Origin of the sequence: Lactobacillus kitasatonis DSM 16761 = JCM 1039, from assembly GCF_000615285.1 — a bacterium.
In the GTDB taxonomy this organism is placed as follows: Bacteria; Bacillota; Bacilli; order Lactobacillales; family Lactobacillaceae; genus Lactobacillus; species Lactobacillus kitasatonis.
In genome coordinates, this window is sequence record NZ_BALU01000010.1 from 1 (window position 1) to 57,671 (window position 57,671).

At 38.8% G+C, this 57,671-nt stretch carries 51 protein-coding genes and 6 pseudogenes (1 of these 57 running past the window's edge); 17 read left to right on the plus strand and 40 right to left on the minus strand.

Features of this window, described 5'->3' with window-relative positions; genetic code table 11:
- Positions 1–354: 354 nt before the first annotated feature.
- Positions 355–623 (minus strand): annotated as a pseudogene (locus JCM1039_RS11105) (DUF2922 domain-containing protein).
- A 51-nt stretch (positions 624–674) separates the two neighbouring features.
- The gene (locus JCM1039_RS07060; RefSeq protein WP_025015222.1) at positions 675–890 is read right to left on the minus strand and encodes a DUF1659 domain-containing protein; all 216 of its coding nucleotides are present in this window, start codon (positions 888–890) and stop codon (positions 675–677) included.
- A 157-nt stretch (positions 891–1,047) separates the two neighbouring features.
- Here JCM1039_RS07060 and JCM1039_RS07065 point away from each other — a divergent pair, with 157 nt between their 5' ends.
- From JCM1039_RS07065 to JCM1039_RS07085, 4 genes are all read left to right on the plus strand, one after another.
- Positions 1,048–1,500, plus strand: coding sequence for a hypothetical protein (locus JCM1039_RS07065; protein WP_025015223.1), 453 nt, complete (start codon positions 1,048–1,050; stop codon positions 1,498–1,500).
- Between the two features lie 135 nt (positions 1,501–1,635).
- Positions 1,636–2,094 (plus strand): hypothetical protein, encoded by a 459-nt coding sequence (locus JCM1039_RS07070; RefSeq protein WP_025015224.1) that lies wholly within the window; start codon positions 1,636–1,638, stop codon positions 2,092–2,094.
- A gap of 604 nt (positions 2,095–2,698) precedes the next feature.
- Positions 2,699–3,136 carry a hypothetical protein gene (locus JCM1039_RS07080; protein ID WP_025015225.1) on the plus strand — a complete coding sequence of 146 codons (438 nt, stop codon included), beginning with the start codon at positions 2,699–2,701 and terminating at the stop codon, positions 3,134–3,136.
- A 567-nt stretch (positions 3,137–3,703) separates the two neighbouring features.
- Positions 3,704–5,722: a KUP/HAK/KT family potassium transporter gene (locus JCM1039_RS07085; protein ID WP_025015226.1), complete on the plus strand. Its 2,019-nt coding sequence runs from the start codon at positions 3,704–3,706 to the stop codon at positions 5,720–5,722.
- Positions 5,723–6,212: 490 nt separating this feature from the next.
- Here JCM1039_RS07085 and JCM1039_RS11110 read toward each other — a convergent pair.
- The 12 genes and pseudogenes from JCM1039_RS11110 to JCM1039_RS07145 all read right to left on the minus strand — a co-directional run bounded on the left by JCM1039_RS11110 (position 6,213) and on the right by JCM1039_RS07145 (position 22,811).
- Positions 6,213–8,164 (minus strand): annotated as a pseudogene (locus JCM1039_RS11110) (M13 family metallopeptidase).
- A gap of 84 nt (positions 8,165–8,248) precedes the next feature.
- Positions 8,249–9,466, minus strand: a complete 1,218-nt coding sequence (locus JCM1039_RS07095; protein ID WP_025015227.1) for an MDR family MFS transporter — start codon at positions 9,464–9,466, stop codon at positions 8,249–8,251.
- Positions 9,467–9,564: 98 nt separating this feature from the next.
- A pseudogene (locus tag JCM1039_RS11115) lies at positions 9,565–10,772 on the minus strand (DUF438 domain-containing protein).
- Positions 10,772–11,353: an iron-sulfur cluster assembly protein gene (locus tag JCM1039_RS07105; RefSeq protein ID WP_025015228.1), complete on the minus strand. Its 582-nt coding sequence runs from the start codon at positions 11,351–11,353 to the stop codon at positions 10,772–10,774. The pseudogene JCM1039_RS11115 and the gene JCM1039_RS07105 overlap by 1 nt, the downstream one beginning before the upstream one ends.
- Before the next feature lie 70 nt (positions 11,354–11,423).
- Entirely contained in the window at positions 11,424–12,137 is a 714-nt protein-coding gene (gene nrdG, locus JCM1039_RS07110) for an anaerobic ribonucleoside-triphosphate reductase activating protein (protein ID WP_025015229.1), read from the minus strand.
- A complete protein-coding gene (nrdD, locus tag JCM1039_RS07115; RefSeq protein ID WP_025015230.1) occupies positions 12,121–14,316 on the minus strand; it encodes an anaerobic ribonucleoside-triphosphate reductase in 2,196 nt (731 codons plus the stop codon). The genes nrdG and nrdD overlap by 17 nt, the downstream gene beginning before the upstream one ends.
- A 181-nt stretch (positions 14,317–14,497) precedes the next feature.
- Positions 14,498–16,573 (minus strand): BspA family leucine-rich repeat surface protein, encoded by a 2,076-nt coding sequence (locus JCM1039_RS12315; protein WP_025015231.1) that lies wholly within the window; start codon positions 16,571–16,573, stop codon positions 14,498–14,500.
- 147 nt (positions 16,574–16,720) lie between these two features.
- Entirely contained in the window at positions 16,721–17,395 is a 675-nt protein-coding gene (locus tag JCM1039_RS11120) for a hypothetical protein (RefSeq protein ID WP_025015232.1), read from the minus strand.
- Between the two features lie 97 nt (positions 17,396–17,492).
- A complete protein-coding gene (locus JCM1039_RS07130) occupies positions 17,493–18,761 on the minus strand; it encodes a carboxylate--amine ligase (RefSeq protein WP_025015233.1) in 1,269 nt (422 codons plus the stop codon).
- Between the two features lie 21 nt (positions 18,762–18,782).
- Positions 18,783–20,732, minus strand: a complete 1,950-nt coding sequence (asnB, locus tag JCM1039_RS07135) for an asparagine synthase (glutamine-hydrolyzing) (RefSeq protein ID WP_025015234.1) — start codon at positions 20,730–20,732, stop codon at positions 18,783–18,785.
- Positions 20,733–20,873: 141 nt separating this feature from the next.
- On the minus strand, positions 20,874–22,271 hold the full coding sequence (locus tag JCM1039_RS07140; protein WP_025015235.1) for a metallophosphoesterase family protein: 1,398 nt from the start codon (positions 22,269–22,271) through the stop codon (positions 20,874–20,876).
- A gap of 54 nt (positions 22,272–22,325) precedes the next feature.
- On the minus strand, positions 22,326–22,811 hold the full coding sequence (locus tag JCM1039_RS07145; protein WP_025015236.1) for a hypothetical protein: 486 nt from the start codon (positions 22,809–22,811) through the stop codon (positions 22,326–22,328).
- A gap of 150 nt (positions 22,812–22,961) precedes the next feature.
- Between JCM1039_RS07145 and JCM1039_RS07150 the strand changes: the two genes are divergently transcribed.
- Positions 22,962–23,534 carry a DNA-3-methyladenine glycosylase I gene (locus JCM1039_RS07150; protein ID WP_025015237.1) on the plus strand — a complete coding sequence of 191 codons (573 nt, stop codon included), beginning with the start codon at positions 22,962–22,964 and terminating at the stop codon, positions 23,532–23,534.
- A gap of 47 nt (positions 23,535–23,581) precedes the next feature.
- Here JCM1039_RS07150 and phnE (JCM1039_RS07155) read toward each other — a convergent pair whose 3' ends face one another.
- From phnE (JCM1039_RS07155) to JCM1039_RS07180, 5 genes are all read right to left on the minus strand, one after another.
- Positions 23,582–24,394, minus strand: a complete 813-nt coding sequence (phnE, locus tag JCM1039_RS07155) for a phosphonate ABC transporter, permease protein PhnE (RefSeq protein WP_005718366.1) — start codon at positions 24,392–24,394, stop codon at positions 23,582–23,584.
- Positions 24,394–25,185 (minus strand): phosphonate ABC transporter, permease protein PhnE, encoded by a 792-nt coding sequence (gene phnE / locus JCM1039_RS07160; RefSeq protein ID WP_005721698.1) that lies wholly within the window; start codon positions 25,183–25,185, stop codon positions 24,394–24,396. Before phnE (JCM1039_RS07160) ends, phnE (JCM1039_RS07155) begins: the two co-directional genes overlap by 1 nt.
- Complete coding sequence (gene phnC, locus JCM1039_RS07165) at positions 25,185–25,958, minus strand: phosphonate ABC transporter ATP-binding protein (RefSeq protein WP_005718362.1); 774 nt, start codon at positions 25,956–25,958, stop codon at positions 25,185–25,187. The genes phnE (JCM1039_RS07160) and phnC overlap by 1 nt, the downstream gene beginning before the upstream one ends.
- A gap of 30 nt (positions 25,959–25,988) precedes the next feature.
- A complete protein-coding gene (locus JCM1039_RS07170; RefSeq protein WP_025015238.1) occupies positions 25,989–26,918 on the minus strand; it encodes a phosphate/phosphite/phosphonate ABC transporter substrate-binding protein in 930 nt (309 codons plus the stop codon).
- 343 nt (positions 26,919–27,261) lie between these two features.
- The gene (locus JCM1039_RS07180; protein WP_025015239.1) at positions 27,262–27,747 is read right to left on the minus strand and encodes a universal stress protein; all 486 of its coding nucleotides are present in this window, start codon (positions 27,745–27,747) and stop codon (positions 27,262–27,264) included.
- Between the two features lie 144 nt (positions 27,748–27,891).
- On the opposite strand from JCM1039_RS07180, the gene JCM1039_RS07185 reads away from it, so the two are divergent.
- The gene (locus JCM1039_RS07185; RefSeq protein WP_025015240.1) at positions 27,892–28,695 is read left to right on the plus strand and encodes a tyrosine-protein phosphatase; all 804 of its coding nucleotides are present in this window, start codon (positions 27,892–27,894) and stop codon (positions 28,693–28,695) included.
- A 3-nt stretch (positions 28,696–28,698) separates the two neighbouring features.
- Here JCM1039_RS07185 and JCM1039_RS07190 read toward each other — a convergent pair whose 3' ends face one another.
- On the minus strand, positions 28,699–29,202 hold the full coding sequence (locus JCM1039_RS07190; protein ID WP_025015241.1) for a PTS sugar transporter subunit IIA: 504 nt from the start codon (positions 29,200–29,202) through the stop codon (positions 28,699–28,701).
- Positions 29,203–29,322: 120 nt separating this feature from the next.
- Between JCM1039_RS07190 and JCM1039_RS07195 the strand changes: the two genes are divergently transcribed.
- On the plus strand, positions 29,323–29,799 hold the full coding sequence (locus tag JCM1039_RS07195) for a nucleoside 2-deoxyribosyltransferase (protein WP_013436989.1): 477 nt from the start codon (positions 29,323–29,325) through the stop codon (positions 29,797–29,799).
- A gap of 395 nt (positions 29,800–30,194) precedes the next feature.
- Here JCM1039_RS07195 and nagA read toward each other — a convergent pair whose 3' ends face one another.
- Entirely contained in the window at positions 30,195–31,349 is a 1,155-nt protein-coding gene (nagA, locus tag JCM1039_RS07200) for an N-acetylglucosamine-6-phosphate deacetylase (protein ID WP_025015242.1), read from the minus strand.
- Between the two features lie 154 nt (positions 31,350–31,503).
- On the opposite strand from nagA, the gene JCM1039_RS07205 reads away from it, so the two are divergent.
- Both JCM1039_RS07205 and JCM1039_RS12255 read left to right on the plus strand, forming a co-directional pair.
- The gene (locus tag JCM1039_RS07205; RefSeq protein WP_025015243.1) at positions 31,504–34,518 is read left to right on the plus strand and encodes a glycoside hydrolase family 31 family protein; all 3,015 of its coding nucleotides are present in this window, start codon (positions 31,504–31,506) and stop codon (positions 34,516–34,518) included.
- Between the two features lie 55 nt (positions 34,519–34,573).
- The gene (locus tag JCM1039_RS12255) at positions 34,574–34,702 is read left to right on the plus strand and encodes a helix-turn-helix domain-containing protein (protein ID WP_155831150.1); all 129 of its coding nucleotides are present in this window, start codon (positions 34,574–34,576) and stop codon (positions 34,700–34,702) included.
- Between the two features lie 451 nt (positions 34,703–35,153).
- Here the strand turns inward: JCM1039_RS12255 and JCM1039_RS07210 are convergent, their stop codons facing one another.
- The 5 genes from JCM1039_RS07210 to JCM1039_RS07230 form a co-directional block, all read right to left on the minus strand.
- Entirely contained in the window at positions 35,154–35,975 is an 822-nt protein-coding gene (locus JCM1039_RS07210; RefSeq protein ID WP_025015244.1) for an alpha/beta hydrolase, read from the minus strand.
- On the minus strand, positions 35,947–36,732 hold the full coding sequence (locus JCM1039_RS07215; RefSeq protein WP_025015245.1) for a YibE/F family protein: 786 nt from the start codon (positions 36,730–36,732) through the stop codon (positions 35,947–35,949). Before JCM1039_RS07215 ends, JCM1039_RS07210 begins: the two co-directional genes overlap by 29 nt.
- Positions 36,729–37,862 (minus strand): YibE/F family protein, encoded by a 1,134-nt coding sequence (locus JCM1039_RS07220; protein ID WP_025015246.1) that lies wholly within the window; start codon positions 37,860–37,862, stop codon positions 36,729–36,731. The genes JCM1039_RS07215 and JCM1039_RS07220 overlap by 4 nt, the downstream gene beginning before the upstream one ends.
- An 89-nt stretch (positions 37,863–37,951) precedes the next feature.
- A complete protein-coding gene (locus tag JCM1039_RS07225) occupies positions 37,952–38,695 on the minus strand; it encodes a MerR family transcriptional regulator (RefSeq protein ID WP_025015247.1) in 744 nt (247 codons plus the stop codon).
- Positions 38,696–38,722: 27 nt separating this feature from the next.
- On the minus strand, positions 38,723–39,805 hold the full coding sequence (locus JCM1039_RS07230) for a D-alanine--D-alanine ligase family protein (RefSeq protein ID WP_025015248.1): 1,083 nt from the start codon (positions 39,803–39,805) through the stop codon (positions 38,723–38,725).
- A gap of 150 nt (positions 39,806–39,955) precedes the next feature.
- Between JCM1039_RS07230 and JCM1039_RS11130 the strand changes: the two are divergent.
- Positions 39,956–41,196 (plus strand): annotated as a pseudogene (locus tag JCM1039_RS11130) (CAP domain-containing protein).
- A 39-nt stretch (positions 41,197–41,235) separates the two neighbouring features.
- On the opposite strand, the gene JCM1039_RS07240 reads toward JCM1039_RS11130, so the two are convergent.
- The 11 genes from JCM1039_RS07240 to JCM1039_RS07285 form a co-directional block, all read right to left on the minus strand.
- Complete coding sequence (locus JCM1039_RS07240; RefSeq protein WP_025015249.1) at positions 41,236–41,973, minus strand: amino acid ABC transporter ATP-binding protein; 738 nt, start codon at positions 41,971–41,973, stop codon at positions 41,236–41,238.
- Positions 41,966–43,450 (minus strand): ABC transporter substrate-binding protein/permease, encoded by a 1,485-nt coding sequence (locus tag JCM1039_RS07245; RefSeq protein WP_025015250.1) that lies wholly within the window; start codon positions 43,448–43,450, stop codon positions 41,966–41,968. The genes JCM1039_RS07240 and JCM1039_RS07245 overlap by 8 nt, the downstream gene beginning before the upstream one ends.
- Positions 43,451–43,579: 129 nt before the next feature.
- The gene (locus JCM1039_RS07250) at positions 43,580–44,404 is read right to left on the minus strand and encodes a hypothetical protein (RefSeq protein WP_025015251.1); all 825 of its coding nucleotides are present in this window, start codon (positions 44,402–44,404) and stop codon (positions 43,580–43,582) included.
- A 12-nt stretch (positions 44,405–44,416) separates the two neighbouring features.
- Positions 44,417–45,100: a TetR/AcrR family transcriptional regulator gene (locus JCM1039_RS07255; RefSeq protein ID WP_025015252.1), complete on the minus strand. Its 684-nt coding sequence runs from the start codon at positions 45,098–45,100 to the stop codon at positions 44,417–44,419.
- 158 nt (positions 45,101–45,258) lie between these two features.
- The gene (locus tag JCM1039_RS07260) at positions 45,259–46,245 is read right to left on the minus strand and encodes a ribose-phosphate diphosphokinase (RefSeq protein ID WP_025015253.1); all 987 of its coding nucleotides are present in this window, start codon (positions 46,243–46,245) and stop codon (positions 45,259–45,261) included.
- A gap of 86 nt (positions 46,246–46,331) precedes the next feature.
- A complete protein-coding gene (locus tag JCM1039_RS12990; protein WP_269082116.1) occupies positions 46,332–46,763 on the minus strand; it encodes an ATP-binding protein in 432 nt (143 codons plus the stop codon).
- 6 nt (positions 46,764–46,769) lie between these two features.
- The gene (locus JCM1039_RS12995) at positions 46,770–47,114 is read right to left on the minus strand and encodes a putative DNA binding domain-containing protein (RefSeq protein WP_244438046.1); all 345 of its coding nucleotides are present in this window, start codon (positions 47,112–47,114) and stop codon (positions 46,770–46,772) included.
- A 108-nt stretch (positions 47,115–47,222) separates the two neighbouring features.
- Positions 47,223–47,588: an AlbA family DNA-binding domain-containing protein gene (locus tag JCM1039_RS13000; protein WP_236692537.1), complete on the minus strand. Its 366-nt coding sequence runs from the start codon at positions 47,586–47,588 to the stop codon at positions 47,223–47,225.
- A 148-nt stretch (positions 47,589–47,736) separates the two neighbouring features.
- Positions 47,737–48,375, minus strand: a complete 639-nt coding sequence (locus tag JCM1039_RS07275; RefSeq protein ID WP_025015254.1) for an NAD(P)H-binding protein — start codon at positions 48,373–48,375, stop codon at positions 47,737–47,739.
- 83 nt (positions 48,376–48,458) lie between these two features.
- Positions 48,459–49,115 carry an alpha/beta fold hydrolase gene (locus JCM1039_RS07280; protein WP_025015255.1) on the minus strand — a complete coding sequence of 219 codons (657 nt, stop codon included), beginning with the start codon at positions 49,113–49,115 and terminating at the stop codon, positions 48,459–48,461.
- An 11-nt stretch (positions 49,116–49,126) separates the two neighbouring features.
- The gene (locus tag JCM1039_RS07285; protein ID WP_025015256.1) at positions 49,127–49,942 is read right to left on the minus strand and encodes a glycosyltransferase family 2 protein; all 816 of its coding nucleotides are present in this window, start codon (positions 49,940–49,942) and stop codon (positions 49,127–49,129) included.
- A gap of 150 nt (positions 49,943–50,092) precedes the next feature.
- Between JCM1039_RS07285 and JCM1039_RS07290 the strand changes: the two genes are divergently transcribed.
- Complete coding sequence (locus JCM1039_RS07290; protein ID WP_025015257.1) at positions 50,093–51,052, plus strand: DUF1002 domain-containing protein; 960 nt, start codon at positions 50,093–50,095, stop codon at positions 51,050–51,052.
- A 43-nt stretch (positions 51,053–51,095) separates the two neighbouring features.
- Here JCM1039_RS07290 and JCM1039_RS11145 read toward each other — a convergent pair.
- A pseudogene (locus tag JCM1039_RS11145) lies at positions 51,096–51,859 on the minus strand (ribonuclease H family protein).
- Positions 51,860–51,952: 93 nt separating this feature from the next.
- On the opposite strand from JCM1039_RS11145, the gene JCM1039_RS07300 reads away from it, so the two are divergent.
- Both JCM1039_RS07300 and cls read left to right on the plus strand, forming a co-directional pair.
- Complete coding sequence (locus tag JCM1039_RS07300; RefSeq protein WP_025015258.1) at positions 51,953–52,879, plus strand: alpha/beta hydrolase; 927 nt, start codon at positions 51,953–51,955, stop codon at positions 52,877–52,879.
- Positions 52,880–52,897: 18 nt separating this feature from the next.
- Positions 52,898–54,355, plus strand: a complete 1,458-nt coding sequence (gene cls / locus JCM1039_RS07305; RefSeq protein WP_025015259.1) for a cardiolipin synthase — start codon at positions 52,898–52,900, stop codon at positions 54,353–54,355.
- On the opposite strand, the gene JCM1039_RS07310 is transcribed toward cls, so the two are convergent.
- The gene (locus tag JCM1039_RS07310) at positions 54,350–54,829 is read right to left on the minus strand and encodes a hypothetical protein (RefSeq protein ID WP_025015260.1); all 480 of its coding nucleotides are present in this window, start codon (positions 54,827–54,829) and stop codon (positions 54,350–54,352) included. The genes cls and JCM1039_RS07310 overlap by 6 nt on opposite strands.
- Before the next feature lie 86 nt (positions 54,830–54,915).
- On the opposite strand from JCM1039_RS07310, the gene JCM1039_RS07315 reads away from it, so the two are divergent.
- The 3 genes from JCM1039_RS07315 to JCM1039_RS07325 are packed head-to-tail and all read left to right on the plus strand — an operon-like array spanning position 54,916 to position 56,968.
- Positions 54,916–55,620, plus strand: a complete 705-nt coding sequence (locus JCM1039_RS07315; RefSeq protein ID WP_025015261.1) for an NAD-dependent protein deacylase — start codon at positions 54,916–54,918, stop codon at positions 55,618–55,620.
- A 51-nt stretch (positions 55,621–55,671) separates the two neighbouring features.
- Positions 55,672–56,190, plus strand: coding sequence for a methylated-DNA--[protein]-cysteine S-methyltransferase (locus tag JCM1039_RS07320; RefSeq protein WP_025015262.1), 519 nt, complete (start codon positions 55,672–55,674; stop codon positions 56,188–56,190).
- A complete protein-coding gene (locus JCM1039_RS07325) occupies positions 56,177–56,968 on the plus strand; it encodes a TerC family protein (protein WP_025015263.1) in 792 nt (263 codons plus the stop codon). Before JCM1039_RS07320 ends, JCM1039_RS07325 begins: the two co-directional genes overlap by 14 nt.
- 39 nt (positions 56,969–57,007) lie before the next feature.
- Here JCM1039_RS07325 and JCM1039_RS11150 read toward each other — a convergent pair.
- Positions 57,008–57,366, minus strand: a pseudogene (locus JCM1039_RS11150) (DUF488 domain-containing protein).
- A 67-nt stretch (positions 57,367–57,433) separates the two neighbouring features.
- Here JCM1039_RS11150 and JCM1039_RS07335 point away from each other — a divergent pair.
- On the plus strand, positions 57,434–57,671 hold the 5' portion of the coding sequence (locus JCM1039_RS07335) for a DNA-3-methyladenine glycosylase (protein WP_025015264.1). Its footprint extends 395 nt past the window's final position; only the first 238 of its 633 coding nucleotides appear in the window; its start codon is at positions 57,434–57,436; its stop codon lies beyond the right edge, outside the window.

Consider the following 57,671-nt stretch of genomic DNA (forward strand, 5'->3'; position numbering starts at 1 on the left):
CCTATTACTTACCACGATTCATATTGTACTAACCTCTTCACAAAATAGCAAGTTAAATCAACTGAAAATTTTCTTTTGTAATATTTTCCACCTTTTCCGTCACATCAACGTTTAGCCGACCTCTTTTTTAATAAATAGCCAAATCCTAGCTATAACAAGAAAAAAGGCGGACTGGAGTCCGCTTTTTTCTTTTAGAATCTTTACCTTTTTTTACAAAAATATAACAAACTTTTGCTAAAAAGTAATATTTCTAATAATGTTTCTTTGAAGATTTCGCTATCAACTTAGTATGATGCTTCACTTTTAACCAGTTTATTTTTGAGTAAATCTATGACCTCAAACAGTAACTCAAGATTAGTCTTGCTTGTCTGTAGATTCTGCTTGATCAGCATCCCCATCGTTAAAGATGTCGCTAACAGTACGTTCAATGTATGCAGCAGATTGAGGAGTAACGTGATATGCAACACCGTCTTTCTCAAACACGTTAGCTTGCGCAATAGTAGTCATTGCACCGCGAACTTGTTCCGCAGTAAGATTATCCATTGCATCCCCAACGTAACACTTGTCTTCTTGTTCTTACCATTCAAAAAAGTTAACTTCAAAGTCTTAGTAGTCTTAACCATGTAAATTTCCCCTTGTTTTCCTTATTATATTAACTAACTTCTCTACCCTAATTATTCAGCTGTATCTACAATGCGTTTTCTCTGAATTAAGATCGCATCATCAAGTGAATCGTCTTGAAGACTTGCAATTGCCTTACCCACATTTTGAAGAGCATCAGCTTTTGCATCCTTAGACACATTCTTGAAGCTGCGGTTCTTAAGTCCGCTCTTGCATTTCTTGTTACCGAAAGTAAATTGGATTGATTGTTCAGTTAATTCAAAATTCATGTTTAATTCTCCCTATATTAATATTTGTTAAATTTTGAGCTTTTTGTAATCAACCTGCCGGCCAGATGTCTTACACTATTACTAACAATTTGAAACCCAAAAATGGGCCAAATTTGTTGAAATAATTTTTCTAATCAAGGGAGAGTTACGAAAGATAATGAAGAAATTAATCTTTTGGGGTACTATTTTTGCGCTATTCGTCTTAGGTGGGGGCGGCGCCGGTGCTTACATTCACCACACCAACGCTGTGCAACACGAGAACACCAACAACACGTCCGGTTCCGCCAAGGGTCAGAATCCTAAGTCCGGCCCTGCCAACGGCAACAATGGTAAGGATGACAATAATAAGGAAGATAATTCTTCTAACGACTCCAATTCAAGCAAGTCAGCTGATAATAGCAGCGATTCTTCCAGCTCCAGCAGCGACAAGAAGCAAGACGAGGACAAGAACAGTTCTGCGCAATCATCTTCAAGCGATGACGACAAGCAGAGCAGTCAGTCAAGTAGCCAAGATGACAAGCAATCCAGCACCACGCAATCCTCTACTCAATCATCAACCCAATCTTCGGCTGCTGGGTCTAGCACTCAAGGTGGCAAGACTGGAAAGTAAGAGAAATAAGCACCATTCTTCATCTTTAGGTGAGAAATGGTGTTTTTTTGTTTTCATTAAGAATTGTGCTAAACTTAAAGTTAAAAAAGCGAACAGAAGTTTGCAATATATTTTTTAGACGAAAGGAGAGCAAAAATGGCTCAAAATAAAAATTTCTTGAGTGGTCCAGACGTTCAGTACTGGCTATCGTTTATGGCTGTAGCATTGTTTAACATCGTAGGATACTGGTCCACCTTGTCTAGCCTTAATGTACCCTGGCTTTTGAACTTGGCAGTTAGTAGCTCGTATGTGCTTGATTTGTTAGTTTTTGTTAGCGAATACCGTACTATTATCTCCTTGCTGCTGGGTCTACTAAGTACGGGACTCTTTTGGTATAACGTACACAAAAAAAGGAGCGAATATTACTGTTTGCTTCAAAGGGCGTTTCGATGTCACGGGTTTATTTTTAGTGCTATTGTACTAGCTTCCGCTGTGATCGGTTTGCCCATCTTGCGTTTATCTGAGAGAGCTTGGAGCATGACATGGATCATTGTGATCGCACTGTCTAAGCTTAGTCAGAGAAAGCGTGGCTGGTTAAAGATACAGATCAATTAAAAAAGTTCCTGAGTGAGGAGCTTTTTTGTTATAAAGACATTACGATATGGAAATCTGTCTATGTTGATCTTCTGATAATAAATGACGCTTTTTGAATCTATTTTTCAAAATCTGATAAATCTACTGGAGCAGATACTTTTCCTTTCTTAAAGTTAGCGATGGAGTCATCCATAACTTTCAAAGTTTTCTCTGAAATGGCCACATCAAGGTCGTGGCTTTCTTGCTCATATTCTTTCTTTAATTCTGGATGTTTCTTAATGTTTTTTTGATGAAGTCTTGAATTTTACTCATGTCGTTCATCTCCATGTTCTATTTTTTGTCTTGATCATTAATATTAGTATATCCCATCCATACAGATGGTAGTTTGCTTTAAAGTTCAATCTCTATTAGAATTATAGAAAGATCAATCCCCTTGCTCTAATGGATACGTCCTATCGCAAGGGTTTTATTATTTTAGAAAGTTTCTACTTTATATAATCCAATATTCTTCTCTACATCATCCTAACAAGTGTAGTAAAATAGATTAGTTGCTTTTATTTGCAAAAGTAGATAGAATTATTATTGACTTTGTACTACTTATTTTCTAAATAAAGGGGTAACAACTTTGACTGAAGAAGAAAAAAACGCACAAGCTCAAGCAAATAAAGAAAATGAAGAAGAAAACGACGAACTTAAAGTCGTAATGCCAAAAGCTAACAAGACTACCATGCCAGCTGAAGAATTCAAGGAACAACCTGACTACTTGAAGGTTTTCGCTAACTTCTACATCGCTGAATTCGATGAAGACGATCTTGAAGTAATCAACCTTTACGATGAAAACCACAACATGGTTGACATCAACAGCTACCTTTTGAACAACATTCACTTCCCACGCAAGAAGTTGGTTGACCACGTATTGCAATACCACGACCACAACTTCAAGAACTTGCTTAAGGTGATGACTGAAAAGACTGGTGTTAAGCCAGAAGAAATGCTCACTTACGAAGCATGGGAAAAATGGGATGAAGATCAACGTAGACAAATTCCTTCATCACTTTCATAATATCTGCTTATCAAAAAAGCTCCCGATTAGGAGCTTTTTTTCGTGGCAAAAATAAAAGCCCTGCTTTCGCAGAGCTTAATTCGAGTGAGTTCCCACTTCACTCTATTAAATGAATGCTAGAAGGAGTTCCTTCGATGATCCATTTTTGGTTTCTTGTTTGTTCTTTTATCATTATACCATGCTATTTTTCAGCTTTGTGTGCTAATTCAGTATCCACTGCATCCCTGTTTTTGTCTTCTTTCATATTTTAGCCATCTTTGTAACAAAAAAGGATGATCCAACGATCACCCTTAAGACGTCTTTCGGTAAATAATCGGCTTACCTTTGTTGCACGCCCGCTCAACATACCTTAATCACCAAATGTATTTTACCATGAGGTGTTCGATATACTACCCCCTCAATTTCTACCCACTTTTTGCAAAACTGTCGAGTAACATTAAAACATAATTATTTTGCTTGCAATGTGACCTCAAATGGAAGAAAATGGGTGTATCAAGAAAATGTCAGCGTGGCATTTTCTTTTTTTATATTAATGCTACAAATTATTTTGTGGGAGATATTTTGATAATGAATAATACGTCCAAACGCATGAGTGCGGCTGGCCTTCTTATCGCCATTGGTATTGTTTATGGTGATATCGGTACTAGTCCACTTTATGTTATGAAGTCTATTGTTGCAGGCAACGGTGGTATCGGCAACGTCAACCGCGACTTTATTGTCGGTTCCATCTCACTTGTCCTTTGGACAGTGACTTTGCTTACTACTCTTCAAACTGTGGTTATCGCTTTAAAGGCAACCAACCACGGTGAAGGTGGTATCTTTGCCTTATACACATTGGTAAGAAAGCGTGCCAAGTGGCTGGTTCTTCCAGCGTTAATCGGTGGTGCGGCTATCTTAGCCGATGGTACTTTAACCCCAGCTGTTACTGTTACGACAGCCATTGAAGGGTTGAAGGGGTTGAAATTCGGTGGTAGCGTACCTGTTTCAACGCAAAGCATGGCTATTACAATTACCGTAATCATCCTGCTGGTCCTCTTCTCTATTCAAAAGATGGGTACAAGTATTATCGGTAAGGCCTTCGGTCCAATCATGTTTGTCTGGTTCTCATTCTTAGGAATCATGGGCTTGATCAACATGTCTGGTGATTGGTCAATTTTAGCCGCAATCAACCCAATCTACGCAATCAGGCTGTTATTCAGTCCTGAAAACAAGGCCGGAATTTTTATCTTAGGATCAATCTTCTTGGCCACTACTGGTGCCGAAGCTTTGTACTCAGACGTAGGTCACGTTGGTAAGAAGAACATTATTGGTTCTTGGCCATTCGTATTCGTCTGCTTGTCACTCAACTACTTCGGTCAAGGTGTTTGGATTTTGAACAATTCTCACTACGTTCCAGCTAATGGTGGTTCACTTAACCCATTCTTTGAAATGATTCCAGCAAACCTTAGATTGGCAGCCATTATCTTGGCTACTGTTGCCGCAGTTATTGCCTCACAAGCTTTGATCACCGGTTCCTTCACTTTGGTTGCGGAAGCCAGTGGTTTGAAGTTCTTGCCAAGAATGAACATCAACTACCCATCAACCGAAAAGGGTCAGATCTACATTCCTTCCATCAACAAAGGTATCTGTGTTGCAACCATCGCTATCGTTTTGTACTTCCAAACCTCAGCTCACATGGAAGCAGCCTATGGTCTGTCCATCACGATTTCAATGTTGATGACTACCATCCTTCTTTACGAATGGTTGGTAATGAAGAAGGTTAAGCCAATTTGGAACTGGATCTTCCTCATCTTCTTCGGCGTTCTTGACATCATGTTCATGGTATCAAGTTTGACCAAGTTCACCCACGGTGGTTACGTATCACTCTTCATCGCTGGTGCAATCGGCTTTATCATGTACGTTTGGTACTACGGTAACAAGGTTCGTGACAAGCGTGAATCACGCAATGCCTACGTTCGTCTTGACGAATACACCGACATGTTGACTAACTTGAGTCACGATGAAGATTACCCTACCTACGCAACTAACTTGGTTTACATGGCCAACGTTAAGTACAACAAGTTCATTAAACGTGAAATCTTGTACTCAATTTTGGATAAACGTCCAAAGCGTGCGAAGGCTTACTGGTTCGTCACTGTTAACGTAACTAACGAACCATTTACCGCCGAATACGCAGTTAACACGTACGGTACGAAGAACGTAATCAACATTCAGCTTTACTTAGGGTTCAAGAAGCAGACTAGTGTTAATGTCTACATCCGTCAGATCGTTCATGACTTGATCGCCGACGGTACGATTGAGCCACAACCACAGGAATACACCACCAGCCCAGGTCGTGACGTAGGTGATTTCTCATTCGTTATTGTTAACGACGTCATCAGTCCACAAACCCAATTGGTTGGTTATGAAAAGTGGTTGGTTGAAGCACGTGTTCGTTTGCAGAACTTGTCATCCAACCCTGCCTCATGGTTCGGCTTGGAATATGCGGACACTGTGATCGAACGTGTTCCATTGATCTTAGGTCGTCCAAATCCATCTTACATTAAGAGAATTAAGCCTAAGGATTATTCCAACGCTAAGAAATAATAATAGACAAATCAAAAAGGCACCCGTGATGGGCGCCTTTTTAGTGCAATAAACTTATTATATGGGTAGTAAGTAAGTTATAAAGACTGCAGCGTAGTAGCGGCACTGCAATCAGCTCTATTATAGTGTTGAAAATGTAAAATAGCTAACATTTGTGCTTTTTAATATTAATAAAGAGTAAATATTATAGTTGTATCAATTTTCTAACGACAGAAAAAAGCGGTCTTTCGACCGCCCACAATTCTTTCGAGTCGATAGCTAGTCGACCCTCAACACACGTTATAGTGTATTATTTCTTCATATTAAGTACCATTATAACATGATAAAAAAAGCTCTGCACAACGGCAGAGCCACTTGCAAGTTATCGTCTTGCATTGCATGCATCCATGATCAATGAGATCACAACACTTATTCTACGAATATTTTACCATGACAAAATAAAAGCACGAAGTTCTAAATCAAAAGAACCTCGTGCTTATTTTTATCTAAACTACCAAATCACAACACGTTTTTTAGGATCAAGCCACATACCGTCGCCTTCCTTAACGTCAAATGCCTTGTAGAATTCTTCTTGGCATTGTGATTGGACGTTAGCACGTTCTGGACCAGGTGCGTGAACGTCAACTGAAACTTGCGTCTTAATAGATCAGTAAGTTGCTTATTAGCCCAAACACGAGCAAAGTTTTCAAACAACTTCTTCATATCGCCGTTTTCACCCTTGTTAGCTTGAACAGCAGCAGTCAAACCACCTTGGTCAGCGATGTTTTCTGAAACAATTTGCTTACCGTTCAGAGTTACAGGACCATACTTGATGCCGTCGAACAAGTCGATTTCAGCTTGCGTACGCTTCTTGAATTCTGCGTAGTCAGCGTCAGTCCACCAGTTCTTCATGTTGCCGTATTCGTCGAATTGTGCACCGTTGTTGTCGAATGCGTGTGAAACTTCGTGGGCGATAACAGTACCGATACCACCGAAGTTTTCAGCACGATCTTGCTTCAAGTCGTAGAATGGTGCTTGCAAAATTGCGGCTGGGAAAGTTAAGTCGTTTCTTTGTGGGTCGTAACAAGCGTTAACCAAGTTACCTGGCATGAGCCATACAGTACGGTCAACTGGCTTGTGCAGCTTCTCTACGTTGTACTTAACTTGTTCAATTTCAGCAGCTCTAGCGTTTGAGTAAAGGCTGCCACCTTCGCTAGCTGGGGTTACGTGCAAACGATCGTAGATTTCTTCAATCTTGTCTGGATAACCGATCTTCAAGATCAAGGCACGTAACTTAACGATTGCCTTGTGCTTAGTTTCTTCAGAAAGCCAGTCATTGTTCTTGATACGTTCTTCGTAAACATCAAGCATCTTGTGAATCATTGATAAAACGTCTTTTTTAGCGTCTTCGCCAAAGTAAGTCTTACCGTAGTAAACACCAACAACTTCACTAAAGATGCCGTTAGCAAGGTGGTATGCTTGCTTTTCTTGGCTTTGAAGTTCTGGTTGACCTGACAAAGCTTGGCTAAATGGGAATGATGCTTCACGGAAGTCTTGTGACAAGTAGCTAGCAACACCATTGATGAACTTAACGATCATCCAACCTTTGATTTCATCGAAGTTGTCCTCGTTAATTAATTCATCGAAGTGATCCAAGTAGCGAGGTTCTGCGACGATTACACGGTCTGGAACTTCACCCAAAGCTTCCTTCAAGAAGTAGTCCATCTTGAAGTTAGTACTCTTCTTTTCAAAGTCTGAGATTGGCATTGGGTTGTACATTGCTGGGTAGTCTGCCCATTCTTCAGATGACTTAACTACCTTAGATACCTTGTCATCGAACTTCATGGCATCGTCAACGTATTCTTCAGCTTGACCTGCTGAAAGACCTGCCATCTTAAGAAGCTCAATTGATTGCTTCTTCAAAACGTCGAGCAATTTTTGTGCCGCATCAGTCTTATAAGTAGTTGTATCTGGCAAGAAAATTGATGAACCGAAGAATTGCAATACATTGATCTTAGTGTTCTTCATATCGGCATCAACGTCGAAGCTGAATGGCAATGCAAAAGCCGCCTTGAACAAGTCTGGAGCCTTCAAGTTGAAGTCAGCAAAGTCACGAATACCTTCAAGCAAGGCTAAATCAGCTTGGATAGGCTTAGCGCCATCTTCATCACGACGCTTAAAGTCACGTGCTAACTTGTAAAGTTCAACTGCCTTCTTCAAGTTAGGCACATCAGCAACTTCTTTTTTACCATCGGCAAAATCTGCGAAGTCCTTCATCAACTTCTTTTCAACATCAAGGTCAATGTTGTCGAAGCTAGCAATTCTTGAACGGTCTGATGGAATCTTGACGTTCTCAAGCCATTCAGAGTTAACTGCTAAGTATAAATTATCTTGTGGACGAGTACCTACTTTTGGTTCGAGGATGTCGCCGGCACCGCCGCGAACGGCCATTTTATTATTCATTCAGGAAAGTCCTCCTTTTTTGGTGTCTAAAAAATTAAATCAAACTAATTATATCATTTTAATTTAATTTTGTATGCTTTTTACTTATTTATAAATAGTTAATTCTTTGTGCACTCTCATGTAAGTTGGAATCATGACCACGATCATCAAGGCAATCACGATAGCGGCTACCCAGAAGAATGGAATATAACCAGCATGGTCGATGATTAAACCACCAAAGAGCGGTCCAAACGCACGCCCGATCCCGGAAGCCACCATGTTGGCACCTTGGTACTTGCCTTTACTGGTGAGTGGTGACAAGTCGTTGACATAAGCAGGAATAGCTGGGAACGCGGTTGATTCACCCAAGGTCAAGATGAACATTGATAAAGCAAAGTGCGCGAAGTCTTTGGCAAAAACTAATGTGATAAACGATAGTGAGAACATGCAGATCCCAAAGATGATCTGATGGAAGAGATTTTTAAAAATATTAGGAAAACTAGCCAAAATCCCTTGCATGATGGCGATAACGCCGGCATTAAGGGTCCAAAGCAAGCTGTACAAGTGGAATGGAATTCCAAGTGAAACCATGTAAACGGACAAGTTGGATTCCCAGTTCATGTACATCAGCCAAGTTACGCCCAAGGTGGTGAAGAAGACCATCGTCATAATGAAATTGCGCTTTGGCATTGGTTCTGCTTTATGCTTTTCACCCTTCTTATGCTTGGCCATTCTCTCCTTATGGAAGGCAATAATTGGCCTGTAGTTGAAGATCGCATTGATGAAGGCAGTTACAAAGAGCAGTGCCGCAATCACGAATAGAAGCGTAATTGATAAGTCGTAGAGGTATCCTACGATCAAAGTACCGGTTACCACACCCAAGTTTTGTGAGAAGTACAAAACGTTGAAGACGTAGCGGCCCGGATATTTTTTCAAACTAGTGGCAACAGAGTTGATCAAGGTTCCGTTCCAGCCGCCCAAGAAGCCGGTCAAAGTCAGCCAGACCCAATATTCTGGCCAGCCATGAAATGCGGCCATCAAAAATAAGACTGCGGCATCTAGACCTAAGCCCCAGAGCATCAATGGGTACGGATTGTATTTATCATAAAGACGTCCTGAAATAATTGAGCCGAGAATGTTGCCGGCACAGTTACAGAACAGGACCACACCAATGATTGACAGACTGATGTGCAGTTGTTTATTTAAGTAAACAGAAGTTAATGGCCAAATGAAACTAGCACCGATCCAAGTAGCTAATTCACCTACGATCAGCCAAATTAACTTAATTTCATCAGTTTTAATTTTTCCATGTGCATTTTTCATATTTGCCTCCCTAATGTTCTTTTTCTCCATTGTCTAGCTTATCAAGAAGTACAAAAAAAGAACAGTGCCAAGCTGACACTGTTCGTAAACTATTTAACTTATTCTGTTTTCTTTTGTCCCGTCAATTTTTCAATGTCGGTGATATCTTGCGCCACCTCGAGGCATCCCAGATACTGATCATCGTCATCATGGACGGCGTAGTAACGCAAATAGAGCTTTCTACCATCTTTCTTGGCGTGAACCAATATGAGATCTCGTTCTTCTTACCTTCATGAAATTCCTTGAAGATCTTCTCGATGATTGGCTTGCTGGCCGGTGTGTGACAGGAGAAGACGGAGTTGCCGATCGCGTTTTTAGAATGAGGGAAAATATTCGCACCGCCGCCGAAGTAAGCTACCTTGTCGTTAGCATCGACGAAAGTTAAAGCAAATGGCAACATGTCTAAAATTGCGGACAGTTGTTTTAGATTCAATGATCCTTCCTTGAAGTTAATAAACAAACTAGAAAGATTATCAACCGAAATTGGGCCGGCAGCCTTTGGTTCCTTCTTTGGCTTCCAGTTCATCGGTGGATTAATCAAGGTATAGCCGATTTGCTTTTCTTCTTGCTTGACGTTTTTCCAGTCTTCTTGGTTTGCGACTTCATCGATCATTGGAATCATGATGTCTTCTTCCTTGAAGATCATCTCAAGCACTTCGTGACTAGTTTCCTTGATCGCCTTATCTAATTTTTCTGCATCAAGCGGATTTTCATTGGCAATTTCGTTGGCATTTCTGATTAACTTTCTGATCTTATCATCCACGCCCCACATTACTTGTGGCGGAGCGGTGATGCCGTACTTGGTCATTAGTGGAAAAAGCGAGGTTTCTTTTCTCGCATAGTGCTTATCGATCGTGGCTAAATCAGACAATGCTTGTTTGATTTTATCTAAGGTTTCATCAGATTTGTTATCTTCCCACTTTTTCAAGTTAGGTAATAAAAAGTCATTCACCAGTGACTTGATAACCACGTTTTCCTGCTTGATTGTGTTCACCGGATGACCTGGCATGGAAAAATCAGGATTCTCCTTGTTTTCCTTGATATTGCCCCTAAACACATCAGCGTGAACGTTACACAAATATTGAATCTTACGTGGATCCAAACCTTGTGCGATTAATTCCCGCTCTGCTGCCGTAATTTCAGATACGTCGACCTTATCGAACGCCTCCTGAAACATCTTCTTCGCTGTCGCAAAATCGCCGCCATCTTGGATATAATGCAAGATCTTGAGTAGCGCCTCTTGTCTTTCTTTACTTAAATTCGCCATTATTCAATCACCTTGTAGCCCTTTTCTTCAAAAGCCTGTTTAATCTTGTTTAAATCGATCTTCATTGCTTGTGCACCAAGCGGAATCGTCATTACTCTACCTACTGTGCTGAGCAAGCCTGGAATCTTAATTCTGGTAAAACCGCAGTCATACATAATCTGGATAAAATCAGGATATTCATCAGCCAGCTTTTTAATTGGCACAGAAAAGTCGATGACTTTTTGTTCTTTTTCAGTGTCTTCGATCTCTTCTTTTTCACTTTGATCATCAAGCATCCCAAGCTGCTTCTTAGCGGCTTTAGTCATCCTTTCAGGCGACCAAACAGGATACCAGACTAATTGCACCTGGCATGAATCAATGCCGTCCATGGTCAACACAGCCTGTTTAATGTGGTCTTGCAAATAAGTAGACAATGGACAACCGCTGATCGTCAAAGTCATTCTTACGGTTGCCTTGCTTCCTTCAATATCGATGCCATAGATCAAACCTAAGTTAACAATATCAACCTGCAATTCAGGATCGATGACCTTTTGCAAGGCTGTCATAATTTGATCAACTAACTCTATTTTTTCTTCTTTCATCATTTTTCTCCACAAAATAAGGGTAACTGTAAATCTAATTTTACAATTACCCCTTGTTTTTATCTATTATCTATCTTTGCAATTTATCCCAAATAACGACTTTGCCAGCCTTCAATGACTTAGGCACATCGATAATTCGTTGGTTGCTTGAACCTCTGAACTGCAAGGTTAAATCCTTCTTTGCTTCAAGGAATCGTCCATCAACTAAGATGTCGATCTTTGACAACATCTCTTTTTTATCGGGAGTTTCCTTTTGCAGTTCATCCCAGGTGTAGCCGGACCAAGACCAGATATCCTTGGTATGACCGAATTCTTTTCTCACCCGATTGATAATTCTTAAGCAAACCCAAGTGTTCAAGAATGGTTCACCACCTAAAAGGGTCAAACCTTGCACATAAGGTTGTGACATATCTTCGATAATTTTGTCTTCAAGATCTTGCGTATAAGGTTGACCATAGTTGAAGTTCTGCGCAGCCAAGTTGTAGCATCCCGGACAGTCAAACAAACATCCAGAAACGTAAAGACTACATCTTACACCTTCACCATCAACGAAGTTGAACGGCTTATAGTCCGCAATCTTGTGCAAACTATGCTCTTCACTCTTCCATTCTTGTGGCTTAGGATTCTTAGGCATCGCCTTTTGCTTAAGCAACTTCTTAGCGTGATCAACTTGAGGCTTATATTGATTTGAGTCAACAAATACCGTATCACCATCAATATTAACCTTGATCAAACTGCTTCGAATGTCAGGGCCTTCTTGATTGTTTTTATCTTTCTTTGGCATTTTCTTTAGTTTCCTCTTCAGCTTCTTCGCGTACCAAGCCCATGGTCATGTGCTTTACTCTGTGAGCAATTTCTTCGTGACGACCGTGAACCATAGGTCTCTTCAAAGGATTACCAAGGTAGCCGCAGGTTCTCTTTACACAGTCACAGGTACGTGGATCATGGTTGCCGCAGACTGGGCATTGGAAGCCTTTAGCAGTAGCCTTGAATTCACCGGCAAAACCACACTTGTAGCACTTGTCGATTGGGGTGTTGGTACCAAGGTAGCCTACCTTGTCGTAAGCCCAGTCCCAAACGGCTTCAAGAGCTGCTGGGTTTTGCTTCAAGTTAGGGTATTCGCAGTAGTGGATGAAACCACCGGCAGCGTATTTTGGATAATCCATTTCGAAACTCAACTTTTCAAATGGAGTTGGGTGCTTTCTAACATCGTAGTGGAATGAGTTAGTATAGTATTCCTTGTCAGTGATGTCCTTAACCTTGCCGAACTTAGCAGTATCAAGTCTGCAGAAGCGGTCGGTCAAACTTTCACTTGGAGTTGAGTACAAGCTGTAGTGGTAGTGGTTAGGATCGTCCTTTTCCCACTTAGCACAGTAGTCATGCATCTTCTTAACGATCTCAACAGTGAAGTCGTGAGCTTCCTTGTTGTGTTCCCAATCGGAACCGTAGAAGACAGTACCTACTTCGTAAAGACCGATGTAGCCCAAGGAAATAGTGGCACGGCCGTTCTTGAAGAGGTCGTTAACATTGCCGTCTTCTGGAAGACGCTTGCCAAATGCACCGTATTGGTAAAGGATTGGTGCGTTGACTGGCTTAGCTTCGGTTACGCGGTGAGCCTTGAATTGCAATGCTTCGTGGCAGGTTTGCATTCTAACTTTGAAGATCTTCCAGAAAAGATCCATGTCGCCGTGACTTTCCATAGCGATTCTTGGCAAGTTAACAGTAACAACACCTAAGTTCATTCTACCTGAGTTAACTTCCTTGCCGTTCTTGTCCTTCCAACCTTGTAAGAATGAACGACAACCCATTGGACACTTAAATGAGCCGGTGATTTCTTTAATCTTGTCGTAGCTCAAAACGTCTGGGTACATTCTCTTGGTTGAACATTCGATGGCAAGCTTCTTAACATCGTAGTTAGGATCGCCTGGGTGCAAGTTGAGCCCCTTCTTAAGGGTGAAGAGTAGCTTAGGGAAGATCGCGGTTCTGTGTTCCTTACCTAAACCAGCAATTCTGATTCTTAAGATGTCTTTTTGGATTTCTTTTTCAATCCAAGAAGTACCAAGACCGAAGCCCAAGCTAGTAAATGGTGTTTGACCTTGGCTTGAGAACATAGTGTTGATCTCGTATTCAAGGCTTTGCATAGCGTCGTAGATGTCTTTCTTAGTACGCTTCTTAGCAAAAGCCTTAGCTTTTTCTTCATCATCGATTAATTCTTTAGCATCCTTCAAGTGCTTTTCGTAGTTCTTTTGAGCAAAAGGAGCTAAAACTTCATCGGCACGGTCGAACGAACAACCACCGTATTGACTTGAAGCTACGTTAGTGATGATCTGGGCAACTTGGCTGGTAGCAACACCGATTGAGTTAGGACTTTCCATGTAGGCATTACCAATCTTGAAGCCGTTGGTAAGCATTTCTTTGAAGTCGATCAAGCAGCAGTTGGACATTGGTGAAAGTGGAGTGTAGTCCAAGTCGTGCCAGTGAATGTCGCCGCGAAGGTGGGCTTTAGCAATGTGTTCAGGCATCATAGTCAAACCAACGGTCTTACCTACTGTACCTGCAGTCAAATCACGTTGAGTGCTGAAGACATCACTATCTTTATTTGCGTTTTCGTTAACGATAGTTGGGTCTTTATGGACTAAGCGTTCCAAACGGTTCTTAGTATCAATTTGTTTTTCCCATTCGGCAACGTCATGCTTGCGATAAGCAACATACTTTTTGGCAACTTCAATATAGCCAAGTTCATTCAAGCTTTGTCTAAATGCATCCGCAACATCTTGTGCTGTTACAGTGTTATCATCAAGCTTATCCATAATCTTGCTTAAAATTACTGTCTTAACATCGTCCAAGCCGAGAGCGTGAATAACCATCTCCAATTTGAACAATTCGAACGGATATTTAGCGCCATCACGCTTAACAAACATTGTCGGTGTATTTAACTTTTGTTCCAATTCTTGCTTCAACATAAAGATCAACCCCTCTAAATCTATGAATCAATCTTACCATAAAGCACAATATATTGTATTCTATACATATAGAGGCATCTACACCTTGTATTTAGCAAATTGCCGTCATTAAGACATTTTTGAGCAAGAAAAAAAGTTGAGAGAAATTTTTCCCAACTTTTTGGTATTTTTTGAAATATTTTTAGTTATTTTTACGCTTGCGATCTGCGGCAAATCCGAACAGTCCTAAGCCAGCGAGCAAGAATCCTAAGATACCGGTAGATTCTTTAGCACCAGTTTGTGGCAATGCCTTTTGATTTTGCTTCTTGTTAGCCAATCCTACATCTTGTGGTTTGCTTGGTGAAACTGCTGCTTCAGGATGAGTGTTATTTTGTTTAGTGTTCAACACAACAGGTTGTGGATTAACAGCCTTGGTATTCTTTACTGCAGCTGCTGGAACAAACTTGTTATCGTGTCTAATAACTTTCTTTTCTGCGTGTGGCTTTACAGTCTTAGTGTTATTTTTATTCTTCTTGTTGTTCTTAGATTTGCCTGGTTTATCTTCAGTCTCAACTGGGGTATTAGTTGGTCGAACTGGAGTCACAGGTGTTACAGACGTATCTGGCTCAACTGGGGCATTAGTTGGTTGAACTGGAGTCACAGGTGTTACAGACGTATCTGGCTCAACTGGGGCATTAGTTGGTTGAACTGGAGTCACAGATGTTACGGACGTATCTGGCTCACTTGGTGTGTTAGCAGTCCATTTTGCAATGTACAACTGATATGCAGCAGTATTGCCATATTGGTTTTCCGGTTGCCAACTTAATGTGTAGCCTGCACGATTTAAATTTCTGCTGGTGGCAATCTCATTCAAATGATTTTGAATCTCTGTTACAGCTTCTTCAGCAGAATTGAATGCTTTAGCTGGAACTGCTTCGATAATTTGACCGTTAACTTCTACTTTGTATAAGTAGTGTTTGTAATTATCAGCCCCAAAAACCTTATTTCCTTTGTTAATGTTTTCAGCACCGCTCTTTACAATAACCAACAATGGAGTTGATTTTGATGTATCACGTGGGTAGAACATAGTATTGGTTGTAGCACTATCTTTAATTTCCCAGTTATTTAAATCAGCTAATTGGAGTTTATCATCGTATAAAAACATTGAGTCAAAACGGTTTACGTTAGAAACATCCCAACCTGCAATGCCACTTACATCAGTCAAATTTGAATTATACATAAATGCAGCTAGCATATCAGTCACTCTTGATGTTTTCCAATTCTTTAAAAAGTCTAAGTTAGTTAGACCTGCATCACTATGAAATGCTGCAAATAAGCTCGTTACATTGCTTGTATCCCAATTTGAAAGACCGCTAAAGTCTTCTGAAGTAAGTTTGGGATTACCCCAGAACGCATTTGTCATGTCAATAACATTTGATGTATTCCAATTTTCCAGTCCATCGATTTCAGTTAGATTAGTATTAAGTTCAATCATTTGCGCCATGTTAGTAACGTTACTTGTATCTAACGCACCAACATCTAGCTTTTGTAAATCAGGATTTGGGGTATAGCTACCATCAAAGTTTGCAAATGCATAGTGCAAACTTGCTTTGCCATCTGAACCTGGTTTTACGTATAATTTACTACCATCATTTTTACTAATAGTAATTGATTTAACGCCTCTAGTAGTTGTTAAGTGATGTAAAGTTTCTGTGTCAACGTAAGCTTTACCATTAATAACTGTAATCTTACCAGCCTTAATTAAGTCCGCCGTATTTGGAACGACTATATCTCCAACATAAGTAACTCCATTTTTTCTCGAAACTTCAACATTACCGTCTGCTAAATTACTGTAATCCCAATCATTAATATTAACTGGATCAATATCTCTAGCTAAAGAAGCACCCATTTCAGCGGCACTAATACTCTTTTCTTCTTCATTAGTCTTAGTTAAATCAAGTGTATTTGTTTCTTCAGTTTTAGTAACTTTAAACTGCGCTGGTTGAGCTGGAGTTTCAGTCTTTGTAACTTTAGTCGTATCAGTATTCTTAGTTTGAGTTTCAGCATTTTGATTTTGTGCATCCCCAGCATCTGACTTAGCTACATCATCTTGTTTTTGTTGAGCTTCTTCAGTTTGTGCTTGTTCACTACCGTTAATTTCATCAGCGTGAACTTGTGTTGTAGATACACCAAAAATAAGTGCACCAAACATTACACTAACCGCGCCAATAGTTAATTTTCTAATTGAAAAAGTTAATTTATTATCCTTTCTCCGCATAATAATCGATCCCCTCGTTCTCAATTCAATTTTTAATTGAATATATTTTATACTCTTTCTGCATTTAGTATAACATACGTTATAAAAAAGTGAAATAAAAAGAACAGATTTTTATGATCTGCTCTTTTCTTCGCTATTAATAATAATTTAGTTTTTCTTATCCAGCGCAGCCAAAGAAACATCCTGAATCTTCACCAATTTTGCCTTCTTCTTGGATTGCTTCTTCACGACAACCATGCTGTAAGATCTCTTAGCCTTAGGTGTAGTCACCTTTTTACTGCAAAATACAGCATAATTCTTGCCAGACTTACCAACATAGGCAATTGGCGTATAAGTTGCACCAACCAGCTTCTTCATTGCCTTCTTCAAAGTGGCATTCACCCCAGCATTCTTAGTCTTGCCTTGATTGTACTTCCAACCACGAGCTAACAAATTATGCGTACCAGTGATTTCAGCCTTGCCATTTAAGTCTTCATAGACGTTCAAAATGAAATATTCTGTTTTAGCCTTAGGATAAACAACTTCCCCCTTGCACAAGTATGAGTAATTATTTCCAGCTACAACTTGTGAACCAAGATAAGCGATCGGACGATAAGTATAACCAACTAACCCTTTTGTTGCCTTATCAAAAGCATCCTTTGCAGCCTTATTTTTCTTCAGACTCAAATTACCTTGGTTAGCTTCCCAGCCATCATCAAGTTGTTCAGTGCCGTCCGCAACTGCCGCATTCACAGCATTTGTGCTACTTGCTACATATGTGCCTAATCCTAAAGTAGTTGCCAATGCCAACACACCGACAAATTTTCCAAAATTCTTCTTCATTTTGAACATCCCCCTTTCCCTATTTCATAATTAAACATATCAGAACATTAAAAAAGTTTGGTAGAAATATCTGCCAAACTTTCTGAAATATATTCAATTACTTATTTTTCTTGAAGTATTGACCCTTGTTTACTTCGTAGTACTTCTTGTAACGAGCGTAGTAGTTGTGGAACATGTACTTCATCAAAAGCCAACGCTTAAAGTTACGGTCCTTGTCGTAGAAGACAGTAGTGCCATAACGGCCTTCGTGAATTAATTCTTCTGCAGTGTCCTTAGCATCGTTTTCAAAGGCGTATTCCTTAAAGATCTTAACTGGTACACCCATCCATAGAACGTGCTTAGACTTCAACTTGTTGCCGTATACAGTGTCCTTATCCTTCAAGCTGTCTTCAACGTAGTCGTCAATGTACCACTTAGCCAAGTTGTAACCATTCAAAGTTACGTAGAAACTTGAACGACCTTGACGCAAGTTGATTTCGAAGAACTTGTATTGACCGTCACGAGTATCGTACTTGATATCGAAGTTAGCCATACCAGTGTAGTTCAACTTTTCAAGGAAGGCTTGAACTTGTTCGTACAACTTTTCATCGTATGCTGGCAAGATAGTCATGTAGTTACCAATTGATTGTGGGGTTGGGTCTTCTAATAATGGGTGACCTAAGCACATCATCTTAACTTGGTGGTTCTTGTCAACGTATGCATTCAAGGTTCTCATGTTTGAGTCATCACCAGGAATGAAGTCTTGTAAAATAAGGTCTTCAGTATAACCGTGGGTGTAGATCTTACCTACGATATCCTTGAATTCATTTTCATCATGAATAGTGAAAGTCTTCTTACGACCTTCGAATTGGCAGTTAAGCCATGAAACTGGGTCTTCTGGCTTAAGTTCTACTGGGAATTGGAATGGTACATCAGTGTACTTGCCTGACTTGTAATCATCCATAGTGATGATCTTAGTCTTAGGATATGGCAAACCATACTTCTCAGCTACTTCGTAGAAGCCTTCCTTAGAGATCAACTTTTCAAGCAAGTCGTAATCGATGTAAGGCACAACAAAGACCTTGCTCAATTCATCCTTGTGCTTTGAAAGAAGTTCTGCATAACCATCACCACAAGCAATCAAAATTACAGGTTCCTTATGGTCCTTGTAGATTTCCATCTTTTTACGCATAACATCCATGAAAGTTGGATCTGCGCTAAAACCATGGTGAAGTTCTACGTCAACAATCTTTGAATAACGGGTTGCGGCAAGTTGTACATCAGCCATTGCCTTAACCTTAATACCGTAAGCCTCGTTAAATGAACGAGCCATACCATAAACGTTAATGTCACTACCAAGTAAAATTGGTGTAAATTTCTTAGTCATTATCCTCAATAATCCCCTAAATTAAAGTAACTTACCTTGCTTAATCAAATTAGCAACTTCAGGTTGAACATGTTGGTACTTCTTAACAGTGTTTTCGTAATCTACGAAGAACAACTTGTACCAAACAAGGAAGGTGTAGATGGCCCAGATTTGTCTTCTGTATGAACCATCGCCCTTATAGTTATCATCAAGAAGCTTGATGATCTTCTTTTGATCGAAAATGTCGTTAACAAATTCTTCTTCGAACAAGCTACGTACTTGCTTGTAGAAACGTGGTTCCTTAAGCCATTGCTTGATTGGTGTTGGGAAACCAAGCTTTGGACGCTTAGCCCATTCATCAGGCAATACCTTCTCTGAAGCCTTACGAAGTGCGTACTTGGTATCATGACGGTTAACCAAGTACTTAGTTGGGATTGAGTTAGCTAATTCTGCGATCTTCTTATCAAGATATGGAACACGAACTTCAAGTGAGTGAGCCATTGAAATCTTATCGGCCTTTTGTTCAATATCGTTAATCATGAAGTGGTGCAAATCGATGTATTGCATTTGCTTAACGTTATCGATGCCCTTAACCTTCTTGAAGTCCTTCTGGTAAATGCCGTTAACAGTCAACTTGTTGCGGTAAGTTGGTTGCAAAATGCTGTTGGCATCCTTTGAGGTAAAGATAGTTGGGTAATCCATATCGTAAATTACTGATTGACCAACGTAGAATTCACTTGGTTCAGCCAAGTTGGTGTACATGTGAACTTTACCTGGGAAATTAGGCATCTTCTTAATCTTGTGGGCCAACTTAATTTGCTTCTTCTTAGGAAGTTTCTTAAGTTCGCTAGTGAAGATCTTAATGATATCGTTATGAGTGTGCATCCCGTAGTTAACGTAGCCAGCAAATAATTCGTCGGCACCTTCACCAGAAAGTGCAACAGTAACGTGCTTACGAGCTAACTTACACAAGTACCAAAGTGGAATGATTGATGGGTTGGCATCTGGTTCATCCATGTGGTATTGCATTTCTGGAAAATCACGCATAGCTTCGTCGGCATCAACCTTGTCACTGTAGAACTTCCAGTGGTTGATGTCAGCTAATGCCTTAGCCTTTGAAGCTTCATCGTAAGTTGAGTCATCAAAACTTACTGAGAAAACATCGTCTGGGTTAAGCAAAGTAGTCAAGTATGAAGAGTCAATACCTTCTGACAAGAATGCACCAACCTTAACGTCAGCAATTCTGTACAAATCAACGGTTTCCTTCAAGTCATCGTTGATACGCTTCAAAGTTTCTTCAAAGCTTAAACTATTTTCCTTGTATTCCGCATCCCAGTATTGGTGGGTCTTCATTTCACCATCTTTGTATTCGAACCAGTGACCTGCTGGGAATCTGTAAACGCCTTTAAAGAAGGTTTCTTCAAGGTCGTTGTATTGGTTCATGAGGTATGGCTTAACAGCTTCAACGTTCAATTCACGCTTGAACTTTGGATATTTCAAGAAACTCTTAAGTTCTGAACCTACAAGTAAGTGGCCATCTTGGTTGCTGTAGTACATTGGCTTAATACCAAAGAAGTCACGTGCGCCATAAAGGGTCTTGTTGTTATCATCCCAAATAAGGAAGGCAAACATACCACGTACCTTCTTAAGAAGGCCATCCATGCCCCACTCTTCATAACCGTGAAGCAATACTTCAGTATCGGCCTTGGTAGTGAAAGTGTGGCCTGCTTTAATTAATTGTTCTCTTAATGGTTTAAAGTTGTAAATTTCACCATTAAAGATAATTGCTCTAGACTTATCTTCATTATAAATTGGTTGACTGCCGCCTCGAAGGTCGATAATTGACAATCTTCTAAAACCAAGTGCAACCTCATCATTAATATAATAACCGTCGGAATTAGGTCCACGGTGCTTGATAGTAGCCATCATCTTACCAATAACGGCTTGTTTTTCGTTTATTTTTGGATCATAAAATGCGACAATTCCGCACATATTTCAACTTCCCCTAAGCTAATTTCTCTCTACTTTATCTATATATAAAAATACTTACACTTATAATTTTTCTACTTTAACTTTTTTATTATAAGCTAAACACTTGTAATAGCCAAATAGGTTTACTTTTCTTTACCTAAACTAAATAAAATATACCCGCCGTCTTGAAGCAGCCCCATAGCCAAAGACTTGAATACGGCGACGTTTCAAGTCGACGTTAACGATATAGCCAGCTGCTTCGTTATTATGGTCAATTTTGCGTTTCAAGTTTTTATTGAATTTTGTGGTCAAAGAATGTTTTGGCCCCATTAAAGCCGAGCAGTTAAACAGAATGTATTGGATACCATTGATTCTGTATTGATCTTCGCGGTGACGGTGGCCGCAGAAATAAGCAATGATGCGAGCGTTCTTTACATGAGTGAAGTCGAAGTCATTGGACAAACGGAATTCTGCTGGCTCGCCATCGCTAGCATGCATGCGGCCTTTTTCTCTTTGGTTAAAGGCAACGAGCAATTCATGCAAGGATCTACCGTTGTATTTGAGGGCGTTGCTACCCTTGCGGTTGATTGGGTTGGCATGACTCATAAAGATAATTTTCTTATTCGATGATCTGGTTAAAATTTCGATGATTTCTTCAATTTGATCTTCACGCACAGCCAAAGTGATTTTGGCATCGTATTTCTTTTGTCCCTTATTATTCAAAATATAAGGCAAATCTGAAGTATTGACGGAGATTACACGAATATCATCGAAATCAAAGTAAGCAACACCATGTTGACGTGAAACGTAATGGATATTCTTTTGTCGATACATGTCGGGCCACATGATATTTTCAAACTCGTTTTCCGGAAACGATGCTTTTAGATCGTGGTGTTCATCAAACTTATCGTTTTCATCGTGATTACCCTTAATATTCAAATAAGGAAGCGTATCTGACTTAAACGAATTGTTTAACTTGATCAGCTCGCCTTCACCAAGCAGACCCGCATCAGAACCATCGATCCAATCGCCTAAGTGAGCCTTCATGTTAAGCAAACCAGATTGATCAAGATAAGAAAATTCTTGAACGTGCTGCAGGCCATTCCAACCGTAAAAATCGACACTATCCTTATCTTTAAAGTGCGTATCAGTGATAACGCCGATATTAACTGAGTTTTTGCCTTTGCGAATATGCTTTTTAACTTCACTAGTAAAATCATCCAAATAATTTTCAACTACATAACGACGATCCGTTTTTGTATCATGAAAATCACGGAAACGATCTAGTTTTTCACTATATTTACGTACATACTCTGGTGCAAGTTCTGTGGTACTTTCTGAGCTTAAGCCTTGATGCAAAACACCATCTTTATCTTGATAAACAGTCAAAACAAATTTTTTACCATCAGGCGTACCATCTTCTGGACCAACATGATATTCACCAATGGTAGTGTATTTTTGCATTGGATCGAGTAACTCACCATCTTTTTCTATTTTGGAGCGCTTTTTTGCTCCAATAATCTTATCAACTATCCCTTTTGTTTGTTTAAAAAGATTCATTTTTTCGCCTCAAAGACAAAAAAAGCCGGCCCAACACGAACCGACTCAAATAATTTATGCGTTGTGTGCTAAAGCGTAAGCAGCAAGTCCAATTGACAATACAGCATCTTTAGATAATACTTCTTGCAAATCCTTAGCAGCAATTGCTTGGACTGCACCAATAACCTTTAAGCTGTACACAATAACCCGGTAATCAGTTGCTGGGTCATATAAATCATCTTCATATGGATCTTCATGGTTATAAGTTAAATTGATTTCGTCCTTATCAACGTAGCCGTCAACGTGATTCGTTAAAATACGATCATGCAAATCAGTTAACTTATTTACCATTTTAATTAAAGTTAATTTATGATCGCTTTCTGCTTCGTAATATTGTTCTTCGGTCATATCGAAATAATCCTTGATTGGATTATTTAAAACGTCTAAGTTGTCGATTACTTCATAAACAGCTTCGGCATCAAAGTCTTGTTCACCATTCAAAATTTTGTCTTGTGATAAGGCTAAATCGTCAGCCAACATCATGGTATCTAATTTTTCCATATGGACCTCCTCAAAATTCATCCCTAATTATAGCAAAAAAAGCAATCAAAGCCCCTATTTCATGCATAAAAATAAAATTTCTTAGAAAAAAACGCCTCTTTTTTGCGTAATAAATAGTGTAAGGTAAAAATATAGATTGAGGAGCAAAAGATGAACGATCAAATTATTAACCGTTGCCCATGGGGCGATGTCAAAGACAAGACAATGCAAGAATATCATGACCACGAATGGGGCAAGCTCAACTTAGATGAGAAATATCTCTATGAAATGCTGGTGCTAGAACTTTTCCAATCTGGTCTGAGCTGGAGCACGATTTTGCATAAACGAGAGAACTTTAGAAAGGCATTTAAAGACTTCGACGTGGAAAAAGTAGCGCAAATGACTGATTATGATGCGGGGATGCTTATGCAGGACAAAGGCATCATTCGCAATCATTTGAAGATCAATGCCGCTATTAAAAATGCCCGTGCAATTTTGTCAGTAAAAGAAGAATATGGTAGTTTCGCTAAGTACTTGCAAAACTTTATTCCAAGTCAGATCATGCATCATCCCGAAACCGTCGATGATGTTCCCGCTTCAAATGAATTATCCAAGAAAATTTCTAAGCAAATGAAAAAAGACGGTTTCTTCTTTGTGGGACCAGTTATTGTTTATTCATATTTGCAGGCGATTGGTTTAATCAATGACCATCTAGAACGTTGTGATTTTAAATACCGAGCATGAAAAAAAGAGTGAAGATAAATCTTCACTCTTTTTGAGTTTATCAACGATTAAACTAATTTCTTACGGATCCAACCTGAGATCCAGTCAATGATAACAACCATAATGATGATACCAAGCAAAATGATACCTACACGGTCCCATTGACGATATTGAAGTGCAATGATCAATGGATAACCGATACCACCGGCACCTACCAAACCAAGGATAGATGCGGAACGAATGGAAACATCAAAACGATACAAGGTGTTAGAAATCAAAGCTGGCATCAAGTTAGGCATAGTTGAAAACATGATTACGTGGAACTTAGAACCACCGGCTGCAATAACAGCTTCGTTTGGCCCTTCTTCCAAGTTTTCAATAGCTTCCGAGAACAACTTGGCAAGCATACCAACTGAGTGGAAACCTAATGCCAAAACACCGGCTGCAGAACCAGGACCCACGGCCTTGATGAACATCAAAGCAAGAACAATTTCAGGGAATGAACGGATAATTGCCAAAACAATTTTACCGATTCTTGAAGTGTACCAATGCTTGTGCTTGGTGTGAGCTGCCCAGAAGGCAAATGGCAATGAAATAATTGCGGAAATGAATGTACCTAAGAAAGCGATACAAATGGTTTGCCACAATTGTGAGACCAAGTCTTCACCTGAGCCATTGTAAACATAGCTCCAGTCAGGATGGAAAATACCTGAGAAGATTGCACCGGCAATTTGACCAGCAGTGGCTTTAATACCACCGAAGTTAATACCAGTACATGACCAAACAATAATTACGATAGTGGCAATTGCAATTAGCCAATGTGCAACTTGTTTCTTACGGTCAACGGGTTTAGCGGGTAATTTTTTCATTGTAGTATCCATTATTTCATTAACGCCTCCCGTGACTTAGATGAAACGTAGTCGATCAAGACAACAACTACGATAATAACGATGATGATCGTACCAGTTTGAGCGTAATTGAAGACCTGCAAAGTTTGTTGCAAGTTCAAACCAATACCACCGGCACCGATATAACCAAGGACTGTTGATGCTCTGACGTTGATTTCAAATGCATATAGAACATATGAAATGAAGTAAGTGATAATTTGTGGCATAACTGCGTAATGGATAATTTGCAATTTGTTTGCACCTACGGCAGTCAAAGCTTCAATTGGACCTGGATCAATTGTTTCGATTGCTTCGTAGAACAACTTAACAACCACACCAAAGGTGAAGACTGCTAAAGCCAAGATACCAGCAACTGGACCGATACCTACGATAGCTACGAAGATCGCACCAAGAAGCAAGTCGGGAATGGTTCTGACAATGTTCATGATCACACGAAGAATGCCAGTCACAGCCTTGTTCTTAACGATGTTACGGGCAATCAATAATGAGTAGATAAATGCGACAACAGATCCAATTACCGTACCCAAGACAGCCATCTTGATGGTTTCAATCAACTTAGGCCAAACAACGTTCAAGTAGCTCCAATCTGGATGAGACATTTGAATAAAGATGTCAGCAAATTGGTTCCAGTTTTCAAACAAGACACTAATGTGCGTGTTAGTAACATTGATTGAAATAAATAGTCCTGCAATCATGATGATTGTCCAAACCAAGTTCATTACTTTGAACTTACGCTTAGGCAATTGATTTACTTGTTCAGGCATTATTCATCCTCCTCGCTGCCGTTACCACCATTGTAAATATTAGTGAAGACAGACTTAGGAGTATCTTTCATCTTGCCATCGTAAACTACTTGACCAGCACGGATACCGATTACTCTTTCACCAAATTGTTGTGCAAGTTCGATACTGTGCAAGTTAGCAACTACGGTCATGCCGTATTTTTCATTAAGCATCTTCAAGTCATTCATGACTCTCACTGAAGTCTGTGGATCAAGTGATGCAGTTGGTTCATCAGCCAAGATGATCTTTGGATTTTGCATAAGCACACGTGCAATAGCTACACGTTGTTGTTGACCACCTGATAACTCGTCAGCACGTGCATAAACTTTATCGGCCAAATCAACTTGTTGTAAAGCTTCATAAGCCTTTTGTTTATCTTCTTTACTGAATAAGTTAAAAGTAGTCTTCCAAGTTGGGTAGTAAGCTACGCGGCCTACCAAAACATTGCGCAAAACACTAGAACGCTTAACCAAGTTAAAGTTCTGGAAAATCATTCCGATATCGCGACGTAATTTACGCAAATTCTTGCCTTTAGCACTTGTAATTGATTTGCCGTCAATCAAAATATCGCCTGAAGTAATATCATGCAAATGATTGATTGAACGTAGCAAAGTTGACTTACCAGCACCAGACAAACCAACAACTACTACGAATTCACCTTTATTAATAGTTAAGTTGATGCCCTTTAAACCTACAGTACCATTGTCGTAGATCTTGGAAACATCTTTTAATTGAATCATTGGCTTATCTGCCATTTAATCGTCAAACTCCCTTAATTAAATTTATTATTTCTTAGTTGATTCAACGATCTTGTCGTATTTACGGATAACGTTGAAGTCACTATCTTTTGCGTATGCGTAACCTTCGTGGCTATATACGCTTTCGATAACTTTCTTACCTTCCTTTGACTTAGCTACAGAGATGAATGCCTTAGCAAGCTTCTTACGGAATGACTTAGACATACTTGGAATTACTGAGATAGTGTCGTTAGGAATTGGCTTAGTAAAGTAAATTGGAACAACTTGACTCATGATCTTTGGGTTGTCCTTCTTAACGATGTTACGTGCATCTTCAAAGACGAAGGCTGCATCAGTATCGCCGTTTAATACGTTCAAAACAGCTTGGTCGTGACCAGTAACAGTAACTAACTTACAACTCTTAGTTACGTCCAAACCCTTTTGCTTAAGTTCAGCAACTGGGAATACGTATCCAGCAGATGAAGTTGGGTTTTGTACTGAAATTGACTTACCCTTTAAGTCTCTCCAGTTCTTGATCTTTGAACCCTTCTTAACAAGGATTTCTGCACGATAGCTCTTTACTAATTGGTTGGTTGCTTTACCACCTGGTTGCTTAACACCGTAACGTTCAGCTTGCAAAAGCAAATCGGCTGCGCCTTGCTTGTGAGCTAAAACATAACCATCTGGTGGAAGGAAACCTACATCAACTTTCTTTGATTTCATAGCTTCCACAACGGTGTTGTAGTCAGTTGACATAGAAACGTGAACTGGGATACCCAATCTCTTTGAAAGCATCTTTTCAAGAGGCTTTGCACGAGCTTGCAACTTAGTTGCAGCTTGACTTGGTACAAATTGAATAGTTAATGACTTTGGGGTATAACCACCCTTAGAACTATTACTCTTGTTTGAACATGCAGTTGCAACTACTGCTACAAGAAGTGCAACTACTGCTACCAAGATTCTTCTAAATCTTTTCATTATGTCCTCCATAAACATAAATACACAGTGATAAAACAAACTACTCTACATCACAAAAAAAGACTTAATTACGGGTCGCCAAAGGCGATCAATAATTAAGCCTAATTAATGACGTTTCTAATAACTAAACGAACAGAAAAAACGTCTTTACTAGCGAAAGACACATCCTTTGCAATAAATTGTTCTGATTGCATAAACATTATCTTTCACTCCCCTTTTTCGTTCCCACGTTCATTTGATAAAATAATACCAGAAACATTCGTGTTCTATCAAGGTATTTTGCAACTTTTTTCAAAAAAATAATCGCCAATGAATTTAGAATCATTTGGCGATTATTCTTATATTAGTTCTTTTTCATAGTTGGCTTAAGAGGATTGTTTCCCATATCGGTTTTAACAATCAAAACATCAGCTAAAGCATGTTGGTTTACGTATTCAGTAACTGAACCCATCAACATTCTTTCAACTGCATTCAAACCAGTAGCACCCATCACAATTAAAGTATTGTGGTGGTCCTTAATGAAGTCGTAAGAAATAATGCGCTTAGGACTACCATAACGAATGTGGTAATCAACATCATCGAAATTGAAGTTGTCATGAGCCCATTTCTTTAAGCTCTTCAAGTATTCCTCAGAGTCTTGGGTCATTTGATAAATGGTGTCGCCAGAAATTAAAGTATCTTGCATTTCACCCATAAATTGACGTGTATCAATTACGTTCAACACATCAACGTGAGCGCCATCTCTTTGGCCAACTCTAACAGCCTTGTCAAAAGCTCTTTCAGCTGATTCTGAACCATCTACTGGAACTAAAATGCTTTCTTTTGCCATAATTTTCATCTCCTAAAAATGCATTAATACTTAATTCTTATTTTAGCATAATTTTGTAAGCTGTTACTTTTTTAATAATTGTTTGGGATAAGTTTTGTTGGTAAAATATTGTTCATGAACAAATTAAGGAAAGGGGAGCAATTTTTGACTAAAAAATTAACTAATCAATTGATCGGCGTTACCAGTGGTCGTAACTTCCGCGAACTTGGAGGTTACGAAACAGTTTCTGGCAAAAAGATCAAAATGCATAAATTGCTTAGAACTGGTAACTTAGCTGATCTTTCACCATTTGATAAACAATTTTTGACCGATTACGGTGTTAAATACGATGTCGACTTCCGTAGTAAAGAAGAAGTTGATAATCAACCAGACCGTGTCCCAGACGGCGTAGAATACATTTACGATCCTGTTTTCAGTGAAGACTTAACCAATTCATCCAAGAGTTTAACTGACTTAAACAAGCAGGCTCACGACGATGCGGACTTTGGTTTCAACCACATGCACTATGCATATGAAGACATGATTGAAAGCGAATCAGCTCAAAAGGCCTACCGTAAGTTTTTTGATGTCTTACTTAAAAATGATGTTGATGGTGAAAGTGTAATTTTCCACTGTACTGCCGGTAAAGATAGAACTGGTTTTGGTGCCCTACTTATTCTTAGCGCACTAGGCGTGCCTTTTAGTACTATTAAGCAAGATTACCTTTTAACCAACATCACTACTAAGGACTTCGTTGACAGTATGATTGAACATGCTCGTCAAAATGGTCGAAACGAAAATGTGTTGCAATCTATTCGTGATATTCAAAGCGTGCGTCCAGAATACTTGGTCCACGCAGTCAAAGTTTTAAACGACGAATACGGCAGCATCAACGACTACTTACGTGATGTAATGAAGCTTTCAAGCGTCGACATCATGCAATTACGTGATATTTACTTAGAAGACTAATTTTTAGTCTTCTTTTTCTTTATCCTCAAACTTTTGTTTCAAAAAGGCATATATTGCGTGCGGATCGGTAAAGTTAAATACTTCGCGCAATTCATTGGCTGGCGTATCAGCTAAAAAGTCCATGACGCTAGCTAATAATTCGGCTTGGCCATCAGGATCATTATCCAAGAGCATGAACAAAAACTTTACTTCAAGTGGTTGAGTCGGATTGATCATATTATGAAAAACGACAGGATGAACTAATGAAACTGGAACAATCAATCTGGTATTAACAAACTCACCTTCTGTGTGGGGAATGGCGATATTAGGAATATTTTTACCCAAGGTTGAAGTGTCTAAGCCAGTAGGAAAATTGTGTTCACGATCAATAATGTGAGATAAAAAGTTGCCCTTTACATAGCCTTGTTCAAGCAAATTGTCATAGATTTCTTTTAACACTAAATCTTGCTTAGGTTGGTCTGAAACAAAGATAGCATTAGGTGCGAAAAGTTTTTTTGAATTAGTCATTGAAATTTCCTCTCTAAATGTGGAATTAACATTTTCACCATAAGTTAACAAGACGTTTTTTTCAACAAAAAAGATGATAAAGTTAACTTAATAGTTGTTTATTTTTTTAGGGAGAAAACGATGACAAAAACAAAGACTTTATATTTCGGTGCTGGTTGGTTCAACGAAAAGCAAAACAAAGCTTACAAAGAAGCCATGGAAGCTTTAAAGAAGAACCCTACTGTTGACTTGGAAAACAGCTACGTTCCACTTGATAACCAATACAAGGGCATTCGTGTAGACGAACACCCTGAATATTTACACGATATCGAATGGGCATCTGCTACCTACCACAATGACTTAGTTGGTATTAAGTCTTCTGACGTAATGCTTGGCGTATATTTGCCTGAAGAAGAAGATGTTGGTCTTGGTATGGAACTTGGCTATGCTTTATCACAAGGTAAATACATCTTGCTTGTTATTCCTGATGAAGACTACGGTAAGCCAATCAACTTGATGAGCTGGGGCGTTTGCGACAACGTAATCAAGATCAGCGAATTGAAGGACTTCGACTTCAACAGACCTCGCTTCAACTTCTACGATGGTGCCGTATATTAATTTAAAAAATAAAAAAGACAAAATAAATGACCCCTCGCAATTTCACTTGTATTGCGAAGGGTCACTTTTTATTAGAATTAATCATGTATAAATATCTTTCTACTACAGATTACATACATCATTCTTCAAGCGACTGCCAAGTTATTCATTGTTTTATGCCCACCTCACAAGGTCCGGACCTCTTATATAAACTATTCGTCACTTGGTGAGAAATTTATTACTGTTCAATTTACAATGCCCATCGGTATCACAAACCTTTCAACTAGTAATTATTTTTCTCTTCACCAATAATATACCACCTTTTCTCCAAAATTAAAAGCGCTTACATAAAAATATTTATAAAAAAATGACTTTAGATTTCTAACGCCATTTTTCTATCTTTTTAATTGTGTTAATTAAGCCTTGTATCTTGATTCACCATTCATGTAGGTTTCACTCAAAGTCATATCAGGGTTCAAGATCAGGAAGTCGGCATCTTTATCTGGAGCAATAGTACCGCACTTGTCCAAAATGTGAGCACTCTTAGCTGGAACATAGCTGGCCATCATAACTGCCTTTTCTGGAGTTGCGATGTTCCAGTCAACAACGTTCTTGATAGCTTGCTTCAATTGCAAAATTGAACCAGCTAAGTTGTCACCTTCCTTAAGACGAGCCATCCCGTCTTTTACGTAAACTGGAAGTTCACCCAACATGTAGTCGCCGTCTGGCATCATACCAGCTTCCATACAGTCAGTAATCAAAGCAATGTGTTCTGTACCTACTGCATTGATCAAAGCTCTAGCCATTGATGGTTGAACGTGGTGACCATCACAGATTAATTCATCAGTTACATTATTCAAAGCCATTGCAGCGTTTGAAATTGATGGAGTGTGGTGACTTGGATCTGGCATCCCGTTATAAGTGTGAGTAAACATAGTTGCACCAGCTTCAACGCCTTCAACTGCTTCTTCAAAGGTTGCACTTGAGTGACCTAATGCGACAACTACGCCTTCCTTAACAGCTTCACGGATAAATTCCTTTGAGCCCTTTCTTTCAGGAGCCATAGAAATCTTGCAAAGCATACCGTCTGAAGCCTTTAACCACTTGTTAAATTCGTTGATGTCTGGATCCATCATGTACTTAGGGTTTTCAGCACCAGCGTGTTCTTCAGTAAAGAATGGTCCTTCAAAGTGAATACCTTGAATCTTGGCACCAGTTTCTTGACCCTTGTGGTCTGCGAACATCTTACAGATTCTAGTTAAAGTGTCACTACCTGCAGTGATGGTAGTTGGAAGCCATGAAGTTACACCTGCACTAAGAAGACCATTAGAAATCTTATTAATGCCTTCCCAGTCGCTCTTCATGACATCTTCACGAAGTGAACCGTGGATGTGAGTATCAACTAAACCTGGAGCAACCCACTTGCCCTTATAGTCGACAATCTTACCTTCTGGCTTTTTAGATTCAGGATAGAAGAAACCAAACTTGTCGTTGTCTTGAACTTCAAGGTAACCGCCATTTTCTGTTCTGTTTTCTAAGAAAAATTTATCTGCATGAATGTAATAAGTCATATGTATCTTCTCTCTTCAAAAATAATAATCGCTTTCAATATCTTTATTATATCCGATAAAATTGGTCAATACCAGTTTTAATATATTTGAACAAAAAGTTTTCTGTTTTTTAGTTATAATATATGGTAACAAGTAAAATTAGGAAGAAAGCAATATGACACAAAATACTCAAATAGAAAGACACCAATTAGGTCAGCTCATCGGTGCTAATAAACGTGATCATTATTATGAACTCCATTATTCCACTGGAGAAGTTGCTCGTCTTTATATTTTAGCTGACGGGATATTCCGTTATTTCCTTGATCCTGCTAAAAATTTTGATGAGAATCACTCTTCTTTTGTTGACCTGGCTCAATTTGATAATAGTTACTTTGAAAAATCTAAGCCTAAGGCTACTAGTGATTCGTTAATTATTCAATCCGGCAATTATCAGCTTATTTTTCAGCAAAAACCAGCCGTAATGAATATTTTTGATGAGACTTTGCACCGCAATCGCGTAATGCAGCTTAGTCCGCTTGAATTAGATCAAAATCAAACAACTGAGATTTTGAAGCAACATAAGAATGAATTTTATTTTGGTGGCGGGATGCAAAATGGCTACTTCAGCCACAAGGATCAAGTCATCGAAATCAAGCGCGACAAGATTACTGGTAAGGGCGGCGTGTTAAGCCAAATCCCATTTTTCTGGGCTAACTCTGGTTTTGGTGAATTGCGCAACACTGAATCAACTGGTAGCTACGACTTTGGTAAAACTGAAGCTGATGCTGCTATCTTGAAGCATAATACTAACGTATTTGATACCTTCTATCTTTTGGGTAATTCTCCTAAAGATATTTTGGCTAAATACTACACTTTGACTGGTAAGCCATTGATGCCACCTAAGTATGCATTAGGCTTGGGTCACATCGGTAACTTTTTGACCACGCTTTGGCAACCTGGTGAAGCTAAGGAAAGAAACGCCACCGTCTTTGAAGATGGCAATTACTACACTAGAACTGATAATCCAGAAAATTCTAACGGCAAGGCTTCCTTGAACGGTGAAGAAGAATACCAATTTTCTGCTCGTGCCATGGTCGACCGCTATGAAAAGCAGCACTTCAAGTTAAGCTGGATTGTGCCTAACTACGAGATTCAAGACGTTAATCCAGAAGCGATGACTAGCTTTAGCGATTATGCTTCTAGCCGTGATGTTAATGCCGGTGTTTGGAGCGGGGATGAAACACCTAAGACAGCTCCAGATACTACCTTTATTCAAACTACCAGCAGCAATCCTAAGACTTTAAAGGACGATGCAATTATTTTGCGCGACAACTTAAAGCGCAAGCGTCCACTTATTTTCTCAAATACAGGAATTGCTGGTAGCCAAAGCAGAACTATTTTGGCCTTTGGTGATACTGGCGGCAACTGGGAAAACATCCCAACTCAAGTGGCAGGCTTCTTAGGCTCTAGTCTTTCAGGTCAGCCTTTAATTGGTAGTGCAGTTGACGGAACTGCTGGCGGTGGTAATGCTCAAATCAGTATTCGTGACTTCGAATGGAAGGCATTCACTCCACTACTCTTCAATTTGGATGACCAAGGCAAGTTCAGTAAGACTCCATTTGCTTATAACAGCAAGATGACTCAAATTAACCGCGCATATTTGAAATTACGTGAACAGCTTCAAACTTACATGTACACGTTAATTTACTGCGCACAAGTTGGCGAACCAATCATGCGTCCACTTTTCTTGGAATTTCCACATGAACAAATTAACTACACGCCTCAAGCAGGTCACGAATTTATGCTTGGACCTAACTTGCTCATTTCACCAATTGTTAACGGACGTGAAGATGGCAATGGTAATTCTAGAAAAGACAACCTTTATTTGCCTAACCACCGTACAATGTGGATTGATTTATTCGATGGTAAGAAATACTTGGGTGGCCGTGTTTACAACAAGCAGTCTTACCCATCTTGGCACTTACCAGTCTTCGTTCGTGGCGGTTCAATCTTTGACTTGGGTGAACGCAACTACGTCCTTTACCCACAAGGCCACAGCAAGATGGTTACTTACGATGACAATGGTTACAATGATTACTCAAGAAATCATGTTTCTACTCAAATCAGCAGTGATCTTGAAGCAAGCAAGTTGACCATTACGATCGATCCAACTCAAGGTGATTTCAGTACTTTCCAAACAGAGAATACGACTAACTTGAACATCATGTGCGATGGTTACCCTGATGGTTTAACCGTTAAGATCAATGATCAAGTCATCAACATGCAAGAATATGGCACAGTTGATACTTTCGCCCATGCAAAGGAAGGTTTCTTCTTCAATACCAACTACAGCTGGATGCCAGAATTTGATCAATACCAGGAAAAGAAACAAACAGCTTTGCAAATTAAGTTGGCTAAGCGTGATATTACTGATTCTAAGATCGAAATTACTATCCGTAACTTCAGATACGGTAATGAAACTTTGGTTCACGCAATTACCGACTCTTTGCTTCGTTCACCAAAACAACCAACAGTTGATCCAGACAAGATTAGCTCACACTCATTGACGGTTGTTTGGCCACAATTAACTGACAAGGTTCAAATTGAAGTTAATGGTATTTTGCATGACGGTATCGATGGTAGTTCATTCACCTTCCATGAATTGGTACCAAATACTCGCTACACATTGCGTTTACGTTATGTCGCAGGTAATAAGGTTTCTGAATGGTCAGATCCATTTGGTGCAATTACTAAGCCAGATCCAATGAATTATGCGATTAACCACATCAACGTCACTAGCAACTTAACCAGTCAAAAAGATCATCCACTTGAGTATTTGACTGATTTGAAACTGGCTAGCGAATGGGCAACAGTTAATGGCGTAAGTGAAGATGAACCGCTTGAATTGAACTTCAAGTTTAATCAATTAGAGCATTTGAGCCGCATGGTTTGGGTACCTAGAAAGATTGATCATCAAGGTGATCCGGTTGAAGTTAGCGTTGAAACTTCTACAGATGGAATCAACTTTAAACCATATGGTGATCGTCTTACTTGGAAGTCTGACAGCAAGAATAAGGTTGTCGGCTTGCGTGATGTGGCTGCTAAGGCGATCAGATTGAAGGTTTACAAGTCATCTGGTCCATTCATTGCATCTAAGGAAGTTATCTTCTTTAGAGAAAAGAAGGATTAATAAGAAATCAAATAGGCTCTCATGATGAGAGCCTATTTTTACTTAAAAATACATTATGAAAATATCAGAAGCATTACGAAACTACAGACAAGAAATTGGATTATCACAAAAAGAATTTATTGGAGATATTATTTCTGCAGCACAATATTCTCGAATAGAAAAAGGAACACAAGAAATTAATTGAGACTGTAAAATGTTTTGTGTAAGGATGGATAATTCCTTACTTAACCTGGTCCTAATATTGTCCTAATAAAGTAGATGAATTTTATGCATAATCATGATATTTATCACGCAATTCTAAAAAATCGGAAAATCAATCGCATAATTTTACCAATCGAAGCAATTTACTGCGTTTGGTTAGCTATGACTTTAGTTTTTAATTTTAAATGGTTCGCCTATTCTATTGATACACAATTTGTGTTGATCAGCCTTTTCTTTTTTATTGGATGGATATTTAATCTAATTAAGAAAAGAAAATCGCATAAATCAAAACTAAAATAAAAAATCCTCAGTTGATTATTAATCAGCTGAGGATTTTTTGGCTTCTCTTATTTTCTTTTCATGTATCTCTTGCTAGTATCTTTCAAATAGAAAAGCGCCTGTAAAGGCGCTTTAGCAAATTATCATAACTTAAATTATTCTCCCCACTCACTTTTCAGCCATTCCATTGCTAAATTAAACCAATGAGCGGCGTGCGGATTTTCTTGCCATTCACGACCCTTAGTTTGTACATTATGACGTGCCAAAGAAAATCCATGATAGCCGTGATTAAACAAATGTACTTCAGTTGGGACTTTATTCTTATTCAATGCACCAATATATTCAATTGAGTTTCCGATCAAAACAACTGGATCATCCCATGCCTGGAAGATAAATGTATTTGGTGTTTCACGTGTAACACCTAATGCACTATCCAAAAGGTCCTTCTCTTCTGGCATCTTATTCTTTTGATCTTCTGGAATAGGAAAACCAATCTTTTCAATATTGATTAGTGGATATCCCAAAATCGTCTTATTAGGTAATACATCATCTTTTTCAAAACCGTATTTTTTTTGATACAAAGGACTAGTTGCCATATTGTTGGCTACACTGACAACATGTCCACCAGCTGAAAAACCAATTGTCAAAATGCGTTCAGGATCTAAATTATATTCTTCCGCATGATCTCTAAAGAACTTTACAGTTGATAAAACATCAAGACCCGCATCAGGATAAATCTTGCCCTCATCGTGCACTAAGTTATATTCCATCACGACACTATTGAAGCCTTCATTGTTAAAGGCTAAAGCAACCGGCTCACTTTCTCTTTGAGACAAGTGTTCAAAGCTGCCGCCCGGAACCACGATTGCTAAAGGACGTTTTTGTTCCACTAGCTCCGGATTTTGATCCAGTACGTAAGTATGAATCTTGAATTCACGCTTATTAAAATTAGTTAGTGTCAGATTTTCTATCTTCATGTTTCAGTCCTTTCTTGCTCATCCCTCTAGATAACATAAACGATGAAAGAGGTACTGTTAATATAACCCCAATTAAAGAATACATGATAATTAATGCTTCATTAACAAAAAGTTTTTCATTAACGACTTCACCTGGTGTGTAACCTAAACGGAAATACCACAAGAATAGTGACAAGAAGCTGCCAAACATCCCGAATAAAATAGTGTTCATGGCAGTACCTAAAACGTCGTTACCAATCGCCGTTCCACTATTCATCAACTCTTCTTCACCAATATCAGGATTGTGCTTTTTAATTTCAAGCAAACCTGAACTCATAGCTACAGCCGCTTCCGCAATTGCACCTAACGTTGAGAAGATAGCCACAGTCACTGCAATCATTGGATAGCTCAACCCCGGCATCTGTGACAAACCTACTAGCAGCTCTCCAGCTTCTGGTCCAAGCCCTGCGGCTTGTGCCAAGTACTGGCATCCCCAGATGAACAGACTAATAATCAAGCAGACCAAAAAGGCTGAATAAAATGAGTTCTTCGCTACAGTGTAATCGTGTGTTCCTAAGAAAATGATCGTCACAAGTTTTAACGGAATAAAGATCAACGTCAAAATCGCAATATTGATTCCCCATGAGATCAGCATCGCTACCAAAATTAGCAGCAAGGTGTTAATTAAAACACTGAAGAAACTACGAATTCCAGTTTCACCGCCGACAATCGTCATCAAAATCGCCAAAACGATGATTAATGCCATCAGCGTACTCATTTATTCTCACCTTCTTTTTTAAACAAACTCTCCCAATCTCGATCCTTCAAGAAGAACAAACTGCATCCCGTCGCAAAGATAACCGTCAGCACGATCCCGATCGCAGAAATAACACTCTGTGTGGCTCCTAGTGACAGCGTAAAGCCAAAAGTAGAAGCTAAGGTATTGTTATCCCTCAAGTACAAAATCGTCTCAGGCAAAGCGCCAGCGATGAAGATCAAAACCAAGACATTGATCAATGGCCCCATGATTTCCTGTCCCATGGTTCGACCACTCTGAATCAATTGCTTCATTGTGATATCCTTCTTTGTTTGAATCAATTCATACAAACTAGAAATGATATCAGTGGCTTCATCCATTACCGCACCCAAAATTCCGATTAAGGTTTGGGCTAAAAACAGTCCGCGTGGGTCCTGCGTTGCGTAGTCACCAGTTTCATACTTCATTTCAGATTCGCCAGTTAATCTCATGATGGCATAGCACAAGGCAAAGGAAACAAATACCCCAAGTAAGGTTGCCAGCCACGTAGCCAGCATCTTTTTATTAAGTCCTTGCACAGTCAAAAGACTCACAAATGAGAAGATAATATCAGCTAGTCCAAACAACAAAATGATGTGTGAACCGTTCAAATGAACATCCCAGACAATGATCAAATAGAAAATGATCCAACTGATTATCATAGAAACAACCAGTGAAATAAAATGCTTACCTGACACAGCCACCATCAAGGTCAAAGTAATCGTAACTACTAAAACCAACACCCAGTCTCGTTTAGGATTTACGATTGCCGGATCACCTTTTTTGATGTTAACGAAAATTCGTTGATGCGCACGATATTTTTGCGTCGTCAGCTGTGAAGGATAGTAAACATTCTTTGTGGTGTACGTCTCACCCTTGTGCTTACCTGACAAAACCTTTAAATGCAAAATTTGTTGTCTTGTTTGATCCTGATTTTTATAAACGTCTTCGTTTTTCTCAATCAGCGTATCTTTAATTTGGTTATCCGTAATAACTGCAACTTCATCCTTGTGATAGATATCCGTCGCAAAGTAGGCCAAAACCGTAAAGATTGCTCCCACTATTGCAACGATAATCGCTGCAGTGTAGCGTTTTTTCCATTTATGTTCCATTATTACAACTTCCTATTTATTTTATATGTTTACTGTAGAACAAAAGGCGGCCTAATGTTAGGTCGCCTTTCAATTCTTTACCTTTTCGTTTAAAACTTAAAAATTCTTTGCCACCAATGTTCTTTTCTTTCAGGAAGTTGCATATCTTCTAGAGTTCTGTGAACATTTGCAGTTGCGCGCTTTTTAGCATTTTCTTTGGCCTTAGAAATAATTTCATCATGCATCTCTTCTTGACTCTTGTGCATGTCTTCTTTCACTTCTTCACGCTTTTCTGCCGCATCTTTCTTTGGTTCGTCATCGCTAACCATACCAGAAATATCTGGCAAGGCAGCGATCTTATCAGAATTATCCTTAGGTGCAGCAAGCTGTTTTTGAGCTTCAATCAAATCTTGATTCTGCTTTTGAATCACGTTCAATTGTTTTTGCAAAGAACTAATAGCTTCATTTTGGTTAGAGATAGTTTGTTGAAGAGTGTTGAGCAGTTTTACTACTTCTTTAGTATCCATTACATCTCTACTGGTGTATGGAGTTGCCTTCTTTGGCTCTTCTTTAGGTTTTTCGTCTTTTTTATCGCTAACTGCATAAATTTGACGAGCAGCTTCTTGCAAAGTTAAGCCGCTATTTTTAGATAAACGATGGAAAGCCTTCAAATCATCAATATCCTTTTGGTGGTATAAACGGGCCTTTTGCTTAGTACGGGCAAAGTAGTTAGGATTCCCCGTAACCTTTTCCACGATTAAAGAATATTTCCTTAATGTAGCTACACTAATACCTAATTCTTCTGCGGCTGCTTTAGGTGCAGCTAACTCCTCAAAATCATGCGTGTTAGTCATTACAATATACCTCTGTACTTTTCGGCACTAATCGTGCTTGTGAAGCAAAGTCTTCTTGTGATCGAATCTTTCCATACCTGCTTCAATCAAGCGAGTAATCAATTCAGTGTAAGGAATGCCAGCTTCTTCAAACAACTTAGGATACATACTAATGTTGGTAAAGCCAGGAAGAGCGTTAACTTCAGTTAAAACAACCTTGCCACCTGGGGTAAGCATTGAGTCGATTCTAGCCATACCGCTGCATTCAGTAACTTCGTAAACCTTGCGAGCATTTTTTCTAACTGTATCAATAATTTCATCTGGCAAGTCTGCTGGAATTTGCAACTTAGAAGTTGAGTTGTCATCATACTTGTTTTCGTAAGTGTAGAATGTGCCTTTTGCATTGGTGATTTGACCAACACCTGCTACAATTGGCTTGTCGTTACCCAAAACGGCTGTTTCAACTTCAGTACCTGGTACAGTTTCTTCAACTAAAACCTTATCATCGTACTTGAAGGCTTCTTCTAATGCTGCAGCGTATTCATCAGCGTTAGTAACGTGGTTTACACCAACTGATGAACCTTGGTTGGATGGCTTAACGAACATGTCACGGCCAAGCTTTTCAGCAACCTTTTCATAATTAAGTTTATCATTATTCTTGTCATCGTATTCAAAGCGCTTGATTGAAATCCAATCAGCAACTGGAACACCAACTTTTTGAGCCAAGATCTTGGTAAATTCCTTATCCATAGTTACAGCAGCAGCTAAGACGTCATCACCAACGAATGGTTTGTTCATCAAACGGAATAAACCTTGTAAAACGCCGTCTTCACCTAAATTACCGTGAACAATTGGGAAGAAGACATCAATTTCTGGCAAGTTTTCTAATTCGATTAAATTAGAAATGTTGTGAAGCTTGTGTGGATTCTTAACTTGGTATGAAGGATCTTCCAAAACTTTGAAACTTTCTTCTTCGTTTGCAAAGTAGCCTTCGTTAGTAATCCAGATTGGGTGCACATCAAACTTATCCTTGTCAATTGCTTTATAAATGTTGTGACCCGAAACAATTGATACTTCATATTCTGATGAGTTACCACCAAAAATTAATCCGACTTGTATTTTTTTAGTCATTGTTTTATACCTCTTTTAAATGTTCCAAACTTTTATTATACGCAAAGAATACCAGAAAAACTCAAAATAGTGGAATATTTTTCATTAAAGCCTTTTCACAATAGTTTATAATTAATAATATATTAAGAAAGCCCCAGAAGGGAGTTAAACATGCTTTTACGAAAATTCTCTATCACGGCTATCGTAGCATTGTTATTTGTGCCGCTTGCCAGCCAAAAAGCGCAAGCCGCCACCTTTACTACTCAAGAAATTAACGAAATTCATAATTTTCAAAAAGAATACGCTAATTTAGATAAAACTAATTATAGCGTTTCAAACATTTACGCTGTTAAACCAAGTTTAAGCAAAAAATTTAAGGCCGGTAGTTTAAATTCTAAATACATCAATACACAAGTCGACTACATCAATTACTACCGTTCACTCTTTGCTTAACGCCCGTTACTACCACTGAAGGATCAAATAGTGACACGCAAAAAACAGCAGCTGTGATGGCCGCAATCAACGCCAATCCTTTTATCAATCAACATGGATTGCCTAGTGAACAAAAACCAGCTTTTATTTCTAAAGCAACTTGGAAATTAGCCAAGGAAACTTCTGAAAGTTCCAACTTGAACTTCAACGTATCGCGTCAATCAGCCGGCGACGTTATTACTGATTTAATTACCGATCACTATAATTTAAACGGAACTGATACTGGCCACAGGGCATGGCTGCTCTCTACTCGTTTGACTACGACCGGCATTGGCGCCGCATACGGAAAGAATGGTTACCGTTATTCTGTTCAAAAGGTACTTAACGCTAACGACATGTTTCGTGCGGCTAGTCAACCAATAGTGACTTACCCTAGCGTACGGCTATTTCCTTCAGAATTAGCTAAGGGAAAGAACATCGTTTGGTCAATCTATTTATCCAACAGGGTGGTCAGAACTACGCCAACGGTTACGATTAGGGATCTCGACACTGATATCGTTACTAATGGTACTCATGTTAGAAATTACAGTTCTAGCGGCTATGGCAACTTCAAGACGATCATCACCTACTCGCCCGGTAGAACACATATCGTGCCAGGACACGAATATGAAGTTAATGTCAATAGCGTCTACAAATATCGGTTTAAGCTCTTTAAACAAGATGCCACAAACGACACTACTATTTACGCTACAGAGGAAAACAAGCCAGCTAGTCCAAATAATCAAACTAATACTTCCTTGAACAAGCAAACTGAAGTCCAATCGCCAATTTTATTGCAAAATAAAATCTTAAATGCGGCGGTTTCTCCTCAAACTGTTGCATTGCCAGCTAATTCAAATAATTTATTTGAACAGTTAGCGCAAAAGAATAGATGGAAACAAAGCTTCTTTGTTAGAACATTGCGGATTCAGAGATATTAAAAAATACTCAACGTGAAATCACGTTGAGTACTTTGTTTGCTATAAAACTTTGGATAAGAAGTCTTTTGCTCTCTCACTTGTAGGATGTTCAAACACTTCTTCAGGCATGCCCTTTTCTTGCAAGTAACCGTCAGCCATAAACCAGACCTCATCTGCCACTTCACGAGCAAAGCCCATTTCGTGAGTAACAATTACCATTGTCATCCCTGAGCTAGCCAAGTCTTTCATCGTTTTCAAAACTTCGCCAACCATTTCAGGGTCAAGCGCACTAGTTGGTTCATCAAATAGCATCACTTCTGGATCCATCGCTAAAGCTCTAGCAATGGCCACACGTTGTTGTTGACCACCTGAAAGACTAGTTGGGAATTGCTGTGCTCGATCAGCCAAACCAACTTTTTCCAAAAGAGCTAAGCCAGTCTTCTCAGCCTGTTCCTCGCTGATGCCTTTAACCTTCATCGGTGCTAACTTAATGTTTTCAATTACGTTCATATTTGGAAAGAGGTTAAAGTTTTGGAACACCATTCCCATCTTTTCACGCAATTGATCTAGTTCTTTACCATCCTTCAAACTAGCTAAATCAGTACCATCAAAAATTATTTTTCCGGCTGTAGGATGTTCAAGCACGTTCAGACAGCGCAAAAAGGTACTTTTACCAGATCCTGAAGGACCAATGATACAAATTACTTGGCCCTTTTCAACAGAAGCTGAAATATCCTTTAACACTTCATTTTTGCCAAAAGTCTTTTTTAGATGTTGAATATCTAGCATTTTAGTCATTGTGCTTCATCCTCTTTTCAAGGTAATTAAGTAGTCTAGTCAAAGTAAAGGTCATGATGAAGTAGATGATCATCGCAATAAACAATGGCAATACACCACGGTAAGTTGAAGTTTGAATCAATTCAGTTTGGTACATCAATTCGGTTACACCGATGACTGAAACCAATGAACTATCCTTCAATAAAGTAATAAATTCGTTCCCTAAAGCTGGCCAAATATTCTTTAGCGCTTGAGGAATAATGACGTAGCGATATGTCTTGGCTTGGCTAAGTCCAAGTGATCTTGCAGCTTCAGTTTGACCTTTAGCAACAGAGGCAATACCAGATCTAATATCTTCGGCAACATAGGCACCTGAGTTAAGCCCGATAGCAATAATACCTGCAACTACGGCTGACAAATTAGAAATCAATGCCCCAACACCGAAGTAAACGAATAAGATTTGCACCATTTGCGGTGTACCACGAATAAATTCAATGTAGCAAACTGCAATCCAGTGGAGCAACTTGTTTCTAGACAAACGCATTAGTGCAAGCAGCATCCCCAGAACGATACCAATCAAAACTGAGAACACAGTAATTACAAGAGTGTAGCCAACCCCCTTAACAAAGTATGGTGCATATTTTGCCATAGTGTTGGTCTTTTGTGCTGTCTTCATGTACTTGGCAGCTGCTGGCAAGTATTCCTTGTTAATTAAGTTTTTCTTTTCTACACGGTTAATTGTCTTGTTAACTGCCTTAACCAGGTCACCTTGGCCCTTAGCTACAGCTACCGCGTTACCAGCTTGTTGTTCACGTAAGTCACTTCTTACAGCCATTAAACTGTTGTCATTTTGCGCATAAGCTTTAGCAGTCAATTCTTCCATGACTACTCCAGACATCTTGCCTGATTTCAATGCCAAAACTAAGTTGTTGATCTTGCCTAAGCCTTTAACCTTAGACTTCTTCATTTGAGATTGGATCAATTGGTATTGGATACTGCCTGTTTGCGCACCAACAGTTTGATCAGCGAAGTCCTTGATCTTTCTATATTTAGATTGATCACGCTTATTAATTAAGAAGTATTCACCACTTGGCTTGTAGTAAATCTTGGAGAAGTCTACGCTCTTCTTTCTCTCAGGGTTTGGCGTCATAGCTGAAATAACCATATCAACCTTGCCTGTTTCAAGCGCAACAAGAAGTGAGTCAAAGCTCATGTTCTTGATGACCAATTTGGCATGCAAGTCTTTTGCAATATCCTTAGCTAATTCAATATCGACCCCAACATATTTAGTATTTCCATTCACACTAGTAGTAAATTCAAGTGGCGGATAATCGGCAGAGGTACCCACGACTAGTTCTTTTGATTGTTTAATCTTCTTCATGACTATGCCGTTTTCGACCTTCTTAGTGGCCGCAAAAGTTGGCTGATTAAACAAAAAAAGAGTTGAAATTAGTGTAATGAAAGCAAGAAACAAATGGATTATCTTTGCTTTTTTCATATCAATTCGCCTAACTCTTTCGTTAAATATATATAAAGATTATTAATTATTTTTTAATTGTAAAGAAAGAACAAGCTTTGTGCAAGAGAAAAAACGTAACCACACTGCGTAATTACGTTTTTCACATTACTATTTAGCTGATGTTGCTTGCCAAGGAATGGCACAGATCACGTACATAACTACCCCCGTAATTACGTACTCTAAGAAGACGCTGCTGCCAATTTCTAGCAAGAAACCCAACTCAATATTATCAACGTCAAAAATAACTGGCACTACTGCTAACAATCCTGAAATCAAAATCACCCAGAAACCAGCCCACATGCCAGCCGCCGCGATGTCGTGAATCAACATGCGTGTTGCCGACTTAGTTCTCATATCATTGAGCAGTGAGAACAAAGTAATGATAGTGACAATGATGATAATGATATTAACAATCACTAGCAGACAAGCAATATTGGCACCTAACGTTACTACGCTTAGATTAAATGCCTTAGCTACCGCATATGGTGCGTTAGTCCCTTGCTTTTTCAATTTACTGTCGATTGTTTGGGCTCCACTAGATGAACCCTTATCAATTCCTTTATGAATATCTGTCAGAATTTGATTAGCCAGATCTAGATTATTAACCTTAAATCCATGAATGCCTAGCGAGTAGTCAATAACATGGTCGGCAATGGGTTGAGTTTGCGCATTAGCAAGCAAATTTGCATCATCTTCGCTTCTTGTCCCTACCAAATTAGCAAGATTATCAAAATTTTTATTAATTTGTCTGACAACAACAGCTTGATTGGAGCTAGTTCTAATCTGACCTTTCATAAAAATTGGATTCAGAAAAGTAGCTGTGATTAGGGCTAATGCCGCAATCAAAAAGATTACGAAAGCAAGCGTTCGTTTATACTGATTGTTTTGCTCATGTCCCATTCGTCGCAAATCAGCTCTTTTGCCTTCAACCATGACGATTCCCCTTTAGCTGAAAATTTCTTTACCTTCGTCAAACATCGTATCAATCGCACGGTGAACGACTTCCATATCAGCTGATTCAATAATTTCGTGTCCTTCTTTTAAGGCTTGATCAATTTCTTCAGAAGAACAATGCAAGAAACTGAACATCAATGCACTGGTTGCGTAGTCAGCTAATGCTTCAGCTGATAAATGGTGCTTCTTACGGTCATGGTACAAGCGACCGATACCACTAGTTACAAAGGCAATACCAGTTTCAAGTTCCTTTTTATCAACATCGATGCCATCAAACAAGTGATTAGATTGAATCCAGTCATTAAGCATTATGCCCCAGTTATCCAAAGTAGCGTTGCTTACGAAAGCTTCAGAGATAATTCTGTCTAATCCTTCATCGTGCATCCCTAAAATAGCAATTGTGTAAATAAAGGCCTTGGTTCTGGCATATGGAGCACTGCTATTAGCCATGTCGTAGTTATTTACTTGTTGACCTAACGTATTAAAAAGATTGCGGATGATATCATTAGTCAACTTGGCTTTATGCGGATAATATGATTGCAACAAGGATTTGGAAATACCTGATTTTTCTGCAATCATTTGCAAAGAAACATTATCCATTCCATTTTCTCTGATCAGATGGAAAGTATTGCCAAGAATAATTCTCCGTCTTTTCATGTTTTTCCGTCGTGCCATGTCTAATCCTCTAACTTTCTCTTTCTATACAACTTACATCAATTATATCAATCATTACTATTTATGAATAGTTTTATGATCATCTACTCAACTTTTTAACACAAAAAATAATCCTCAATGTTGATGAGGATTATTATATATCAACTTCAGATTATTTTTTACTTTAAGCGATTTTGTTCATCAAAAATTTGGTGAATTGAACGATCGTTGTAAACATAATCAATACCACGAGCCAAAAGTTGATCTACAGAGATACGAACCATTCTGTCTGGGTAACGGGTGTGCTTAATAGTGTCAGTTACAACGATTTGTTCAATTGGCAATTCGTTAAGTACTTCAGTTGCGTTCTTTGAAAGAAGTGCGTGAGTTGCTGCAACGTAAACCTTCTTAGCACCTGCAGCTAAAACTGACTTAGTTGAAGATGAAATGCGTGAACCAGTATCGATCAAATCATCAACAATGATACACTTCTTGTCCTTTACATCCCCAATAATATCGTGAACCTCAGTGTCGTAACGTGCGCCACGTTGGTCAACAATAGCAATTGGAGCATTGAAGTATTGACCAAAGTTACGAGCAAGCTTAGCACCTGAGTGGTCAGGTGAAACAACTACGATATCGTCGTCTTCCTTAGTAGCAATACCATTGTCTAAGAAGTATTGACCAAGAAGTGGGATAGCGTGCAAGTGATCTACAGGGATATTGTAGAAACCTTGAATTTGTGAAGCATGCAAATCAACAGTGATCAAACGATCCATACCGGTTAATTGAAGCAAGTTGGCAACAAGCTTAGCAGTAATAGGTTCACGTGAACGAGTCTTAGTGTCTGAACGTGAGTATGCCAAGTATGGAACTACTACGTTAATAACGTGAGCTGAAGCACGGTGAAGTGCATCCAAAACAATTTCAAGTTCCATGAAGTTTTCGTTAACTGGATCTTGAATAGATTGAATAACGAAAACGTCACAACCTCTGACAGATTCACCAATGTTAACTTGGATTTCACCATCGCTAAAGTGATGAACTGCAGTTTCGATTAGTGGTTGATGCAAAATTGAAGCAATCTTTTCATTTAATGCGGGATTACCACCTAACCCGATCACCTTCATTGGGTGTAATAATTGATGGAGTTCTTCCTTGTTCATAACGACCTCTTCTGAATTCTAAAAATTATATACAGGTCTATTATATACAAAAAAACATCTCTTATAAATAAAAGAGATGTTTCTTTCTACTTTGATCTACAATACTTAGTACCACGACCATTGCCCAGCTTTACTGCATAGCCTTTTTGAAGCAATTCTTCTAAAAGATTCAAAACCTTATTTTTACTAAAAGAGGTTTCTTGACTAATGCTGGAGCTTGATAATGGTGTATTCTGCAAAATTGAATATACTTCATTTGCATCTTCTGAAACACCCTGAAGTTTCATTTTAACTACCGGCAAAACAATCTTAATCGAATTTTTGTAAATTAAAAATGGGGGTTGAGTTTTACTATCAGCGTAAGCAGCAATAATTCTTTGAATCCCTGTACCAAATTGTTCAATTAGTCCTAACCTAAAGAAAATATTTGCAATAATCGAATTCCGTAAAATAGAGAGCTGGCCAGCCATATATTCTTCTTTACTTAAACCTTTAGGCAGCCCACCTGGGGACGTCACTTCAATTCAATCAGCAAACATTGCAACCTTGATCTGTGCATTTACATCCCAAGTTCGATGCACAATTGCATTAGCAATTGCTTCTCTGAAGGCATTTTCAGGAATTTGCTCATTCTTTCTCCGATATGCTCCATCAATTACCTCATTTAGATAATATTGGCGATATTTCTGCAGTGCATCTTGATAGAGTTTTAAAATAGAGACTTTTTCCACCTGAGTACGATCAAGCATGACATTAATATTGTCACCAAATTTAACTAAATCAATGCCACGATAATCATTCTTATCTGCAAATAATACGCCAGCATTAGTATATCTGCCATCTTTTTCTCTCAGGCCTAATGTAATCAACAAATCTGGCGTAAGTTTTTCAATGCCAATTTTTTCCTGTAAGGCTTTTTCTAAAATTGAAAAATGCAGATTTGATATATGAGAAGGTAAACTATCATATGAGGGATTTTACCCTTCTAGGATAAGACGTGATAATTCTAAAGAATCTACTGGCACAGATGCACTATCATTTCTTTTATAAGCTTTTTCTTTATAAAAATATGGAGAATATAATCCTTGAAAGATTTTTAATGTAACTACATTAGTTTGTTCATCAATGTGTAAACGATAATCAGCTTGTGGTCTAATTGAATCATTGATTTTATTCTCAACATTCAAGCATGTCTGAACTGGATCTTTTACTCCAACTACAGTTCCATCATCTTTAACACCAAATTTAATTTCTCTATCGCCATAATTAGCAAAAGCACTAACTGTTTTCAAAAAAGTATTAGTTATGCTTTCCTTAAATTCTAAATTGTTCGTTTCACGCATTTAGACCACCTACTTTTCTTTTTTCTAAATTATATAATTTACATCCTTTTTTAAACGCAAATTTAAGATTTTACGTCCAAAAAAGGACGCAAAAAAGGACGCAAATTTTTGCGTCCCTTTTTTGCGTTTAATTTCAAACGTAAATTTATTAATACCAGCTTGGTTTGTCGCCTTCAGTACCTGGCTTGCCCAAGCCAATTGACTTACCAATATCTTCCTTAGGATACTTAATCAAATGGTAAACGTAAGCTGCAACAGATTTACGTGAAACTTCAGTATCCTTGATTGGTTCACCTTTTTCACTCTTCTCGTAGTCAACTTCGTTCTTATCAGTCATCCAGGTTGGACGAATAATGGTGTAATCCAAACCTGAATCTTCAATTCTCTTAGCAGCCTTGGCATATTCAGTAATGTAATCGCCTAAAGTTTCCTTATTCCATTCACCGAATTTACCAGGAACTTCATCATAAATGCCTAAAGTTGAAATCCAAATAAGTCTCTTTACATGGGCATTCTTCATTGCTTCAACTGTAGCTTCGGCTTCAAGATCGATGTCATCTTTACCACCTAAGTTGGCATAAACGATATCTTGACCCTTCATTGCCTTTTCAAGTTGAGCGGCATCTGTTGCACTACCCTCGAAAATCGTAGCTTGATTCTTCTTGTCTGCCATGCGAGAAGCATTGCGTAAAAATAATGAAGTTTGAACGTCTTTATCTGCAAATAAAAACTTTTCTACAATTTGGGCTACTCGTCCGTGAGCACCAAGTACTACAACTTTAACCATAATTTTCTCCTTTTTAATCTAGTCAAAATTTATTATGCATTATTCTACCTACATACTAGACCAAAACAAAAAAATAAGCTAATTTACTTACAAAAGTTCTTAATTAAATCAAGCAATTTTAAGCTTCTAACCGCATAGCTATCGTGTGTTTGACGAGGCATGATTACTAAACGTGCATTTGGCATTAATTGACTATACCAACGAACATGTTCAACTTTAACCCAGTCTTTTTCACCAACTACACAAAGAGTTGGCGTCTTGATTTTCTTTAGATCATCTTCTGAAATAAATGATTCGGTTAATTCAACTCGACTATCACGGTCTAACTTAAAGAAACGGTGAAATCCTTCAGTTACATAGTGATATGGACGAATACCTGCACCATTTACGAAAACACCAGCTACAATCATTTTCTTAAATATATCAGGATGTTGTTTGGCTAACATCATTGCGACTAAGCCACCTGCATCAAAGCCAAAGCAGTAACATCCCACAATGCCAATTTGCTTAATAAAGGCATAAACATCTTCCACTTCAGTTTGATAGTGTTCCGCAATGTCGCCTTCACTAAGACCATGGCCACGCATATCCAAAACGTAAACCGTGTAGTATAGCGATAATGGTGCCACAATTTTATCGAACATACCGCCATCTAAATGATGTCCATGAAGAAGAAGCAAAGGTGCACCTTCGCCTAGTTTATGGTAATAAAATTCAACACCGTTGACTTTTTCTTTCATAAAATCCTCTCTTATTGAGCGTCGCTGTCGCGTAAAGCTGGACGATCCATCTTCTTGCGCAGCTTCTCGTCTTCACGATCCTTGAGCATAGTCTTGATAATCTTGCGCCATACACGGTAATTACCACGGAAATTATCTGCCACCTTCTTAATGTTAGGCTGGTGAATAATACTGCCCTTTCTTTGCCAGTAGTGGTAGTAAGGCTTTTGCGTGTAATATACGCCCTTGCAGACTGAAATGTACTTTACGTTAAAAATTTGATCTTCAAGAAGTGAAATATCGCGATCAAATTTTAAATGATACTTCTTAATGATTGCAGTCTTATAAGCCTTGTTCCAGCTGTAGCCCTTCATTGGCGAGCCAAAAACATTAGTTAATTTAAGATAAGTTTCACCGCGTGTTAAAAGACCGCCTTCAGGATGACCAACAACGTGAGATTTCTTGTCAAGATAGTCCATCCAGTAGCCACAAGATACCAGACTTACATCTGGATGTTCTTCAAAGGCTCTGATAAAAAATGCTGTGTAACCTGGATCTACCCAATCATCACCATCATGAAAGGTGACATATGGCGTGTCGATATACTTCATACCGACATTACGTGCGTCAGATGGGCCACCATTTTTCTTTTTGATTAATTTGAAGTATGGAAAACGTTTGGCGTAGCTCTGGGCTACCTCAGCCGAATTATCCGTTGAGCCATCGTCCACCACGATTAACTTGAAGCTCTTGTCGACTTGCTTAAGTAAAGCTTCGAAAGCGCGTGGTAGATATTGTGCCGTATTATAGACCGGCATAATGATAGTTAACTTAGGCACTTGTAACATATTGTCCCCCTTTATTGCTCTTCATTATACCATCTTCAAGTTTTAGGTTGAAATTAAGAAAGTTTTAGGAGAAGATTTACATTCCGTTCAAAATTATCTAGTATAATATTTCGTATCAAATAGAATAAACATTCGATAAGAGGAAAAAATATGAAAAAGACTATTAAAATTTTAACAGCAATTTTGTTTAGTGCTGTCGCGACAATTCTGGTTGGTCAAAATAATCTTGTTTTAGCTGACGATGATACTCCAGTGGTAACACTTGGTACCTCATTAACCGATTCACAAAAAGACGGTACGTTAAAGACTTTGACCGCCCCATTAAATGGCGGTAACTACCAAACAATCACTGTTACCGGTTCTGACTTGGTTAGATATTTGAATCCATCTGGTGACAACTTCACTACTTCTTCTGGTGTTTGGTCCAGTGCCATGATTCAAAAGACCAGCAGCGGTAGCGGAATTAACGTTAAGATTTTGGACTACAATGGCAGAAACAACATCACAACTATCACTGCCAACCAATACAAAAATGCAGCTTTAACTGCCGGTATTACTGACGCTAACATTTACGTTACTAGTGCTATTCCAATCGATGGTTCAGGTGCCTTAGCCGGTGTTTACGCTGCTTATGCTAAAAACGGTAATGCTTTAAACCAAAAGCAAGTTAACGCAGCCCAAGACGAAATGAACACTTTGAGTGGCATTACTCAAGACAATAAGAACAAAAAGGGCTATTCTGATGCCCAATTAAACAATGCGGTTGCCGGTGCCAAGAGTGAAATGGCTAAGCAAGGTCAAAACATTTCTGACAGCCAAATTCGTGATATTGTAAATAACCAAATCAATATCAATCACTTGGGCAACACCATTAACAACAATCAAAAGAACCAAATCGTTAACCTGTTGATTGAAATTCGCGATTCTGGTGCCCTTAAGAGCAGTGACTTTAAAGGTCAAGCTTCTAAGCTTTCTAGTCAAATCGAAAATAGTGCTAAGAACATCTTTAACAAGTTCAACACTCCAGAAAATCGTAGCTGGCTACAACAATTGTGGGACAGCATCGTGAACTTCTTTAGCCACATGTTTGGCGGAGTTATTTTAGGATAAAAATCAAGGCCATGATTATCAATGATAGTCATGACCTTTTTTATTACATGTTTTTATCCATATATTCGTTTAACTTGTGATCGACAAATTCATTGCCACGGTTATTGGCGTGACCCTTTGTCCATTCAAATGTACTGTCAGGAAAAGATTGCAACAAGCGATCCAATTCTTTCCATTCAGGCACATTCTTTAATGGACCTGATGAACGTTTCCAGCCGCGCTTCTTCCAGCCTTGCAGCCAGTGCTGATTGATTGCATTTAACACATATTTTGAATCAAGTACGAACAACAAATGCTTTTCATTAAAGCCTAGCTCAATTAATTTTTTCAGAGCATTGATCAAAGCCGTTTGTTCCATCTTGTTGTTGGTTGCGCCATATTCACCGCCGGAACCAGACTCCGATCCACCATTCCATTCAATCAGATAAGCCAGGCAGCCTTATCCGTCTTTTTAACATGACCACCCTTATAAACACCAGTATTTCGGGTACCGCCATCAGTATAAGTAGTCGCAAAATATTCAGTAGATTGAGTATTTTGCATTTTTGTTTTCTTATTTTTGGTTGCCTTAACCGGCTTTTTACTGTTATGCTTTATTTTTTCGATCGCATTTTCTAGCGTGTCATCTTTTCTATTGATCGTTTCTTCACGCGATTTTTCTTGCCAGCCTAAATAATCAATCGCGTCAGTGATATTTTCAAAGGATTTGTACTCAGCACCGGAAAAGCCGTCAACTTGTTTTTTAGTCTCATCCCAATTGCGATAAACGCCTGGAACGCGACCTTTTTTTACTGCATAAATTTTCATAGCTACCTCAAAAATCAAAAAACTTCCACTAAATGTTAAAATGTACTTATTACTATTCACATTATATAGAAAAGGAATGAAGGTGAGCAAAAGTTGTTTTTCAATACCAAGAAATACGCTGAAGAAGCGGAAAAGAACCATAAACACGATTTAAAGCAAGAGCCGACCATGTTTAATATGATCTCATTAGGACTGCTTGCAACTTTTGCTCCAACCCGTATTTTCTTAAAAATGCACAAGCGTCGCATTACCGACAATGTGGTCGTTGAAAAAAGTGATGTCGAGCAAGTACCCATTATTTACTTCCACGGCTTTCGCGGCGGTGACTACACTACCAACGTTATGGTGCATCAAGCAGCTAAAGAGAAAGGCAACAAAAAATTTTTAAAAGTCACTGTTGATTTGCTCGGCAATTTCAAACTAGAAGGCACTTGGACCGGTGACAAGCATCCCATCGTGCAAATTGCCTTTCGCCAAAGAATCGTCGGCATCTACGGCATCGATTACTATCTAAGTTTCGTTTTACCATTTTTATCTAAAAGATATAATTTCAAAAACTACATTGCGGTGGCTCACTCATTAGCCTGCCCTTGTATCATTAGAACTGAGATGAAACATTCTTCAAGCAAGAGCTTTCCTCACCTAGTTAAATGTGCCCTCATCGCTGGACCATTTGATGGCGTAACTTACTTAGGCGACATCCCTAACGTTAATGTTTTAAACGAAAATGGACGTCCCAGCATGATGAACCCGCATTATCTTTACCTTCTGTTCAACCGTAGAAAATTTAATCCTAATATTTCAGTCTTGAATATCTATGGCAATGTTTTAGACAATACCAATACAGATAAATTTATTTCAGTCGTATCAGCTAAAAGCATCCGCTACATTTTGGCTCCTAAAGCCCATTTCTACCAAGAAGTCGAAGTTCGTGGCAAAAACGATGCAGAACACAGCTGGATGCATGATAATCCTTTTGTAATTGACATTATTGATAAGTTCCTTAATTTAAAAAAATAGTTTCTTTGGAGGAAGAAAATGATTTGGTGGCATGATTTTATCAGAATTATCTTCATAACTAATACGATCTTAGCCTTCTACATTGTTTTCCACCGTAGACGTTCCGTTTCTACAACCTGGGCCTGGCTAATCATTTTACTTATTTTGCCAGTAATCGGTATTACCCTTTATGCCTTCTTTGGCCGTGGTATTTCCCAGGAAAATATTTTTGCAATTAATAAACAGAAACACATTGGACTGCGCAATGTCCAAGAATCGATCACGGAGGCACCGAAAAAAGTCAGCCCTGCAGACACTTCAAGTGCCGGTGGAATTGCCATTCACTTTTTTAATCAAGACGACGAGTCTCCCTTAACCAAAAACAACAATGTCGAGCTTTATACAGAAGGTGAGACCTTCTTCCATGACATGCTTAAAGATATTGTCAGAGCCAAAGAAACAGTTAATATCGAATTTTATACTTTTTACAGCGACAACATCGGTAACCGTGTTTTGCAGCTGCTGATTAAAAAAGCACAACAAGGCGTAAAGGTGCGTGTAATTTACGATGCCTGGGGTTCAATGGGCGCAACCAAAGCCTGGTTTGACCAATTACGTGATGCCGGCGGTGAAGTAGTACCCTTTATCACTTCTAAAAACATGATCACCAGATACCGCATCAACTACCACTTGCACCGAAAAATCGTAGTCATTGACGGTAAGATTTCCTGGACCGGTGGTTTCAATATTGGTGATCAATACTTAGGAAAGAAAAAGAAATTTGGTCATTGGCGTGACAGTCAAGTACGTATCGTTGGTTCTGCTTCCCTGCTTTTGCAAGAACGCTTCGTCATGGACTGGAACGCTTCAGTTAAGAACGATGATCAACTCATTCGCTTTAATTCCACTCTTTTTCCTGACCTTGATGAAACTAATATTCACCAAGGCGATATCGCTACACAGATCGTTTCAGATGGGCCCGATCGTTACACGCCATACATGCGTAACGGTATGATGCGCTTGATGCTTCTTGCAAGAAAAAGGTTGTGGATTCAAACACCTTACCTGATCCCAGATGACGCTGTTTTTGCCACTTGGCAAACCATCGCCGCTTCAGGAGTGGATGTGCGTATCATGATTCCCTGCAAGCCGGACCACCCATTTATTTATCGCGCTACGCAATGGTACGCAAATGAATTAACCCGTTGCGGCGTCAAAATTTATATTTACGAAGATGGATTCTTACATGCCAAAACTACCATCATCGATGATAAATTCTCCAGTGTCGGTTCAATGAACCAAGATTATCGTTCATATAATTTAAACTTTGAAGATAATGCCATTTTTTATGATAAAGATTTCAATGCAAAAATGGCTCAAGTCTTTGAAGAAGATATGAAGCATTCTCACTTGCTCACCCCTAGAGAAATAAAAAAGCAAGGCCGCTGGTTGCGGACCTTGCAGAGTTTCTCTCGTATGCTTTCACCAATCTTATGATTGGACTTCAACGGGAATATTCTTACCAATATATTTTTGAAGAGCTGGCACTACTTCATTAACTTGATTGCGGAAACGCATCATGTATGACTTATTGTCCTCAGTCCTAAAAAGAGCCACGACTAAAGGCTTTTTTTGATTAGGGATTTGAATCAAAGTGATATATGCAATGTTATCGTATTTAACAGTTCTCTTGAAATAGCCTGAAACGACTAATCTCTTAGGACTGAAGCCTGAGAAACCATCAACGATACTGATTAATACGAATAAGGCTAAAAAGACGTTTAAACCTGGATCACCTTTTTCAATATAGTTCCAAGTAAAGCCTAGCCAAATAAAAATGACGGCCCAAACAATTGAGGAAACACGGTAATGACCACGGAATTCGACCTTAGCCTGCCAGTACCAGCTGTAACAAGCATAGGCCAACATTAAGATGTTAATTACTATATAAAAGTAGTACATGTATGTCATAAGAATTCTCCTCAACGTTTTATTTTTTCTATTATAACAAAAGGTCGATATATAATTATACATAGGAATTCTTTGGGAGGCAAAATATGAATCATGATGATTTAACCGAATTGCAACAAGATTTAGATAATGCAAAACATGTTGTCTTCTTAACAGGAGCTGGTGTATCTACACACTCTGGTATCCCCGATTATCGCTCAAAAAACGGAATCTACAACGGCGTACAGGAAAGTCCTGAGACGATTTTAAGCGAAAGCACACTCTACAATCGTCCCGAATTCTTCTATCACTTCGTGATGAATAATATGTACTTCCCCGATGCCAAACCAAATTTAATCCACGAAAAAATCGCGCAAATCTGCAACGAAAAAGGCGATTTAATCACGCAAAATATCGACAGATTGGATACGAAAGCAGGTAATAAACACGTAACAGAATTCCACGGCAACCTGTATAATATATATTGCACTAAATGTCATCAGCCCGTTTCTTATGACAAATATGCTCAAGGATATATTCACCAAAACTGTGGCGGAATTATCCGTCCAGAAATCGTATTATATGGTGAATCAATCAATCCTGATACGTTAAATAAATCGGTTAATGTTATGCAAAAATCCGACCTAATAATCATTAGTGGCACTAGTTTTGTGGTCTACCCATTTGCACAACTATTGGCTTACCGTAAAGAAGGCGCAAAAATATATTCGATTAATAAAACCGAAATTCCTGCTCCTGGCGTAAAACAAATCATTGGGGACGCACTCGATGCATTTAAGCAATTGAATTAGAATAAACGATTTGTTATTCTTATAAACAATAGCTATATGGGTGGTGAAAACATGGCAGAGTTTTTTTATTATGATTACGTTACGATTGAGCCGTGGACTTATTTTTTAACGGCTTCAGAATTCGGTTTAACATATGTAGGGCTTAAAGGGGATGAAACTGTTTCTCCTATTTTCAGTTTCTATCCTCACCGGATGCTCGTGCGTAATCCTAAAAGATTGGCACCATACGTTCAACAGCTAAAAGAATATTTTGCCGGAACGAGAAAAGAATTCGACGTTCCTATTGATATTTCTGAATTTGGTACTGAATTTCAACGAAGAGTTTTGCAAACAGTGCAACGTATTCCGTATGGAATGACTATCAGCTATGGGGATGTAGCAACTAGTTTACCTGATGCAAAATCTGCTCGTTCAGTGGAACATGCTGTTGCTCTCAATCCAGTGCTAATCTTTATCCCCGACCATAGGGTTGTCTTGTCTAACTCCAAAGTGGGAACATATCGTTTAGGACAAAAAGAAAAAATTAGATTAATTAAACTAGAAAAGAGTCACTTGCATGTCAATTCTTAAATTGTACGCGCCCTTTTTTGACGGCAATAACTGGTTGCACGTTTTAACAAGTGGCAAAGATTGTATGATCATTCTTACATTGATCATCATGGAATGTCTGCTTTCAGTTGATAACGCTGTAGTATTAGCAGCTCAGACTCAGGTGTTGCCTACTAAATCTGAAAAGGAAAAATCCTTAATTTATGGACTTTGGGGAGCTTACCTTTTTAGATTCATCGTTATCGGGATTGGTACTTACTTGATCAACTTTTGGGAGATCAAATTAGCTGGTAGTATTTATTTGTTCTACCTATCATTCAAGTTCTTCTATGATCAGCGCCACCCTAAGCAAGCAGCTGAACACGAAAAAGAAAAGGAAGAGCGTGAAGAAGCACGTCATAAAGGAAAGAAAAAGAAGAAAAAACACGTCCTTTCTCTTTTCTGGCGGACAGTTATTTCGATTGAATCAATGGACATCGTCTTTTCAATCGACTCCGTTCTTGCAGCTTTGGCTATTTCTGATAACCCAGTAGTTGTTCTGATTGGTGGAATGATCGGTATCCTTTGCATGAGAGGTGTGGCCGAGATCATCATCAAATTGATGGACATTATTCCGGAATTGCAGCCAATGGCTTATGTTTTGATTGCGATTATTGCATTGAAATTGTTGCTTGCTTTGCCACCACTAAGATGGGAAATGCCTAATACAGCATTCGCAATTCTCGTCTTTGCAATTTTAGGTATAACCATTATTTTCCACTTCTGGCGCATCAGAAAGCATGGACATAAACATTTATAGAAAGCAAAAAGCTTATCTCAATTGAGGTAAGTTTTTTAGTTACATTTTATTTTCAACATATTCCTTAAGTACAACTGCTTGATTATGTTCCCTATTTTTTGCTCCATAAAGAAACAGAACATCGCCAGACTTTAACTTATTCTTTACTATCTCAATAAATTCAGGCGTGAAGTCATTTTCATCCAATTCCTTGATGTACTTTTCCTTAAACTCAAGGAATTTTTCATCTTCATGGTTAAACCATTTTCTTAATTCAGTTGTTGGGCCAATCTGCTTATCCCATTCACCAAGTCTGCCTTAACTTTACTCATACCACGTGGCCACATCCGATCAACTAAAATTCGGTAGCCTTCGGGTTGTTCATGATCATAAATTCGTACTAATTTAATTTCCGTCATTTGAAATTCCTCGCTTCTTTTTTTAGTGTATTACTAAAAGCAAAAATTAGAAACAACGAGGCACTTTATGGATTACGCAGAATATTTTACTAACCGTCCCACTGACGAAATCACCCGTGATTTAATTGGACGACCACTCACTTTTAATAATAGAACAGAAAAACTTGGCGGCTATATCGTAGAGGCCGAAGCTTACATGGGAAAACTCGACCGTGCTGCCCACTCTTACGGTGGTCGCCGCAGTCCCTCTAACGAAGGCCTTTATCGCACTGGCGGCACCATTTATATTTATGCTCAACGACAAT

Excerpts from the sequence above, each read along its gene's own strand:
- JCM1039_RS07060 (WP_025015222.1), bottom strand. The coding sequence starts at position 890 with ATGAATTTTGAATTAACTGAACAATCAATCCAATTTACTTTCGGTAAC.
- JCM1039_RS07065 (WP_025015223.1), top strand. The coding sequence starts at position 1,048 with ATGAAGAAATTAATCTTTTGGGGTACTATTTTTGCGCTATTCGTCTTA.
- JCM1039_RS07070 (WP_025015224.1), top strand. The coding sequence starts at position 1,636 with ATGGCTCAAAATAAAAATTTCTTGAGTGGTCCAGACGTTCAGTACTGG.
- JCM1039_RS07085 (WP_025015226.1), top strand. The coding sequence starts at position 3,704 with ATGAATAATACGTCCAAACGCATGAGTGCGGCTGGCCTTCTTATCGCC.
- JCM1039_RS07095 (WP_025015227.1), bottom strand. The coding sequence starts at position 9,466 with ATGAAAAATGCACATGGAAAAATTAAAACTGATGAAATTAAGTTAATT.
- JCM1039_RS07105 (WP_025015228.1), bottom strand. The coding sequence starts at position 11,353 with ATGAAAGAAGAAAAAATAGAGTTAGTTGATCAAATTATGACAGCCTTG.
- nrdG (WP_025015229.1), bottom strand. The coding sequence starts at position 12,137 with ATGCCAAAGAAAGATAAAAACAATCAAGAAGGCCCTGACATTCGAAGC.
- nrdD (WP_025015230.1), bottom strand. The coding sequence starts at position 14,316 with ATGTTGAAGCAAGAATTGGAACAAAAGTTAAATACACCGACAATGTTT.
- JCM1039_RS12315 (WP_025015231.1), bottom strand. The coding sequence starts at position 16,573 with ATGCGGAGAAAGGATAATAAATTAACTTTTTCAATTAGAAAATTAACT.
- JCM1039_RS11120 (WP_025015232.1), bottom strand. The coding sequence starts at position 17,395 with ATGAAGAAGAATTTTGGAAAATTTGTCGGTGTGTTGGCATTGGCAACT.
- JCM1039_RS07130 (WP_025015233.1), bottom strand. The coding sequence starts at position 18,761 with ATGACTAAGAAATTTACACCAATTTTACTTGGTAGTGACATTAACGTT.
- asnB (WP_025015234.1), bottom strand. The coding sequence starts at position 20,732 with ATGTGCGGAATTGTCGCATTTTATGATCCAAAAATAAACGAAAAACAA.
- JCM1039_RS07140 (WP_025015235.1), bottom strand. The coding sequence starts at position 22,271 with ATGAATCTTTTTAAACAAACAAAAGGGATAGTTGATAAGATTATTGGA.
- JCM1039_RS07145 (WP_025015236.1), bottom strand. The coding sequence starts at position 22,811 with ATGGAAAAATTAGATACCATGATGTTGGCTGACGATTTAGCCTTATCA.
- JCM1039_RS07150 (WP_025015237.1), top strand. The coding sequence starts at position 22,962 with ATGAACGATCAAATTATTAACCGTTGCCCATGGGGCGATGTCAAAGAC.
- phnE (WP_005718366.1), bottom strand. The coding sequence starts at position 24,394 with ATGGATACTACAATGAAAAAATTACCCGCTAAACCCGTTGACCGTAAG.
- phnE (WP_005721698.1), bottom strand. The coding sequence starts at position 25,185 with ATGCCTGAACAAGTAAATCAATTGCCTAAGCGTAAGTTCAAAGTAATG.
- phnC (WP_005718362.1), bottom strand. The coding sequence starts at position 25,958 with ATGGCAGATAAGCCAATGATTCAATTAAAAGATGTTTCCAAGATCTAC.
- JCM1039_RS07170 (WP_025015238.1), bottom strand. The coding sequence starts at position 26,918 with ATGAAAAGATTTAGAAGAATCTTGGTAGCAGTAGTTGCACTTCTTGTA.
- JCM1039_RS07180 (WP_025015239.1), bottom strand. The coding sequence starts at position 27,747 with ATGGCAAAAGAAAGCATTTTAGTTCCAGTAGATGGTTCAGAATCAGCT.
- JCM1039_RS07190 (WP_025015241.1), bottom strand. The coding sequence starts at position 29,202 with ATGACTAATTCAAAAAAACTTTTCGCACCTAATGCTATCTTTGTTTCA.
- JCM1039_RS07195 (WP_013436989.1), top strand. The coding sequence starts at position 29,323 with ATGACAAAAACAAAGACTTTATATTTCGGTGCTGGTTGGTTCAACGAA.
- nagA (WP_025015242.1), bottom strand. The coding sequence starts at position 31,349 with ATGACTTATTACATTCATGCAGATAAATTTTTCTTAGAAAACAGAACA.
- JCM1039_RS07205 (WP_025015243.1), top strand. The coding sequence starts at position 31,504 with ATGACACAAAATACTCAAATAGAAAGACACCAATTAGGTCAGCTCATC.
- JCM1039_RS12255 (WP_155831150.1), top strand. The coding sequence starts at position 34,574 with ATGAAAATATCAGAAGCATTACGAAACTACAGACAAGAAATTGGATTA.
- JCM1039_RS07210 (WP_025015244.1), bottom strand. The coding sequence starts at position 35,975 with ATGAAGATAGAAAATCTGACACTAACTAATTTTAATAAGCGTGAATTC.
- JCM1039_RS07215 (WP_025015245.1), bottom strand. The coding sequence starts at position 36,732 with ATGAGTACGCTGATGGCATTAATCATCGTTTTGGCGATTTTGATGACG.
- JCM1039_RS07220 (WP_025015246.1), bottom strand. The coding sequence starts at position 37,862 with ATGGAACATAAATGGAAAAAACGCTACACTGCAGCGATTATCGTTGCA.
- JCM1039_RS07225 (WP_025015247.1), bottom strand. The coding sequence starts at position 38,695 with ATGACTAACACGCATGATTTTGAGGAGTTAGCTGCACCTAAAGCAGCC.
- JCM1039_RS07230 (WP_025015248.1), bottom strand. The coding sequence starts at position 39,805 with ATGACTAAAAAAATACAAGTCGGATTAATTTTTGGTGGTAACTCATCA.
- JCM1039_RS07240 (WP_025015249.1), bottom strand. The coding sequence starts at position 41,973 with ATGACTAAAATGCTAGATATTCAACATCTAAAAAAGACTTTTGGCAAA.
- JCM1039_RS07245 (WP_025015250.1), bottom strand. The coding sequence starts at position 43,450 with ATGAAAAAAGCAAAGATAATCCATTTGTTTCTTGCTTTCATTACACTA.
- JCM1039_RS07250 (WP_025015251.1), bottom strand. The coding sequence starts at position 44,404 with ATGGTTGAAGGCAAAAGAGCTGATTTGCGACGAATGGGACATGAGCAA.
- JCM1039_RS07255 (WP_025015252.1), bottom strand. The coding sequence starts at position 45,100 with ATGGCACGACGGAAAAACATGAAAAGACGGAGAATTATTCTTGGCAAT.
- JCM1039_RS07260 (WP_025015253.1), bottom strand. The coding sequence starts at position 46,245 with ATGAACAAGGAAGAACTCCATCAATTATTACACCCAATGAAGGTGATC.
- JCM1039_RS13000 (WP_236692537.1), bottom strand. The coding sequence starts at position 47,588 with ATGCGTGAAACGAACAATTTAGAATTTAAGGAAAGCATAACTAATACT.
- JCM1039_RS07275 (WP_025015254.1), bottom strand. The coding sequence starts at position 48,375 with ATGGTTAAAGTTGTAGTACTTGGTGCTCACGGACGAGTAGCCCAAATT.
- JCM1039_RS07280 (WP_025015255.1), bottom strand. The coding sequence starts at position 49,115 with ATGAAAGAAAAAGTCAACGGTGTTGAATTTTATTACCATAAACTAGGC.
- JCM1039_RS07285 (WP_025015256.1), bottom strand. The coding sequence starts at position 49,942 with ATGTTACAAGTGCCTAAGTTAACTATCATTATGCCGGTCTATAATACG.
- JCM1039_RS07290 (WP_025015257.1), top strand. The coding sequence starts at position 50,093 with ATGAAAAAGACTATTAAAATTTTAACAGCAATTTTGTTTAGTGCTGTC.
- cls (WP_025015259.1), top strand. The coding sequence starts at position 52,898 with ATGATTTGGTGGCATGATTTTATCAGAATTATCTTCATAACTAATACG.
- JCM1039_RS07310 (WP_025015260.1), bottom strand. The coding sequence starts at position 54,829 with ATGACATACATGTACTACTTTTATATAGTAATTAACATCTTAATGTTG.
- JCM1039_RS07315 (WP_025015261.1), top strand. The coding sequence starts at position 54,916 with ATGAATCATGATGATTTAACCGAATTGCAACAAGATTTAGATAATGCA.
- JCM1039_RS07320 (WP_025015262.1), top strand. The coding sequence starts at position 55,672 with ATGGCAGAGTTTTTTTATTATGATTACGTTACGATTGAGCCGTGGACT.
- JCM1039_RS07325 (WP_025015263.1), top strand. The coding sequence starts at position 56,177 with ATGTCAATTCTTAAATTGTACGCGCCCTTTTTTGACGGCAATAACTGG.